Genomic DNA, 41,585 nt, shown 5'->3' with positions numbered 1-41,585 from the left:
ANNTNNTTCGGCATGGCCACCGGCTCTTCAGGAAAAATGGCCATCAATACAGTCTGTTATCGAAGTGGTCAGTGAACGCAGTGTAAAAGGCCAACCAGCCCATCGTGATTCACGCTGGTATGTGAGTTCGTTGCCTTTAGATGTGGAGCGGGTTGCCACGCCAATAAGAAAGCATTGGTCAGTAGAAAATGAGCTCCACTGGGTTTTGGAGGTCATCTTTCGGGAAGATGCTATCTCGCTTAAAGATCCTGATGGTGCAGCACAAATGGGTCTTTTTAATCGAATAGCATTAAATGTGATTAAACAAAATTCGAGTATAAAAGATAGTCAAGCAGGGTAACGTCGAAGAGCGACTTGGTCAGGAGAATTTCGTAGCCATTTTATCTTTGATTAAATTAAATTCACAGTGGAATCCCGCCCTGGGTCAAGTATAGAGATGAATGTGCATAGCTGTTATTTTGTTTAGTAAGAAATTTGCTATTTGCAACAACGGCCAGTTCAATACCACTATGCTGTCATTATAGTTATTTTGTACCATTTCGCGCCGTTGTTAACGGCTCCAGGCTTTCCGTCAAGGGTATTATCGAAATAACGGAGTTTGCATGGTTTGCTATCCCCGACAATTTCGATACAGACTTTACCTGTACCTGATGTATAGGTTTTAACGCCAATGACATTATCTGTTCCTCTTCTGGTCAATGTATCTACCAGAAGGTTGTCAATATACACTTTTATAGTTTGCTGATGAGTGCTTGTATTGGCGTAGGCTGTCAGGCCAAATCTAATACTGTGAGGTAATTCAAAACAGTGTTTACCTGTGTCATTGGTACCGCATACTCCACAATTTCCACTATTATTGTCCCGCTTACTGCCTAACAAATCTGCGTCAACTGATACTGCGGCTTGAATTTTGTTGAAGGTTACTCCAGGCCAACCAGATTGGATGGGTATAGGTCCATTATCAATAGCGCCTGTTTTCGTATTATATCGGATGTAATTATTGTTTTTGAAAAAGTAAATAAAATAGCCGGCAATATTTCTCCATAAAACAACGGACTCTAGATTATTACTGTACGCTGCGTATTTTTCAGTTGTTCCCCATCCGGCTGAGATAGTATTCATATTAATCGTGTGTGAACTGATTTTGTAACCGATATAATGGCTTCCTTTAAAGAAATAAACAATATCTTGTTTTGTATCTACCCATTCTGTGGCTGCATCTATTCCGTTTTCAAATTCGGTTCCTTTTAATCCAGGCCACCCATCCACAATTGGTTTTGGCCCTTCACTTACCTGTGCTTTTGCTATATCGAATTTAAGATATTGCGAGCCTTTAAAAAAATACAAATAACCATTTAAGTTAATCACATCGTCAATATGTCTTTGAAACTCATTAGGAAGGTTAGGCCAATCTTTACTGATAGGCTGTGGAGTGGTCCCTTTGTTTATTTGTGGGTCATCATAATATTTAATATTTTCTGTATTGAGGAAGAGGTAGGTATTTGTATTCATTATTATATGTCCTTTTTGATAATTATATTTTAACGTGTTATGCAAGTTTCCTGTTTTAGCTAAAATAAGGCAAGAATGATACTAAGAAATTCTATTTTAATTCTGCTGTATTACTTGCCTAATTGATGCTACAGGATTGTTTGCATTATTTAAATTAACTCTACTGGTTATTAGGATCAAGATTATATGTTAACAAATCATTAATGGATTTAATGTCGCAATATTTTTGTAAAAAAAATAAATATATGATAAAGGTGATGGATATATGAATGAAATAAGATGAAAAAATATTATTTTGTGTTTTTTATCTTCCTTAAATATATATTCAATTAATGGTTTTGATGGTTTTTTACTTTTGATAAAGGATAATGTTATTTTTTTGTAATGTTTTTATTTTATTATGAAAAAATCGGCATAACACCGCTTTAATTTATTGATAAATCTTATTTCTATCTATGGTGAAATTCACTAAGAAATTTGCAATTTACAACAACGGCCAGTTCAATACCACCATGCTGTTATTGTAGTTATTATTAATACCATTTTCAGCACCGATGATGACTGTCCCCGGTTTTTCGTCGAGTGGGCTATAGGCATAACGGAGTTTGCATGGTTTGCCATCCCCTACAATTTCGATACAGACTTTTGTATAGGTTTTAACGCCAATGACGTTATCTGTTCCTCTTCTGGTTAATCTATCTACCAGAAGGTTGCCAATATACACTTTTACAGTTTGCTGATGAGTGCCGGTATTATCGTAGGCTGTCAGGTCAAACCGGATACTTTGAGGTAACTGGAAGCAATATTTACCGGTGTCATTGGTACCGCATTCTCCGCCACAATTGGATGGTTTGTCAGGAGCACAAGGATCATTGACCTTTTCCATTTTCCACAAGCCCGTGTAGGGCAAACATTGTCGTTGTTTGATTATTCTGTTTTGCTATTCTCGGTGTCGCTTCAGAAGTCTGGTTACGTTAGGCACTTACTGTGATGATACACCGGGCTTTTTTTTAATCTGTGAGTGAGGTAAATTGCTTTCTACATCGATGAAATTTACGCCAACTGGAATAGGAATTCATAGTGTCAAAGTTAATTGAAGACAATCAGATAGTTATTATTGCGATAGTTGTCGCATTAGTTCAGTTTATTAATGCGTTGGAGTACATGATGGTGACTCCGCTTTTTGTGTATATGTGCGATGATTTTCACATGCCTGTGACTATGGCGGGAGTGATTGCCGGTACTTATGTTCTCGCCTCAGTCTTTTCTGGTTTGGCATCCTTTTTCTTTATCGATCGCTTTAATAAAAGAAAGGTTCTCATTCTAAACACGTTACTTCTCGGCCTGATTACTTTCCTGACAATTTTTGCCTCAGAGCCATACCAACTTATTCTGCTGCGTATGATTGCTGGTCTATTTGGTGGAGTGACATTGGGGGTAGGGATTGGGATCTTACTGAATAATTCCCCAGAAAATATGCGGGGAAAGGTACTGGGGATTGCGTTTTCCTCTTTTTCATTCGTGAGTATTTTAGGTATGCCGCTGTGTTTATATCTGGCGACGAGTTTCACCTGGAAAATTCCTTTTTTATTGATTGTTATTTTATGCATCGTGAGTTTGCCTCTGATCCTCTACTGTATTCCAGGCGCGGAGAAGATAAAAAATAGCCAGAATAAAATTGTGCTGACAAAAAAAATAGCATTGGCCGGGTTAGCAAGTGGTGTCAGTAACTTTAGTCCCTTCATGCTGATTCCGATACTTGTCCCACTATTAACAAATGTGTTTTATGTTCCGGAAGAGCGGGTTTCACTGGTATTCTTTATTGGTGGTCTGGCTTCCTGGTTGGGGACTTATTTAACTGGAAAGCTTTGTGATAAATATCCTCCTCAGAAAATTACCATCGCGGCGGCAGCTTTATTTATTGCTAATATCCTTCTGGGATTGATGGGGAAAATGAACGGATATATATTCTTTGCCCTTTTTATGTTCGCGACTTATGTGCAGGTGATGGCGGCCAACGTGCTGGCTTCTTATGCTTCGACGCCTGAAAATCGTGCAGGTTTTGGTGCCCTTCAGATGGCGTTATCCAATCTGGGTGCCGGTGTGGTGTTTTTCTTCTCTTCTATCTTCTTAAGTGGTAAAGCGATTACTGCTGAGAGCGTACAGCCTATTTTCATATTGTCTATGGTTAGCGCTCTAATATTACCGATATACGTCAGAAAATTAGCTCAAGTGTTGAAAAGAGATGCTAAGAGTTTAATGAATAATTCTTACAGTAACGGTTAAAGGAAAACAACGATAGATATGTGATCTAGCCTTAATGCTAAAATAGCAATTTTGAGCTATATTTAAGTTTAAGGCTAATCATTGATATAAGATCATTGGCGTAATTAATAAAAATGGAATGTTGTTGAAAGTATAATGTCACTGGAGGGAATTATCATTAGAGAATAATTTGAGCCAATGCTGGGTGAGAGTGTGCGAAAGGATGAAGCTATTAGAAATCCTATCATGATTATTATTGAACTTATTAATTAATATAGGTGAATACAATGGAAGAGAAATTAATTGACACTAAGAATAAACCAGCTGTTAATATTATCGCGGGAGTGACAAATATTAAATCCATTTATAATAAAACGCCTTGCATATTTGTCATTGAGCATGGATATATTGCCAGAAAGAATTTTACTGTGGATAAGATGTCTGAATGGCATGGTGATTTATGGGCTCCCTGGATAGGTGATAAGTATGAACCCAATAAGGCAATTCATCTCTATACTGGCAGAGAATGTAAATCTGAAATTGATGTTTGGATATTTCAGGATTATTGGAATCCACCAAATGAAAATGCTGTTAAGTATTCTTTAAATAGAGCATTCAATTATGATGATGCAGTAGAGATCCCTGGCAGTAATCGGGGTGGAGGCAATAAGATACTGACTTTAGAACTTAATGATAATAATATTGGCCTGAAAATGATATAGCATCTCACTATAAGATATTAAATATATCGGATAAAGTGTTGTATCCATATACATTCGTTGGAACGTAAATATTTCTCCGCGTGTTGTTTAGTATTTTTGATTTTCCTGCTTATAATCCAGATTTATTGATTATCAGGCAGGTTTCTGTTCGAGTAAAAGGTTAAATCATTAGAATACCGATACGCGTAGATTTCATTGAGCTTTTTTATTTACCGTCCTCTTACCTACATAATCTTAAATTTTATCTTTGGTTGGTGTTTTCTGTCGTTATTGTATTTTGGTTGATAATAAATTATGGTCATTATTTGCTGTTGAGGTTGGGGGATTTTAGCTATGTAAGGGTAAAATTGTAGTTTCAATGATCAGTGGGAGTAAATTTTGTATGCTGTTGGGTATTTTGATCAATTAAGCGAAAATGAAGCTTTAGTTTGAAGCTGAACCATATTAGATTTGGCTATGGTGCTTTAACATTAATATTGTGAATTTTCGGAGTAAGAATGAAATTACCTCCTATTTTAGCCATTTTACTGGTTTTATGTGGATGCAGTATCTCTGCTTATGCGGAGGAATACTTAAATGCCGGATTTAAACGCCTTGCTGTTCTTGATCCCATCAGCCATCATCCAATGGAGGTTGCTTATTTTTATCCCAGTTCAACACAAGGAGAAGGAATAAGTTCTGTCGGGCCTGACGATATTTGGGCAATTAATTCGGCCAAAATTACGTCAGGGCGATACCCTCTTGTTGTTATTTCCCATGGTAATTTAGGAAGCTTGTGGGGACATCATGATCTTGCCAGTTATCTTGCTAAAAGAGGCTACATTGTTATAACTCTTTCACATCCGGGGGATAATTATAAAGATGCATCTGGTATTGGGGCTACCAGTACTATTTATGGTCGTCCTCTACAAGTTTCTGCTGCAATCACTGCGGCTTTAAAAGAACCATCCTTAGCACCTTATATAAACAGTAATCAAATTGGTTTTATTGGATTCTCGGCAGGTGGGGGAACGGGGCTGTTTCTTGCAGGTGCACAAGCGGATTTTCAACGCCTGGAGGAATATTGTTCATCTAGATTGGATGCCCCTGTTTGCGAAGATAAAGGAAAGATCGAAAATGATCGTCCTGATATTTTGCCTAAGCCTGATCCCCGTATCAGTGCATTTGTTTTGATGGCGCCATTAAGTGTCTTTTTTTCGACTGAATCAGTAAAAAATATCCACGCTCCAATTTTTCTTTATGCTGGGGAGAAAGATAATCAGCTTGATAATGAATATAATTCAATTGCGCTTATCCGAACACTGCCATTATTACCTGAATTTAGAATGATTCCAGGGGCAGGCCATTTTGTCTTTCTTTCGCCATGTTCTGTTAATTTGGCTAACAGGGCGCCAGAGTTGTGCCAAGATCCACCTGGTATTGATCGGCACGTTGTTCACCAAATAATGAATGCTGATATGGCTAAATTTTTAGATGTACAGTTAAAGGGGCGGTAGTGTTCATCGCTTATTGTGAATAATTTTCTTTTTATATTAAATTTGGTATGGTTTTGCTTATTCAGCTCTGGTATTGATTAAGGTGGATATTATGGAAAATGAAGGCGTGATTACAGAAAGCTATGTTTTTACAGAGGTATTATGCGTACATATACACCATCACATAAACCGGTAAGCGATCAACTTTGGCGCATTGTTGGTTTTAATGCGAGCAGTGGGCCGAATTTTGTCGCTCAACTCAGAAAAGGGTTACCAACGTCTGTTATTGATGAAATTCATGTATGGTCTGGTTTTAAGAAATCTAACATCCTCAAGATGGCGGGAATTAGTACCAGAAATGTGTCTCGCCGAAAATCTGGGCCACAGACACTATCCCTAGATCAAAGCGAACGCATTGCACGCTTGGTTCGTGTGATTGATGCCGCAGTTGCCTTGTTTGAGGGTGATAAAGGTAAAGCAGTTAATTGGATGAGTAGGCCTGTTCGGGCTCTCGGCGGTGAAACACCAGAAAGTATGATTGATTCTGAAAGCGGTGCCTTGGAAGTGTTGGATCTTATTGGCCGACTAGAACATGGCGTTTTTTCATGATTGCGTATCGGATTATTAAGAAGAAATATAAGGCTTCAGCGTGGATAAGCTACGGAGCCCAGATGCACGGGGTCGTTGGAATTCCAAGAGAATAACCTATTTGTTAATCCACAGCATCCTGGTTTTCGACCTTTCTTAAATAGTGTGATTATCACTGACCATTTATTTGATCCTCGATTAAATAACATTTCTAAGTAGTACCTCGCCTATTTTTTATAACCAATATTGATATGCCGGATATCGGTTTGCATCACCTGTTTTTTAGATTAAATGGTTATATTCCTATGAATATAAGTATTAATTAATAGTGAAACATAACTCTAAAAGACTACTTTATTAAAAAACATGATAGCTTTATATAGTGATATTATAAAATGCAATGATATTATAAGATATTGTAAATATAACATTAGCATATTATTGATCTAAATGAAATGTTGTGAATATTTTTTGTTAATGCTGACAGAAATTGTCACTAATCTATGAATAATACATGTAAGCGGTAGTCGTAGTTTCTGTAAATAAAAACAATACAAATAACGATAGGAATAATTCAGATGAAATATGCCTTTATTACTGGTGCGACAGGAGATATTGGTTTCGCAATTACAGAAAAACTCTCTGAGGATGGTTTTGAGCCAATATTATTATCACGCACGCCTGATCGTCTCGATAATGCAATTAGTAAGCTACGTAATAAATATGGTAATCAATTTGCAAAAAAAATAGTTTGTGATGTTTCTGATCATGAAGATGTCAGCAAAGCTTTTGATCAACTTGAGCTTGAAAATAATAAGCTGTCCGTACTAGTGAATTGTGCAGGTATTTCCGGTGGTGGAATTACCGCTGAAATAAGTCCTCAAACTTGGCAAAATGTAATAAACGTTAATTTAAATGGCACTTACTTTGTCATACATGAAGTTCTGACAAGAAAGCTAATGCTATCGGGTGGAAGAATTATCAATATTGCATCAACCGGCGGTAAGCAAGGTGTTATTTATGGTACGCCATATTCCGCCTCTAAACATGGTGTTGTCGGTCTTACCAAATCCTTGGGGCTTGAATTAGCGCGTAATGGTTCAGGCGTCACCGTTAATGCAGTTTGCCCTGGGTTTGTTGAAAGCGACATGGCCGTGCGTGTCAGAGAACATTACGCTAAGATTTGGGGTACTGATAAAGAAGAAACGAAAAGAAGAGTAGAAGAACGTGTTCCTATCGGAAGATATGTTGAACCTAATGAAGTTGCTGAAATGGTTTCTTATCTCGCATCTCCGCTCGCTGGGGCTGTAACCGCTCAGGCGCTTAATGTGTGTGGTGGATTAGGTAATTACTAATCATGGGAAATATCTCTTTATCATCTGATTTTTTTGATCTTTGGATTGTAAAAATCGATGATATTGATTTAGCGTCTATTGAGCAGTTAGTTTATGGTTATGATATTGCTCGCTATAATCAGATCTGTTTAGCGGATAGAAGAAAAAAGTTTATATTTAGAAGGGTTGCATTGCGTTATGTTTTAAATCAATATCTATCGGATTATGAAATAATAACGAATGATAACGGAAAACCTTATATATCCACGGAGAAAGACTTCAAATACTATTTTTCACTGAGTGCCTCAGGAAACTATTGTGCTATTGGCCTTAGTTCAAGAGAGATGGGTGTTGATATTGAAGTCACTCCTTCTAAGATAAAAATCTCAGAAATTGTTGAGTATTTTATTAAGGATGAAAAACTGGAATATATGAAAGGTATCATGTTAAAACAATCATTAGGTGTCAGCCCCGGGTTTAAAAATTATTATTGTTTAATATCATTATATTATTGGGTTAGACTTGAAGCATATATTAAATTATTTGCTTCGACTTTGCATGAAGAGCTATTGGTTAATAGTGCTGTTTCTGTGAAAAATATGAGAGAACTGGAGGAAAGTACATTGCTAATTCATCATCAGGAATTTGTTTGTGCTTTGTCTCAAAAGAAGATAATTCCCACTCCGAATATTAAGAGAATAAATTACTCTGAAATTATAAGGAACAAAGATGGATAATATTATTGATTTAAGTGTTCCTATAGATAGTGATTTTTGGGAGCCTGAAAAAGTCACGAGGGAAATAGTCGATCATAAAGAAGGTGCCAATAAATTAGGTGAGAGTTATTTGTATTTCCATACCAGTTCATGGTGGAAAAGAGTCTTTATAAAACTCTTCAAACGCAAAAAGTGGATAATTGATCATCGTGATTTCCCTGATGATATGGGATTATCACTTATGTATTATCGACTGACAACTCATACCGGAACGCATATTGATGCACCTTATCACTATGGGTGGCGTAAAGGGCAAAAGCAGCCGGCAACAATTACCGATATTCCTTTAGATTGGTTTTATAGTTATGGTGTATTACTTGATTTTAGCCAAAATGATCAATTAATTGATAAACAGGCGATAGAAAACCAGTTAAAGAAAATCAATTATAAAATAAAAGAAAATGATATTGTTCTTATAAGTACTGGCGCTGATAAATTAGTAGGTTCAAAATCCTATTTTACTCACTATAGAGCTATTGAAAGCAGTGCTGTTCAATGGTTAGTAGAGCAAGGCGTAAAGATTATTGGAACAGATGCATTCAGTTTTGATCGGCCCTTTATAGCGATGATTAACGATTATAAAAAGACGGGGAATAAAGCTTGCTTATGGCCTTCTCATTTTATCGGACGGGATCATCCTTATTTGCAAATAGAACGACTCTGTAATTTAAACAGTATCCCTAAACCTTATGGATTTAAAGTGTGTTGTTTTCCAATAAAATTAGAGAAAGCGGATGCTTCATGGAGTCGGGTTGTTGCAATATTTGATAATAATGTATAACTGACTGATAAAACTGAATGCGTTGTGAGTATATTATAAAGAAGCGGAAAATAGATTATCTTTGCTGTGTTTTATTGTGATCAGCTATATCAGCTTTATTGTAATAAATTTGTCATCTCCTTTCTGGATGGTTTTTGAGGATAAATTTAGCGATTAAGAAAAAGGCTGGATTATTCTACATAAAGATCGAATGGAGTTAACTCAATTTGGTTTAATCTGGGGTATTCATGCCATTCTTGTATGTTTGGCAGATGGGAAGTCGGTGAGAGAAGCAAATTGATATGTAAGTTGGGCCTGGTGCTCATTTTCAAGAGTTTTGGTTAGGAGATAAAGAACAAATATATATATGACAAATATTAATTTAAAGCTAATCAAAGTAGTTTGAGATAACTACTTTCAGATAGGGATTTTCTTAAATAAAAATGGGTAAATTTTATGTGAATAAAACTTACCTGAATAAGTCTGTATTCTATTTCTATCGAGATAACTATTGTGATAATAAATAACAGAAATGAATCTCAAGCGCAGAGAGTGGTGGTGACAGGGTTAGGTGTTATTTCGCCTGCGGGTATTGGTGTTAATGAATTTTGGGACAATATTCATAACGGGAAATCGGGGATCAGTGAATATGAATGGGGAAGAAATAGATTCGGATTCAAAAGCGGAGCTATAGGAAAAGTTTGCGATACCGATGCTGATGTCGATAACAATAACAAAGAGTTTGTTTTGCAAAGTGAGCATAAATATCTGCAATTTGCTTTGGATGCGTCCGAGATGGCAATGCAAGATGCAAAGTTAATGTCTTCAGAAATTGACACTAAACGTTTTGGTGTTGCAATAGCAACCGCTATTGCTGATGCTGCTGGAATGGAAGAGTGTTTGCTCAGAATTACCAATGGAGGCAAAGAAGAGATCAGCCCTGATTTAATTCAACAAGAGGATTACGATAGCTTTGATTTCAGCTCTGCGGCAACCTCTGTGGCGAAAAAATATGGTGCATCCATGTCGGTGAGTAATATATCAACGGGATGTGCGGCAGGACTTGATGCTTTAGGTATTGCTCTTGAGCATATCCGTAATGGAAGAGCGGATGTCATGCTGGCTGGCGCAAGTGAAGCTCCGCTTTGTCCGCTGTCTATTGGCTCTTTTGAGGCCTTAGGGGCGTTGTCATCAAGAGAGTTGGAAAATCAGCAATCGGCAACGTGTCCTTTTTCTCTTGAACGTGATGGATTTGTTATTGCAGAAGGGTGTGGAATATTAGTTTTAGAGTCTTATGAACATGCAAAGAAGCGTGGAGCACATATCTATGCTGAATTAGTGGGGTATGCATCAGTCAATAATGCTTATCATATGACGGATTTGCCCGCTGATGGATTGGCAATGGCACGATGCATTGATATGGCATTGAAAGATGCCAAGGTTGCCCCATCAGCAGTAAATTATATTAGTGCACATGGAAGTTCTACGGCTCAAAATGATATTAATGAATCAAATGCAATTAAATTTATTTTGGGGGAAAAAGCATTTGATATTCCAATTAACTCATTAAAGTCAATGACAGGTCATGCTTTAGCTGCCGCTAATGCGATAGAATCTGTTGCATTATGCCTGGAAATAGAAAGGCAATATGTTCACCCAACAATTAATTATCAAACCCCGGATCCTGATTGCGATTTAGATTATATCCCTAATCAAGGTTGCGCATATCCCATTGACACCGCGTTAAAATTATCCAGTGGTTTTTCCGGTATTCACAGTGTTATTGTTATGAGGGCAGTTAACAATGCGTAGAAGAGTTGTTGTTACCGGTGTTGGTGCAATACATCCTGATGGCAAGGATGTTACATCCATCAAGTCAAATTTGATTCAGAAACTATTGGGTCAAAATTCAATAAATAATATGGACTCAAACCCTGTAATAAGGACATTGAGTGATCCCGATGAAAAAAAATATATCAATAATCGCTTAAAGCGCAAAATTGATGACTTTTCTATTTATGGCATCGTCGCCGTCGAGATGGCATTAAAAGAGAGTAAATTAGATTTAGACAAGATTGATCCTAATCGCGTCGGGATATATGTTGGAAATTGCTTTGGTGGATGGAAACATATTGAAGATGAAGTTAAAGCGCTCCATATTGAAGGAATTCAGGGAATGGGGCCTTATGTCGCTACGGCATGGTTTCCCGCTGCACTCCAGGGGCAATTATCACTTCTTTATGGTTTTAGTGCACAATCTAAAACGTTTTCTACATCGGATGTAGCGGGAATACAAGCAATAGGCTATGCGGCTGAAGCTATTTCTAATGGTGTCGCGGAAGTTATGTTATGTGGTGCGTCAGAACATCTTTCGAGCCCATTAGTTAAAAATTTACTGGAGCAGAGATCAACGCAGAGAAACTCTGAAATATTTGGCAAGAAATTACCCGAAAACTTCTCGGAAGGTGCTGCATTTATGGTTATAGAAGAAATGCAGCACGCTTTAGAACGTGGCGCTTCGATATTGTGTGAATTAACCGGCTTTATTGATTATTTTTCACCTGATAAAAATACAAGAAGTGACACCTTGGAATATACTGCTGAACTATTCAGCCATAATGAGAATTCTGCATTTATTATGGACGGAATATATGATGACGAAAAGGAAATGACGAGTAAAGTATTTTTAGATAAAGATATAAAAACATCTTTTTTAAATCTGAGACCTTATTTAAATAATCAATTTTCGGTCAGTGGTGTGATTGATTCAGTCCTGGCTTCATCATTCTTGTCAGAAAATAATGGAGAACAGCAGCCTATTACAATAAATGAACTTTCAAATACTAATCAAATAGTCATTCAGCGTCTCAGTAACAAAGGTCATGTATGTGCGTTGAGTTTTTCAGCTATTTAATCTCTAAAATATTTAAATATTCGGGTGAAATATATGAGTAACAATACAGAAGTAAAAATAAAAACTATTTTATCATCTTTTGTTAATATTAATTTTGATGATTTCAATATGGATGCAGATCTTGCTCAAGCTTATGATATGGATTCCACGGAATTAGCTGATTTAGCAAAAGAAATTGGGAAAGAATTTGGTATTTCTGTGACCAAAAGTCAATTCGGTAATTGGGAAACAGGAAGAGCTGTTCTTGATTTCGTCTCAGCAAATTTAAGTGATAAAAATTAACTGTTGATCAAAGGGAAGCAGAAATGAAACTAATTTCTATGTTGTTACATTCAGAACGTGATAATTTAAATGATGATTGTATTATCACTAAGGATTCTCATTATACAAGAAAAGAGGTAATACTTTCTGTTTCCCATTTAATTGATGATTTACGAAATAGAGGAATTCATAAAGATAATAAAGTTATCGTTATATTTGAACATGATGAATTAGGCATTTTCTTCTTGGCTGCGGCCAGTGCTATGGGATTGCATTTGTTAATGCCTTATAATTTATCATCAGCGACAATTGATGAATGGATCAATTTTACCAATGAAGTCCAATACGATTTTGTCGTTTATCTTAAAAAAGATAAACATTTTGTCGAAAAATTAAAAGAAAATGGCATTAATGTTATTGATGTTTCAGATCATGAGATCAGCGCTAATGATCTAGAAGAAACCCCAGTTATTACCTATTCACCACAATCTATTGCTAACTTTATTGTGCTTTTCACGAGTGGGAGTACTGGCAAACCGAAAGCAATTAGCATTTCAGAATCCTTAGTATGCCAGCGAATTTGCACAGTAACAGAAAAATTAAAGTTTACTCAGGATGCTAAAATATTCATGTCAGGTTTATTGAATAATACTACCGGCGTGATTTTCTCTTTCGGTGCATTATTACATCAGTCAATACTTTTTATACCAGAAGACAGGAATATAGAGAAATGGCCTGCTTATATTTCCCGCAATAAAATTACGCATATTATGTTACGCCCAGAGTCGATGAAATTATTTGTTAAATCGGCAGAAGAACATGATATCGATCTAACTTGCTTACACATTGTTGCTTATGGGGCTGCGGCTATGCCGCCTAGTGTCCTTGAGAAAGGACGTAAATTAATAGGTTGTGAATGGATGCAGGGATACGGATTAAGTGAAACTTATGGTCCGTTCTGCTGGGTGGATGAGCAAGATCATCGTGATAAAAGATATCTCGACTCAGTTTATTGTGTTGGGAAGATTGATAATACATTGGAAGTTGCTATTAAACCCATAACCGGTTCATCTGATAATATTGGAGAAATTATACTAAGAGGTAAAAGTATAATGGAAGGGTATTATGATGTGATTTCTGGGAAAGTTACTCCTCCTGATGAGTGGTTTGCTACCGGTGATCTAGGTTATATCGATGACGATGATTATTTAATTTTAAAGGGACGTAAGCAAAATACATTTATGAGTGCTAACGGACATAGGATTTACCCTGAAGAAGTTGAATCTATTTTATCAAGAGTACCCGATGTGAATGTTGCTACTGTTGTTGGTTTTTCTTTCCATGAAAATGGTGTGGCTATTAACCAACCTGTTGCTTGCATGAGTGGAGATATATCGAAGAAATCATTACCTGAAATTGAAAATATTCTTTCATCATTTCTGAGTGCTAAATTAAGTCAGGAAAAATGGCCTGATTGGTTCTATGTTACTGGTGAGTCTTTTCCGAAAAGCCATAATGATAAGATACTAAAATCAGCGTTAATTAAGTCAATCGATCCTAAAAAATTATTTAAATTGAGGAATCAATAATGAATTATTCAGAAGCACATTCAATCATCTGTAATACACAAACAGAAAAGGTATATCAAGTTATTGTTAATTCTGAAAAGTGGCCAGAAATATTTGAGCCTTGTCAGGAAGTGAAGGTTATCTTTAGAGATAAAGACAGTGAAAAAATAGAAGTTAAGGCATTAATTAACGGTGTCCTCATGCAGTGGGTATCAGAGCGTAAATTTCATGCAGAAACATTCAGTATAAAATCAAAACTGACCAAGCCAATGACATTCGTCAAAGAAATGGAAACGTCATGGCGGGTTATTAAGATCAATTCTCAACAATGTATGCTTATGTTAGAGCATGATTATGATATTGAGCCAGAAATAACAGGATTAGTTGATGGTGTTGAAACAACGCAGCAGGCTCATGAGTTTATTAGTAAAGGAATTGATATTAATTCAGTTAAAGAACTTAATAATATAAAGAATATTGTAGAAGCAAATGAATGGTCGGGGAAAAAATTAAACGGAAATCTGACTCATTCAATGATATGTGAGATGCCGGCAAAGGATGTATATACTTTGGTTAAAGATGTCTCTTATTGGCCAGATATTTTCTCATTTTGTGAAGGGGCTGAAGTATTAAATAAAACAGATGATTCAGAACTTGTTGAAATTAAAGCAAGACAAAATAATAAAACAGTAAGCTGGCAAACACAACGATATTATTCTGATTCTATTTATAGAATTGATTATATCCTGCCTAAACCTATGCCATTATTAAAGGCAATGAGTGGGAGATGGCAAGTTATTCCTATTAATGATCAACGTTGTCTTCTGACAGTACAAAGGAATTGGTCTTTATTAGATGATGTAGGTGGTATTATTGATGATGTTGATAATCATGATCAGGCTAATTTCTTTATTATCTCATTTATTGATGACAATACTCAAATGGAGATGGATAGTATAAAGAATAAGGTAGAAAGTAATAAAAAATCAGATTTGTTAACTTTTACAACAGGATATTATATTCCTCATCAAGTTGATGATGTTTACGATATCTTTTTAAATATCAACGATTGGAGTCAGATATTACCTCATTGTGATTCAGTGAAAATAATCTACAATGATGATAGGCACCAAGAGTTTAATATGGAAGTGTCAACGCCAAATGGAAATGAGACTTTCCGTAGCATACGATTCTGCGATAGAGATAGTTTATCGATTGAATATTTTCAACCAGAGCCTCCATTAGTATTAAAATCTCATAGCGGTTCATGGCGTATATTTATCAGCGGAAGTGGTTCGTTCGTTGTTTCTAATCATAGTGTTGAGTTAGATCATAATTCATGTGCAATTAAGTTTGGTACAGAAGATAAATTAAGACAACAAGAAATAGTGAAGAATGCTATTTCAGAAAATAGTAAGAAAATGGTTTTTGCCTGTAAAGAGTGGTTAGACGCTCGTATTTAGTAAATTAAAGGAAGATACAATGAATAATAAGAATAAACCCAATAGAATTTCGGCAGCACTTTTTTCTACTTGTGGTTATTTTATGCCAAGACTGTTTTTCCTAAATTCTCAATATGCGCCTCAGGTTCATTGGGGAGATGTGGTGGAGGCATTGAGTCATTTTCAGGAGGAAAACTTAGATTTATCATCTGAAGAGTTCTGGCATGAGTGGATGATTAATTGGTCAAAAGTGGGTGATAATTATATCAGCATCGCTAATTCTGCCAAAAATGAAGTCAGTTACGTTCGTGCTCTGAAGAGTGCTGCTGCTTGTTATCATTGGGCTGAATTTATGTATTTCAGTGATAAAGGCAGGAAGATCCAGCTCAGAGAATATATTCGTTCATGTTTTTTATCCGGTATAAAATACAGTGATTTGCTGGTTGAGCATCAGTATATTATTGTTGATAAATTTCATATGCCGTTCTTCCTTATATTTCCTAAAGGATATAAAGAAGAAGAGAATAATCCTTTGCCTTGTGTTATTTTATCCAATGGATTGGATTCAATGACTGAAATTGAAATATTATCTTTGGCAGAATGTTTCTTGGAAAAAGGTATGGCGGTAGCTATATTTGATGGGCCAGGGCAAGGAGTAAACCTTGGAAAATCGCCATTGTCTATTGATATGGAATTATATGTTACCTCTATACTTAAATTATTAGAGGATGATGCTAGAATTAATAGTAGCCTTCTCTGTTTCTTAGGCATTAGTTTCGGAGGTTATTTTGCTTTACGCCTTGCGCAAAAAATTGGCGACAAATTTTGCTGTATAGTTAATTTATCTGGTGGTCCTGAAATAGCAAATTTCGACAAATTACCCAGAAGACTTAAAGCGGATTTTCAGTTTGCCTTTATGCAAGATAATAATATGCAGTCTCTTTTTGATGAAATAAAATTAGACGTATCTTTAACTTGCAAAACAAAGGTTTTTACTGTTCATGGAGCATTGGATGATATATTTTCTATTGATAAAGTTAGAGAATTAGACCACTTGTGGGGCGATGATCATAAATTATTATGTTATGAATCAGAAGCTCATGTTTGTTTAAATAAAATAAACGAATATATGATACAAGTTTTGGATTGGGTTAATGAACAATTCAGGCTAAATAGCGCTAAGAAAAATTAAATTATTTTACACTTAACACCTATTTTAGTTGGTGTAATTTTTGCAGAGCGTTCTTATAAATGAATAGTGAACACGGACAGTGCGTAAGATCCGCATCGTACATATATATATGAGGATGACTCGTTTTTATTGCCCTTTGGGCTGCTGCACTGAAATGAGTACAAAAGTTAGCGCTTTCGCTTAAGCACTGTCTTGGTTCGCTGTTTATTATAGAGAGTGGCAGATAAAATTTAAATTAAATATACCTAATAGATTTCGAGTTGCAGCGCGGCGGCAAGTGAACGAATCCCCAGGAGCATAGATAACTCTGTGACTGGGGTGAGTGAAAGCAGCCAACAAAGCAGCAACTTGAAAGATGAAAGGTATAAATACTAATTACCTTATCTAAATAATGTTTATTTTTCTAATGGACATGAAGGTAAAACTTATTTTGGCTATTTCTTTTAGTTTCATTGCTCCTTTACTGTAAGTCATAAAATAAAATCATCTTCATAAACATTACGAAGCGAAATGTTAGAATAATAAGATCATATTTCTTCTGCTTACATATTGACTGGCAGCATAAAACTTGACTTTAACATTTAAGTTTTCTTATATTGTCAATACATAGTAAGTTTACTTATGAAAGCTAATTTTATTTTTTGTATTGATTAGTGCTATATATATTTTAAATGTTTACTCTATGATTCGATGTTCGACACTTATCTCTACCGCGTTTCAGTTTAATGTATCGAGCATTCATTCTTGACTGGGTAGAGTCGTTATGAAAGGCGTAAATAGTATTTTCGTTAATTCAGGTAATTGAAGTATATATTAAATATAGGATTTCCAGTTGATAGTTTTATAACGAAGTCTTGACATTGTTCCATTAATCAATGAGTAAGAGTAAATAGTTCTATTGGGTAGTTGGTGAGTAACTCAATATTATTTATTTAATAAAGATTTTCCTATTTGATTTTTTATTAAGATGAGGAGTACGGAAATGTCAAGAACTGAAAGACTCATGGCATTATTGCAATACTTAAGGCAAAGAAGATATCCTGTCAGCGGTAAGTTACTGGCTGGCGATTTAAATGTAAGTTTGCGAACTCTTTATCGAGATATTGCTTTGCTAAATAGTCAGGGAGCGAATATAGAGGGTGAGCCAGGTTTAGGTTATACATTAAGACCGGGTTTTATGTTACCTCCTTTAATGTTTACAATGGATGAAATTGATGCTTTAGTTTTAGGTAACAAATGGGTTATCGAGCAAAATGATGTTGTTTTGGCTAAATCTGCTCATAGTTTTATATCTAAGATCGCGGCAGTACTTCCCGAAGAGCAACGTGCTCAACTATATTGTTCGCCAATGTTTGTAAAAACAGAAGGTTGTAGTAAAATTACTGATAATAACTCGATGTTATCTGATATTAGGAAAGCGATATATCATAAAGAAAAGATAGTGATAACTTTCTTTGATTTAAATAATGCACGTACAGTGAAAACTGCCTGTCCATTGTCGATTTTTTTCAATAACGAATTTTTTTTAGTTTCTTGGTGTGAATTTAGTCATGAATTTATCAAGTTACAAGTAGAAAAAATAGAGAAATTAGAAGTGTTACCAGAAAAATATATACAAGATCGAATATTATTGTTAAAAAAATGGGGCGAGAAAGAAGGATTATCTGAGCGTTATTTATCTTGATAAATGATTATTATTAAACAATTTATATGGATATTTATCTAATGCAAGAGTGAGAGCTATTTTTATTGAGTATTTAGTTGCAAACATATATTTGTGGCTTTAGTTGGCTCTGATGATTATCTAAATTTTTTGCTTTCATTTAAACTGTAGGCTTAAAAATTTTAGTTTTTTTGTCGGATTTACCGAAAGTTGATTTTGTTTGCTTAAGTCCAGAAGCAAGAACGATTCTTGGGAAAAGCAAGCCCTGGAGCGCCGATTGTGAATGTCAGGATAAATCACGATTTGGTAATCTGGGGCAATTGATGAAAGAGTATTCCCTTGAAATTATGATTTAATATCAGGTTTATTAAATAAATATGAGGCGTTAACGTAGGTGAATTATATACCGGAATACCTGGTTATCATATTTTAAGCTGGTTCAATAAAAATTATAGTTTTTATTGAACCAGCTTTATTTTATATCTTAAGGCAGAGACTAAAATTTGTATTTTCCACATAATTATTTTTATATAAATAATTTAGTGGAAGAAAGCTACCATTTCCATGTGTCTGGGCTGCTTCCAGAAGGTAATACACCAATTCCATAATCGCTAATGACAACGGTAACATATGTATCATTGTCATAACAATCTAATTGATATCTCCTTCCTTTTTCAGTCCATCGCCAATAATCTGTTTTCCCGCTTTCAGGATAGAATTCTTGAAGAAGTGAAGCTGTTGCGGGATATAATCCATTGACATTTATGGCACTCGTATTTGTAGAGTTACTCCAAAACACATCACCTGTTAAAATTTTATTGGTTAGATTAACGACGAAGAAGGAATGTCTATTGACGCCAAGCATTTTACCTTTTTCTTTTTTCTCAATTTCTTTCATCTTAGGCTCCTGAACTAATAGATAAAGCTACTGATAATCATAGAAATAACCATAATTTCTCTGGAACTTCTATTTTTACTGCTATAAATTCAATAGTCATGACGATAGTTACAGTTAAAATAGATACAAAGTAAATATATTTTTATACTTCATTATTTTAATTTGGATAAGTTTCTCTTAAAGAATTTATTCGCCACGACATTTTATGAATGTTCTGGGTAATTTATTGTTTATAATTTAATTATATTTATAAGCACGGAGAGAAAATTATATATTTTTATAGTAGCGCAAAAATACGGAATGTAAAGTATATCGTCATTATGTTTTACCTGAATGCTACAGGAAATCGAGCTGGTGATTTTTGGGCTAGCGGACTGAAATTACCGGTGAGAACCTGAAAAATACTATTTCTGATGAAAATTGGTTTGTGAAAGTCTGGATGGATGTAGTCTCACCTACTGCTAACGAAACGTAACTGGATGTATTTTATATAGTAATATTTACTATGGTAAATATTACTATATAAAACTTTGTTCGGCTTACGGAAATGAGAATTTTTGCCACAGATGATTTTTCGGTTTTCATGGAAGATAATTTATTGACTAATAAAGATATTTGTCAATCTGCCAGAGAAATAATAGGGGGATTGGTAGACGCTAATCTTGGCGGTAATCTTTTTAAAAAAAGAATCGCTTTTGGGAGAGCAGGGAAAAGTGGTAGCGCTCGTTCTGTTGTTGCATTCAGGTATCATGATAAAATGATTTCTATTGACGGTTGGCTTAAAAAAAATGTAGCAAAATCGGGAAAAGAAATTCCCGATAACTTGTTGAAAATGTATAAGTTGCTAGCCAAAGATCTTCTTAATATCAGTGATAAAAATATTGAAGATAACTTATTGTATGGTTTATTAATAGAGGTAATATGTGATGAATGATAACCGACTTATTAAAATGCAGAAAATGGCTGAACGTTTTCATAAATCTGGTACAGTATCGAACATAACCATGCGAGAAATTAACTCACTGGTTAAAGAAAATAAAGATTACTCTTCTCTGATGTAATGACTGGTGATCGTATAAAAAAATTCGTAAACATTACAATATAAGTCAAGGAGCACTAGCTATTGCTATTAATATGTCTGCAAATAGCGTTCAGAAATGGGAGAGAGATGAAATACACCCTACTGGTGCAGCATTAAAGCTGCTCATGATCATTGAAAAAAAAGGAATTGAAGTATTAATGTGAATTTTGATTTTGGGGCTGGTGAACTAGAGCCAGCCGCCATAAATACTTTGGCCCGAAATTGGTATGTTTTAGTTTATTTCTTTGGTGGACTATGTCTCATATGTTTATAATGTGATGTCTAAAATATCTCAGAATATAATCACATCAAATGCATGCATCAGTTATATCATATAGTATCCGATATTTATTATCTGCCACCGGAAATCGGGTATCATACGCTTGATAAATGTTCCCGTTCAGAAGGCAATATGAACTTGCAAAATAGGCTTTTTGCGTTCCTAAACCAGCAGATAAATTGCATTAATATACGTTGGTATAATAAATTTATGATAACATATTGATTTAAATTAATAATAAAACCAATCCACCTTAAATTGAAGAAAATTTTTTGTGATATAATTCACAATTTTTATTCTAATAATGCGCATAAGTGATCATATTAAGCTAAAAATAATATTGATTTCGCAACGAAAATATTACGTAATCATATTACATTGTTAACATGAGAGGACATCTAAATGGGTTGGTATTGGTATACCAATATCATGTATTACTTGATACCAGAGGCGGATCGGATGGCAATGGATAAATTTATTTTCGATCGGCTTAATAATCAGGATAAATTTATCACTAAAAAGGAGTTAATTTACATGGGCGCATCATAATGAATATATTAATAAACGAATATAAGAAAAGAATGGATGATGCAAGATTAAGTGATCCTGATGGACAGGGTTTTTTTACGATGATGAGAAAAAAATATGGCATTGTTATTCGTATGATATTTGCTCCTGTATTTTGAACTCAGATTATGTAACAAAAAAAAGGTTGAGGATTCCTCTGGAGATATTTCCTGAAGCAGATAAAGGTAAGGTTTCCAGATTCGTTTTTTTTCTTAATGATTCGCTTGTTTTTAATAATGAAGAATCTAAGGATTTAGTGAATTTTGTTCATGAAAAATTTAAGGGGATGAACTTTGAAACAATGGCTGACGATCTTCTATCTCCGCTAAAAGCGTGTGATACTATTACTGAAAAGCATTTGAGAGAGATGAATAATTTTAATTTGTGTGTAATTAATATTGTATTATTGTGGTGTAAGATTATTTTTATATTTTTCATTTCTTTGTTTATAAAGCAATGAAATTATTACATGGGATAATGTAAGTTAATGGTCATACTTATATGATGAAGTAGATCTTAATTAATTTTCCATGGTTATTTTTCCTATATTGATAGTATAGGATTGTAATTCTGGGTTAAATTGTAAAATAAAGTTATAAATATTGATAATGTTTAAAGTACAGGTATTATATTTCGTGTTTTTTTAATATTTAAACATAAAAAACTTTTTGTTTTTTTATTGAAATATGAATATATATGGTATAACTTATTAGCAATTCTTATTTGGCCGTTATTGGAATATTTTATTTCTTGTTTAGGAGATATAATTGTTGATAGAGAAATCTTAACGTGAAAAATTAATAAAGTAAGGAAAGTATTTAATAATAGCAGATTTCTATCGTGTGTATAGGAATATGTTTTTTGTTTTGATTTTTTTAATGGGTTTGATATGTTTTTTAAAAAATTTGATTGGTATTAGTCATATCAGAAATTACTTTTTTCTAAGTGTTTACATATCGATAATACAGATTCTGAATCTGTGTTTCTTATCATGCTGTAAGTAATTCGGCGTATCTTTCATTGCTGGATAGAAATAGACTATATGATACTGTACTCGAAATAGCTTAATCGTTAAAGACAAAAAATCTATTCTATTGAATTCAATAGTGATATTTATAGTAGAGATATTCTCCTTATTGGTGATATTTACTAGATAAATAACTTTATTGATGATTACCTTAACTGCTAATGATGTGTGAATATCATGGGGATTGCAGATGTTTGCTTGTTTATTAAATGTTAAATATTGTTCATAAATTCGTATGTTATAGGTTAGTTTTTAACTGTTTTTTGGGCGATTAACGTATAAGTAATTATGATTAGATTCGATGATAAGGTTATTAAATATAAGTTCGTTATTACATTGGCCTTTGTTAAATCATCGTTGTTATATTTTGCTATTTTCTTTTCGAGGAATTAACAAATTTAAACATTAATTTCCCAAAATGGTGACTTGTTTTCATTTGGTTAAGTCGTTGTATTCAACATATCGTTATTTTTTCTGCGGCGGGATATTCAGGTTTTGACTTGCCGAATGATGAAGCAACTACTTATTATTTTAAGGGAGTAAATTCCCTGCTTTCTTTATTTCTGGAGATGACTTTTGACTTCTCTTGCTTATGTTGACGCCCTTTGCGCGCTTGATCATCCTTATCGTGCCGATAGTGCTTGCGATCAATTGTTTGACGCGGCCATGTGCGAGCTGACGCGGTACCATTGTGAACACACCCCCGGTTATCACCAGTGGTTGAAGGCTAACGGCCTGAATGATCAAAAACTGGAAACACTGAGCGATTGGTCGCGCTTGCCGCCCATTTTCGCTAATTATTTTAAACATCAGTTGCTGCTCAGTACCACCGGCCAGGATGCGCTGGAATTGACCTCATCCGGGACAACAGGTCAGAAAAGCCGTATGCGTTACGATACACGCAGTATACAGGCGGCCCAGAATATGGTTGAGCGCATTTTCGAGTATTACGGCTGGAATACGCCGCAACAGCTCTGTAACTATTTGCTGTTGAGCTATGAACCCGCCGGAGCGATTACTCTGGGAACCGCCTATACCGATCAGTATCTGTGTAAATATGCGCCAGTGAATCAAGTCTGTTATGCACTGCGTCACAATGGAAAAGGTAATGAGTTTGATCCGTTTGGTGTGATCCGATCCTTGCAGGAGTTTGCTGTGCAAGGGTTGCCGGTGCGTATGCTGGGTTTTCCGGCATTCCTGTGGTTCGCACTGGAACGGATGCAGGAAATGGGCCTGCCGCCGATACAGTTACATCCTGAGTCACTGGTATTTTTAGGGGGTGGCTGGAAAACACATGCCGATAAAGCTATTCCAAGATCGTTGTTGTACCAGCGTTTGGGTGAACAACTGGGGATTCCTGACGAGCGTTGCCGGGATGGTTACGGTTCGGTTGAACATCCGGTGCCTTATGTTGAGTGTCGGCATCACCATTTTCATGTGCCAACTTATGCCCGTGCCTATATTCGTGATACGGCTAATATGGCGGTTCAACCCTATGGTAAGCCCGGTTTTCTGCATCTGACATCGCCTTATATCACCTCTAGCCCGGCACACAGTATCGTGGTGAGCGATTTGGCAGTGCTGCATTCAGCTGCTGAATGTGGTTGTGGGTTGGCTACCGACTGGTTTGAGTTGCTGGGTCGTGCCGGTACAAGTAAAAGCCGCAGCTGTGCGATTGCGGCCTCTGAGTTGATAAAGGAGTCCTGAAATGTATTTAGTTAATGGCAAGATGATATCTGACTTGGAGCCCGCCGCTGTATTGGCCGAACTTAAAAGCAACCTTGCGGATACGCTGGCTTGCCCCCCAAGTGTGCAACAGGTATTGGACTGTGCCGGGCGCTTTGCCGACAGCCTCGATACTGTCTCTTCTGAACTTGCACTGGATACAACGACAATCGCAGCTTTACGCAGCTTTTGTCGTCGTGATTTGCTGGAGGCAAAGTTACGGCACGAGTTGGGCGAACAACCCTTTTCCCTGCGTCGTTTTGACTATACACAGCCTCGTTTTGAAACCTGGCAACCTCTGGGGCTGGTAGTGCATATCACACCGGCTAATGCTCCGTTGCTGCCATTTATGGCTGTGCTGGAGAGTTTGCTGGTAGGTAATGTTAACTGGCTACGCCCCAGTAGCAGCGATCACGGCCTCAATGCACAGTTATTGGCGGAATTCCTGCGCCATGACCTGAGTGGCAAGTTGGTTCCTTATGTCTCCGTATTACCTTTACCGTCTGATCAACTGTCAACGTTGCTGGAGTGTGCTGATGCTGTGTCAGCCTGGGGGAGTAATACCGCATTGACAGCTATCCGTAGCCAATTGCGGCCCGGTTGCCGCTGGATCGATTGGGGACATCGTATCAGCTTTGCCTATCTGGATCCCCAGTCTGCCGACCATGCTGATTACGACGCGTTGGCTGATGATGTTTGCCGGTTTGATCAACAAGCTTGTTCCAGCCCACAGTGTTTGTTGGTAGACAGCACGGATGAGAACGTGTTGCGGGAGGTGGCGAGTGCCGTGGCTGCTGCGTTGGTACGACGGGCACCGGTATGGCCGGCTTTGCAGCCTGACATACAGGAAGCGGCTGAAATCAGCAGCCAGATGGCATTTTTGCAGTTAGATCACACTTTTGCTGGTCTGACGGGTGTGGTAGAAGAGGGCGATGGGTGGCGGGTAGCTTGGGTGCAACGTCAGGAGCTGGTGCCATCGCCATTGTACCGTACCCTGCAAATTCGCCCGGCACCGCGTGCGCAACTGGTGGAAATTTTGTTGCCGTGGCGGCCCTATTTGCAAAGTTGTGCTTTGATAGCCGAAACACATGAACTGCCGATGTTGAGCCGCCAGTTGCTGACCGCGGGTGTCAGTCGGGTATGTCAGGCTGGAGCGATGCACGACGGCTATGAAGGTGAGCCACATGATGGTGTTTATGCATTGACCCGGCTTGCACGGCGTGTCTCAGTCAGCTTGAAAGCTGAACAATTACTGGGCCATGTCACACTGGATAAATTGGCGGTCAATCCTCCAGAACTGGCCGGGGTTCCAGTGATGGATAAAGAAAAGTTTCAGCAAAATGGGGTGACGTCGAAAGCACAGCTGTTTTTCCGCAGCGGTGGCAGTAGCGGTACGCCGAAACTGGCGGGGTTCAGTCACAGAGATTATCACAGTCAGATGCAGGCAGCAGCGGATGGTCTGTTTTCCGCCGGTTTAGATCCAGCGCAGGACCGGGTAATGAATCTGCTGTATGGTGGCAATTTGTATGGTGGTCTGCTGAGTTTCTTCACTATTCTGGATAAATTATCCGTGCCGCATTACCCGATGGGAGGCCCGATAAACGATGATTTTAGCCAAATCAGGCATTTTATTGTTACTCAGGGGGTCAATACGCTGGTAGGGATGCCAAGCACTATGTATCAGCTGTTTGAACGTGAAGAAGCGGCGTTACGTGCCTATGGTGGCGTGCGTAAAATTTTTGCTGGTGGCGAGCATATTAGTGAAGAGCGTCGTCAGTTTTTATCCAGTTTTGGTATTCAGGTGATCCGCTCGGCAGTTTATGGCTCCGTTGATGCCGGTCCATTGGGCCATGCTTGTGCCTGTTGCCACGATGGGGAATTCCATCTGTTATCTGATATTCAGTGGCTGGAAATATTGGCTCTGGATAGTGATCAGCCGATCCAGCCCGGCGAGACCGGTCGGTTAGTGTTCACGCCTTTGGCGCGGGAAGGGCAGGTAATTCAACGCTACGATTTGGGCGATTTGGGCCATTGGTTACCCGGTCTTTGTGCCTGCGGGTTGCCGGCACCGCGCTTTAAATTGGTAGGTCGCCATGGGGGGTTGATACGGGTAGGGTCTATTTTTGTGAATCCAACAGAATTGTCAGCCAGTCTGGCGTTTCCGGTACAGTGGCTGATAGGGAATCACGCTGGTGGTGGCGAATACATCCATGTGTTAGCGGATGGTGATGTTAACCAAGTACGTGGGCATCTTATGCAACATAGAATGCTGAATCAGGTTGTCAGTGGTGGAATGCTTCAACTGGAAATTATCCCTACGCCAGCCGGACAGTTTCGCCGTCACCCGCAAAGTGGCAAAACGCCGCTGGTGCTGGATAGTCGAGCCTGAGACCCATAATATTACTTTTTGAGTAAATCATGACATTATCATTACACGATTTGGTTGAATATGCCCGCAATCATGCTCCCTTCTTTAGGGATCTTTATTGTGATCTGCCCCGTTCTGGTTGGACGTTGACTGATCTACCATTAATCGATCCTGCTGACTACTGGCAGCAGTCGCAACCACTGGCAAACTGGCCGGTATTGACTGGTTCTATCAGTGGAGGTCATGTTTTCAAAACCGGTGGCTCTACCAGTGAGGGTAGGCTGTCGGTGTTCAGTTGCAATGAATGGCGTGCTTTTGTGCGCGCATTTGGTCAAGGGTTGGCACTGCAACTACAGCCTGGTGACCGTGTTGCCAATCTGTTTTTTGCCGGTGATCTGTATACCAGCCTGTTATTTATTCACGGTGCTTTGTCCTATTCACCGGTGCCGGTGGTAGAGTTTCCGTTTACTTGTTCAGTTGATGATCGGGCGTTGGCTGATGGGATTGTCAGCCTGGGGATTAATGTTCTCGCTGGGGTGCCGGCGCAACTGTTACGTTTTGCCAGTACCTTGCAGCAGAGCGGCCAGACCATGACGGGTATTGAGCGCCTGTTGTACGGTGGTGAAAGCCTGTTTCCAGAGCAGTTGACACTACTGGGTCATGTATTCCCCAATGCACGCATTGGCTCAATTGGTTGTGCCAGTGTTGACGCCGGTCTCATAGGTGCGGCTTCTCCCGATTGTGGTCACGGTGAACATCGGGTTTTTGATACGGAGACGATTGTTGAAATCATTGATGAATCCAGTGGTCAGCCGATTACCGCGTCCGGACAAAACGGCATGTTGGTTGTTACCAACCTGCAACGGCGTCTGATGCCGGTTATCCGTTACCCTACTGGTGACCTGGCCTGTTGGTGTGAAGAATCCGGGCGGCCACGTCGCAAGTTCGCTTTGCAGGGGCGGGCGGGCAGTGCTCACCGGGTACGGGTTGCCACGTTATCCCTTTTTCCTGACCATATTGCTCATTTACTGCGACAGCAAGAGGGAATACTGGCCTGGCAGCTATTACTGAGCCGTCAGGATGGTATAGATAAGATAAAACTCTTGTTAGCCAGCGATTCGTCACCGATGCCACTTGCGACAGCAGTACATCAGGCGTTGCTGGTGGCGCAACCCGCGATGGCAACGTTATGTTGTCAGGGATTGCTGTATGTGGAAGTCACTTACTGCGCCTTGGAAAATATGGTCACCCATCCACGTTCTGGTAAGTTGATGCGGGTGGTTGATAATCGTGGTTATAGTGCTGAAGAGAAGGCAGCATGAGCATGAATCCAGGAATACCATTAATTCGATTATTTCGGGAAGAAGATTCTACCGGTGTCAGTGCTTTGTTTCGGGCTGTTTACGGCGAAGATTATGTTTATCCGGAAGTCTATTTGCCAACCATGCTTGGTCGCTATAACGCGGCAAGACACTGGTATTCTGCCGTTGCGGTACAGGATGGGCAAGTGTTGGGACATGCAGCACTATGGCAGGATAAGCACTGTCCGTTAAGCGCTGAACTGGCGCTTATCGCGGTGCACCCACAGGCGCGTGGTCAGGGGATTGCTACTGCACTGGGGAGATACTTGTGTGATCAGGCTAGGGAAATGGGGTTAAGCATACTCACTATTAAGCAGGTATCGTCACATAATCACAGCCAGCGTCTGGCTCAAAACCTGGGCTTTCATACCACGGGGTTGTTGCCGGATTATGTTACATCACCCTTTGATCAGACACATCCGGAAAGCATCGTACTGGGTTGCTTGCCTCTACAAAGCTGGCCCTTTCCAGAGTTACACTGGCCTTCAGGTTGGCAAAATTGGCTGAATTCGGTGACTCAAGTGTTTGGTCAAGAGCCTTTACAACCGGAAGAACCGGTTGATGCCGATATCAGCATGACCAATCATGGACGCCGGTTGGAAGTGTGGGTGGAAAAGCAGACAACTGAGCGGGTAAAGGAGGTAGCGGAGTTACCGGCTCATAAACTGGTCTATGTGAAACTCCCGGTGGGGGAAGGCACACTCCAGGCTATGGAAATTTTGCAGCAAGCAGGATTTGTTTGTACGGGGTTTGTGCCCGGTCATCATCATCGTTGGGAAGCTTTACTGGTTCGGGGACATAGCAAAAAAGAACTGACCTTAAGCTGCCAGTTTGCTCACAATCTACACCAGCAAAGTATGTTTGCTTGTGCAGGAGGGTAACTCTTCCTGCAATGATTAGCAAAGCTCGTCAGAGCCTGAATAACGTTGCAGATTAATGACAAAGTGTTGGTCTTTTGGTCAGCACTTTGAATTGGGTAGTGATTAAGTAGCAAAAAACGATCTGACTATTATTTGAGAAAACTTGCTTTACCATCCTATTAATCCGACATCGCTTTCCAAAAATCATTTGGTATATAAAATTGATGTTGCCATTGGTTTTAAATGTATTAGTGATACTTGTGTTTTTTAAATAATTGAGTAAAAATTATTACAAATGGTAGATTCACATAATAATTGTCAACTCATTTTGTGATAGTTATTTCATTGTCTTAGTTTCCTATATAAATAAAGAATTATTCCATTTATAACTATCGATAGTATTGATGATATTACAGAAAATAATGTAATGTCTTCAAATATATTGAAAGATTTGAATATAAAAATACCGATTAATGGATAAGATAAACAGACGAAAGAAGAAAAAATTAATAGATACTGAATTTGCTTGCTAATGTTATCTTTCCTTACGTGATTATGTATATATAATATACACCCTAAAACTGAAATAAGAATAGGGGTAGATGCAAAGGAATAAAATGTCATAAAAACTCCTGTTGTAATCAAAATTATGTTATTCAAGGGATAATGATTTATCGTTTATAATAAATGGAAAACCTCCTGTTTCTTTCAGGGTGAGAGTATGGCTGTTTATTTATTATCCATGCTTTAAATGTGATATTTTAATAAACCAATCTTGGTTTAAAAATAACTCAAAATAAGGTGGTATTTTAAAGGCGGATTTGACTCATTCACCTCTCATTATCCTTAAATAGACTATATTGTTAAGAAAATAATGAAGATACGTCAATAGTCTTTATCGTATTGATAGCGGTTGCAACGATAATTCATCAAGATTCTGGCATCCCGGGCATTATCTTAGTTCAAAGTACGATATTGCGAACTATTCTTGATTATTTATTAAATTAATCATAAACATCAGTAAATATTTATTTTATAAAGTTATATAAAGGTAAAGTTATTTTATTGTTTGTATTTTATTTTTTAATGTAAGCAAGTTTTGTGATTTATTATATTTTTCCTCACACATTGTCGCTGTATATGACGTCTTTGGAAGGCCAGACGACCTGATGTCCTAATGTGTGTGTTTAATCTGGTACCTCTCTTGAACGTAGCGATAGTGATCATTTTTTTGCACGAAAAAACCTGTTTCTCATGATAAATCTCAATTCAGGAGTTCGTATGAATCAACTCGCCAGCCCCCTGATTTCCCGTACCGAAGAGATCCACAACCTGCCCGGTAAATTGACCGAACTTGGTTATGCTTCAGTGTTTGATGTGGTACGTATACCGCGTGAGCGTTTTATTCGTGAGCATCGTGCTGATCTCGGGCGCAATGCTGAGAAAATGTATGACCTGGCGGTGGGTTATGCTCATCAGGTACTGCACCATTTTCGTCGCAATTCTCTTAGCCAGGCTGTTCAAGTTAGCCTGAGAAGTCCGTTCTCTGTAGCGGGGCCAGATTATGCCAATCAGTTTCTGGATGCAGATACCGGTTGGAAAGATAAAGCGCCAAGTGGTTCACCGGAAGCGAACGATGCGCCGGTGGCCTATCTGACTCATATCTATCAACTGGCCCTTGAACAGGAAAAGAATGGTGCCAGCGCCATTATGAATACGTTGGCGGAGCGTCGCCCAGATCTGGGAGCTTTGTTAATTAATGATAAGGCAATCAATGAAGTAATACCGCAATTGCAACTGGTCAATGAAATCTTGTCCAAGGCCATCCAGAAAAAACTGAGTCTGACTGATCTGGCAGCGGTAAATGCTAAACTCTCCACCACCCATTACCCGAATAATTTGCCGTATCATTACGGTCATCAGCAGATTCAAACTGCCCAATCGGTATTAAACACGACTTTGCAAGATATTACCCTGCCTCAGACTTTGGATCTGCCGCAAAATTTCTGGGCAACGGCAAAAGGAAAATTGAGCGACGCGACCGCTGGCGCGTTGACCCGATTGCAAATAATGGCGAGCCAGCTTTCGCCGGAACAGCAGAAAATCATTACTGAAACCGTTGGACAGGATTTCTATCAGCTTAATTATGGTGATAGTTCGCTTACCGCGGACAGTTTCAGCGATATGACCATACTGACCAGCCGAACTAATCTGACTGTACCCCAAGTGGAGCTGATGTTGTGCTCAACCGTCGGGGGTTCTACGGTTATTAAGTCTGATAATGTCGCCGCGGGTGACACTACCGCGACGCCATTTGTATACGGCGCCCGTTTTATTCATGCCGGCAAGCCGGAGGCTATTACCCTTAGTCGTAGTGGAAAAGAGGCTCATTTTGCTCTGACGGTTAACAATCTGGCAGATGATAAGTTAAACCGCATCAATCGTATGGTTCGTCTGCAAAAGTGGTTGAATCTGCCCTATGAGGATGTTGACCTGTTGGTGACTTCAGCTATGGATGCTGAAGGAGAGACGAATACTGCCTTGCTGATGAACGATAACACCTTGCGTATGTTAGGAGTGTTCAAACATTATCAGGCGCAGTACGGTGTCACCGCTAAACAGTTTGCTGGCTGGTTGCGCGTGGTGACGCCGTTTGCCATTACGCCAGCAACGCCGTTCTTAGATCAGGTGTTTAATGCCACCAGCACCTTTGATACGTCGTTGGTGGTAGATAATCAAGATTTTGTCTATACATCGACTACGGGTAGTGATGGGGCGCGTGTCAAACATATCAGCACTGCACTGGGCCTCAATCACCGTCAGTTCCTGCTGTTGGCTGATAATATTGCTCGTCAACAGGGAAATATCACGCTAAGTACCCTGAACTGTAATCTGTTTGCCGTGTCGGCGTTCTACCGTCTGGCTAATCTGGCGCGCACATTGGGAATAGATCCGGAAGCTTTCTGTGCTTTGGCTGACCGATTGGATGCTGGTACAGGGGTAGTTTGGCAGCAACTGGCAGGAAAACCGACGATCACAGTACCGAAAAAAGATTCTCCTTTGGCGGCGGATATTTTGAGTTTGTTGCAAGCATTAAGCGCTATCGTTCAATGGCAACAGCAGCACAATTTATCGATTGAAACCCTGATTTTATTGTTGAGTGATAATGCCACTTTTCCCGCGCAAGGCACTGACGATCAGTTGAATTTTATCCGTCAGGTGTGGCAGAACCTGGGCAGTACGTTTGTGGATACAACATTGTTATCCCGCAGTGGCGTGCCATTAGTTGATACCAATGGTCATGCCATTGACTGGTTTGCTCTGCTCTCGGCAGGTCATAGCCCGCTTATCGATAAGGTGGGGCTGGTGATCGATGCAGGCATAGAAAGTGTCATAGCAACTGTGGTCAATACACAAAGTCTGTCTGATGCAGATAAGAAGCTGGCAATCACTACTCTGACTAATACGCTGAATCAGGCGCAGCAAACTGAGCAAGGTGTTGCTGTCAGTCTGTTGGCGCAGACGCTAAACGTGAGTCAGCCACTGCCTGCATTGTTGCTGCGCTGGAGTGGACAAACAACCTATCAGTGGCTCAGTGCGACTTGGGCATTGAAAGATACAGTCAAAATAGCCGCCGATATTCCGGCCAACTATCTGCATCAATTACGTGAAGTGGTGCGCCGCTCCTTGTTGACCCAACAATTTACTCTGAGTCCCGTAATGGTGCAGACCTTACTGGATAATCCGGCCTATTTTGGGACTGCCGCAGAAACGGTGACAAATATCAGTTTGTGGACGCTCTATACCCTGAGTCGTTACGGCGATTTGCTGCTCCAGGTGGGTAAAGCCGGTGGTGGTACTGAAAATGATGTACTGGCCTATTTGCGTTCGGCCAATGCTGCTACGCCGTTGAGCCAATCTGATGCTGCACAGACGTTGGCGACATTGTTGGGTTGGGAGGCTAACGAGCTGCAAGCCACTTGGGTGGTATTGAGCGGGATTGCCAAAACTACATCGCAACTGGATACGCTTCTGCGTCTGCAACAGGCACAAAACCAGACTGGTCTTGGCGTTACACAGCAACAGCAAGGCTATGCCCTGAGCCGTGACAGTGATTATGCCCTTTGGCAAAGCACCGGTCAGGCGCTGGTGGCCGGTGTATCTCATGTTAAGGGTAGCCGTTGAGTATGGCAGAAGTTCGCCACCTGAATAGGTGAATCTGATTTTTCCGTATGGCCCAATCAGGCCGATTCTAAACCGCCATTTAAGTAAGGCAGATAATTATGTTATCGACAATGGAAAAACAACTGAATGAATCCCAGCGTGATGCGCTGGTGACCGGCTATATGAATTTTGTGGCGACAACCTTGAAAGGCGTCGATGGCCAGCCAGTGACCGTGGAAGATTTGTACGAATACTTGTTGATTGACCCGGAAGTGGCCGATGAGGTTGAGACTAGCCGAGTAGCACAAGCGATTGCCAGCATACAGCAATATATGACTCGTCTGGTCAACGGCTCTGAACCGGGGCGTCAGGCGATAGAACCCTCCACGGCTAACGAATGGCGTGACAATGATAATCAGTATGCTATCTGGGCTGCTGGTGCTGAGGTGCGAAATTACGCTGAAAACTACATTTCACCCATCACCCGGCAGGAAAAAAGCCATTATTTCTCGAAGCTGGAAACCACTTTAAACCAAAACCGATTGGACCCAGACCGGGTTCAAGATGCTGTTCTGGCGTACCTCAATGAGTTCGAGGCGGTGAGTAATCTGTATGTACTCAGTGGTTATATTAACCAGGATAAATTTGACCAGGCCACTTACTATTTTATCGGTCGCACTACCACCAAACCGTATCGGTATTACTGGCGCAAGATGGATCTGAGTAAAAACCGTCAGGACCCGGCAGGGAATCCGGTAACACCGAATTGCTGGAATGATTGGCAGGAAATCACTTTGCCGTTGGCCGGTGATACGGTGTTGGAGCACACGGTTCGCCCGGTGTTTTATAACGACCGGCTGTATGTGGCTTGGGTTGAGCGTGACCCAGCGGTGCAGAAGGATGCTCACGGTGAAGATATCGATAAGACGCATGCCTACAGTATAAAATTTGGTTATAAACGTTATGATGATACTTGGACGGCACCAAATACCACCACGTTGATGACGCGACAAAAAGAAGATAATGATAAGGATGTATCACGTACCAGTTTGCTGATTAATGAAAGTGGCATCACGTCACGGGATGTAAATTTACTGGCTACTACCGATTTTAGTATTGACCCAACGGAGAAGACTGACAGTAACCCGTATGGCCGCCTGATGTTGGGGGTGTTTGTACGTCAATTTGAAGGTGATGGGGACAATAAGAAAAATAAACCCGCTATTTATGGTTATCTCTATTGTGACTCAGCTTTCAATCGCCATATTCTCAGGCCATTGAGTAAGAATTTTTTATTCAGTACTTACCGTGATGAAACAGATGATCAGAATTGCCTGCAATTTGCGGTGTATGATAAAAAGTATGTGATTACTAAGGTTATTGCTGGTTCAACAGAAGATCCTGAAAAGACGGGTTGGGTAGGTAAAGTTGATGACTTGAAGCAGGGGACTACAGGTGCCTATGTGTATATCGATCAAGATGGCTTGACCCTCCATATCCAAACCATGACTAATGGGGATTTTATTAATCGTCATGCGTTTGGGGATGATGATCAGGAGAGAAATTCTGGGACTGGTTATGGGCTAACGTATCAAACGGCACCTGGAGGCTATTTTTATATTAATTATCATGATGGAGATTATTATACCTTTGAAAATGCGGAGCTTCACTACAATCCGGATTGGTTTGGTAAAACTGGGAATTTGTCGGCGGGGACGTATTGGTGGTGTGCTCCTGTCAATGACTCTTGGAACTCATATGCCATCTCTTGGGATGATAATCGTAAATATATTACTACAGACGATAGTTATAATATCGCTTGGAAAGGGGAAATTCCTCAAAGTGGGGAGCTCATTATTCCTGATGGGACGCGCCTTTCTGACGGTTATGATGTGACTAATTATGCCATTAGATCCGACAAGCTTATACCAATATTCTATTCGAATGGGTCTTTTCCAACGCTATCTTATGTCAAAAACTTTGGTAAAATCGCCGATAACCGCAAATTCTATCAGGAAATCAATGCTGAGACGGCAGATGGGAGCAATCTGTTCAAACGCTATAGCAGCCAAACTTTCGAACTTAGCAAAAGTGCAACTTACTCGACTACGCATATTCTGTCTGAAGCGAATTTTTCCACCGATCCGAATAAAAACTACCTACAGGTTTGTTTGAATGTCGTGTGGGATCATTATGACCGCCCATCAGGGAAAAAAGGAGCCTATTCTTGGGTCAGTAAGTGGTTTAACGTGTATGTTGCGTTGCAAGATAGCAAAGCTCCTGATGCCATTCCGCGATTGATTTCCCGTTACGATAGCAAACGTGGTCTGGTGCAATATCTGGATTTCTGGACCTCATCATTACCTGCGAAAACCCGTCTTAACACTACCTTTGTGCGTACCTTGATTGAAAAGGCAAATTTAGGGTTGGATAGTTTGTTGGATTATACTTTGCAGGCAGATCCTTCTCTGGAAGCCGATTTAGTGACTGACGGCAAAAGTGAACCAATGGATTTTAACGGTTCAAATGGCCTCTATTTCTGGGAGTTGTTCTTTCACCTGCCGTTTCTGGTTGCTACACGTTTTGCCAACGAACAGCAATTTTCGCCGGCACAAAAGAGTTTGCATTACATCTTTGACCCGGCGATGAAAAACAAGCCACACAATGCCCCGGCTTACTGGAATGTACGCCCGTTGGTTGAAGGACACAGCGATCTGTCACGTCATTTGGGCGATCCTATCGATCCGGATACTCAGGCTTATGCCCATCCGGTGATATACCAGAAGGCGGTATTTATCGCCTATGTCAGCAACCTGATTGCTCAGGGAGATATGTGGTATCGCCAATTGACTCGTGATGGTCTGACTCAGGCCCGAGTCTATTACAACCTGGCCGCTGAATTGTTGGGGCCTCGGCCAGATGTGTCGCTGAGTAGCACTTGGACACCACAAACCTTGGATATCCTGGCCGCCGGGCAAAAAACGGCTTTACGAGACTTTGAGCACCAGTTGGCTAATAGTGATACCGTTTTACCCGCATTACCGGGCCGCAACGTTAGCCACTTGAAACTGGCAGATAATAGTTACTTTAATGAACCGCTTAATGTCCTGATGTTGTCCCACTGGGATACGCTGGATGCACGATTATACAATTTGCGTCATAACCTGACTGTTGATGGCAAGCCGCTTTCCTTGCCGTTGTATGCTGCGCCTGCCGACCCCGTGGCCCTACTGGCTCAGCGTGCTCAATCTGGTACTTTGACCAGCGGTGTCAGTGGTGCCATGTTGACGGTACCACCATACCGTTTCAGCGCTATGTTGCCACGTGCTTACAGTGCAGTCGGCACGCTGACCGGTTTTGGTCAGAACCTGCTCAGTCTGTTAGAACGCAGCGAACGTGCTGGTCAGGAAGAGTTGGCGCAACAGCAATTGTTGGATATGTCCAGCTATGCCATCACGTTGCAACAACAGGCGTTGGATGGATTGGCGGCGGATCGTCTGGCGTTGCAAGCCAGCCAGGCGATGGCGCAACAACGTCATGACCATTATTACACCTTGTATCAAAACAACATCTCCAGTGCGGAACAACTGGTGATGGACACCCAAACTTCGGCACAGGCCCTTATTTCCGCTTCCACTGGTGTACAGACTGCCAGTGGGGCGTTGAAAGTGATTCCGAATATCTTCGGTCTGGCCGATGGCGGTTCACGTTATGAAGGGGTGACCGAAGCAATTGCTATTGGGTTGATGGCTTCCGGTCAGGCCACCAGCGTGGTAGCTGATCGTCTGGCGACCACTGAGAACTACCGCCGCCGCCGTGAAGAGTGGCAAATCCAGTATCAGCAGGCGCAGTCTGAAGTGGAGGCATTGACCAAACAACTGGATGCATTGGCGGTGCGCGAGAAAGCAGCTCAGACTTCTCTGCAACAGGCGAAGGCGCAGCAGGTACAAATTCGGACCATGCTGACTTACCTGACTACCCGCTTTACCCAGGCAACTCTGTACCAGTGGCTGAGTGGTCAACTGGCAGCGCTGTACTATCAGGCGTACGACGCAGTGGTTTCTCTGTGCTTATCCGCTCAGGCTTGCTGGCAGTATGAATTGGGTGACTACGCCGCCACTTTTATCCAGACCGGTACTTGGAATGACCACTACCGTGGGCTGCAAGTGGGTGAGGCATTACAACTTAACCTGCACCAGATGGAAGCGGCTTATTTGGGTCGTCATGAGCGTCGTCTTAATGTGATCCGTACTGTGTCACTCAAGTCTCTATTGGGTGATGATGGTTTCAATAAGTTGAAAACCGAAGGAAAAGTCGACTTTCCATTAAGTGAAAAGCTGTTTGACAACGACTATCCGGGACATTATTTACGCCAGATTAAAACGGTATCGGTGACATTGCCGACCCTGATAGGGCCATATCAAAATGTGAAGGCGACACTTACCCAAACCAGCAGCAGTACATTGCTCACGGCGGATATTCGTGGTGTTAAGTACCTCAATAATTCGGCAGATCAAGAGGGTGATGCGACTCATATTGTTACCAATCTGCGTGCCAGCCAGCAGGTGGCCCTCTCTTCTGGCCTGAATGATGCGGGTAGCTTTGAGCTGCGTCTGGAAGATGAGCGTTATCTGTCGTTTGAGGGGACAGGAGCGGTTTCCAAATGGACACTTAGCTTCCCGCGTTCTGTGGATGAGCATATTGATGGCAACACACTGAAGGCGGATGACATGCAGGCGTCACTGTTGGCTAATATGGACGATGTACTGGTGCAGGTGCACTACACTGCTTGCGATGGTGGGGCTAGCTTTGCGGGGCAGGTCAAGAAAACACTGGTTTAAATCAACTTTTAACTAATGCCTCCCACTCTGGTATGCCAAGGTGGGAGAGCATCCGTTATACCTGAAATCAATCTTGCGATCTTTCTCCATTTCATTGGAAGAGAAGCTTTGAAACAAAATAAAAGGAATATGATGATGAGTACGTCTGATACTACTCTTTATACCCAAACCCCAACAGTCAGTGTGTTGGATAATCGCGGTCTGTCCGTTCGTGATATCGGTTTTCACCGCACTGTGGTCAGTGGTGATACTGACACCCGTATCACTCGTCACCAATATGATAACCGCGGACACCTGAACCACAGTATTGACCCACGCTTATATGATGCAAAACAGACCAATGACTCGGTGAAACCTAATTTTATCTGGCAGCATGATCTGGCTGGTAATGCTCTGAGGACAGAGAGTGTTGATGCGGGTCGCACCATCTCATTAAATGATGTTGAAGGCCGTCTGGTCATGACCGTTAATGCGACAGGTGTTCGTCAAACTCGTCTCTATGAAAGCAACACTTTGCCCGGTCGTCTGTTGTCTGTTAGCGAACGGGTTTCCGATGAAGAGACTCCTCATGTAACAGAGCGCTTTATCTGGGCTGAGAATACAACCGTGGAGAAAGACTATAACCTCTCCGGTCAATGTATACGCCACTACGACACGGCGGGAGTTACCCGGCTGGAGAGTCAGTCACTGGCAGGTGCCATTTTATCCCAATCTCATCAATTGCTGGCTGAAGGGCAGGAAGCGAACTGGATCGGTGACGATGAAGCTGTCTGGCAGAGTATGTTGGCAAGTGAAGTTTATACGACGCAAAGTACAACCAATGCCATTGGCGCTTTACTCACTCAAACCGATGCGAAAGGAAATATTCAACGTCTGGCTTATGACATTGCTGGTCAGTTAAAAGGTAGCTGGTTGACGGTGAAAGGCCAGAGTGAGCAGATTATTGTTAAATCCTTAACCTGGTCAGCCGCAGGTCATAAGTTGCGTGAAGAGCATGGTAATGGTGTGATTACGCAGTACAGCTATGAACCAGAAACTCAACGTCTGATAGGTATCACCACCCGACGTGCAGATAACAGAAAATCAACAGCCAAAGTGTTGCAGGATCTGCGTTATGAGTATGATCCGGTGGGGAATGTCATCAGTATCCATAGTGATGCGGAAGCCACTCGCTTTTGGCGTAATCAGACCGTGGTGCCGGAGAACCGCTATGTTTATGATTCCCTGTATCAGCTTATTAGTGCGACAGGGCGTGAAATGGCGAATATCGGCCAGCAAAGCAGCAAACTTCCCTTACCAGCCATGCCTGTTCCTACCGACGACAGCACCTATACCAATTACCTTCGTACCTATACTTATGACCGTGGGGGTAATTTGGTTAAAATCCGACACAGTTCACCCGCGACTCAAAATAATTACACCACAGACATGATAGTTTCAAATCGCAGCAACCGGGCGGTATTGAGTACATTAACGACAGATCCAACCCAGGTGGATGCGCTATTTGATTCCGGTGGTCATCAGAAAACATTAATGCCAGGGCAAAACCTGAATTGGAATATCCGAGGGGAATTGCAACAAGTAACGCCTGTGAGCCGTAAAGATGCCAGTGACCGGGAATGGTATCGTTATGGCAGTGATGGAATGCGATTGCTAAAAGTGAGTGAACAGCAGACCGGCAACAGTATCCAAGTACAACGGGTGACTTATCTGCCGGGATTAGAAGTACGCATAACCCAGGTTGCAGATAAAACAACCAAAAATTTGCAGGTGATTACGGTAGGTGAAGCTGGTCGCGCGCAGGTAAGGGTATTGCACTGGGAAAACGGTAAGCCAGCAGATATCAACAACAATCAGGTGCGTTACAGCTACGATAATCTTCTTGGCTCCAGCCAGCTTGAACTGGATAGCGAGGGGCAGATTCTCAGTCAGGAAGAGTATTATCCGTATGGTGGCACGGCGGTATGGGCGGCGAAAAACCAGACAGAAGCCAGTTACAAATTTATTCGTTACTCCGGTAAAGAGCGGGATGCTACTGGGCTGTATTATTACGGCTATCGGTATTACCAGCCGTGGGTGGGGCGGTGGTTGAATGCGGATCCGGCGGGAACCGTAGATGGATTGAATCTGTATCGGATGGTAAGGAATAACCCAATTACATTGACTGACCACGATGGATTAGCGCCTTCTCCGAACCGAAACCGAAATACATTTTGGTTTGCTTCATTTCTGTTTCGTAAACCGGATGAAGGCATGTCTGCTTCAATGAGACGGGGACAAAAAATTGGCAGAGCCATTGCCGGAGGGATTGCGATTGGCGGTCTTGCGGCCACCATTGCCGGTACCGCTGGAGCAGCTATTCCCGTCATTCTGGGGGTTGCGGCCATAGGGGCAGGGATCGGGGCGTTGATGGGATATAACGTGGGTAGCCTGCTGGAAAAAGGCGGAGCATTACTCGCCCGTCTCGTACAGGGAAAATCGACGTTAGTGCAGGCGGCGGCTGGCGTTGCTGCCGGAGCGGGTTCAGCCGCCGCTTATGGTGCGAGAGCACAGGGTGTTGGTGTTGCATCAGCCGCCGGGGCGGCTACCGGAGCCATAGGATCATTAATCAATAATGCTGACCGTGGAATAGGTGGCGCTATTGGGGCCGGGAGTGCGGTAGGCACCATTGATACCATACTGGGTACTTCCTCCACCCTTACACATGAAATATCGGCAGCGGCGGGAGGTGCGGCTGGTGGGATGATCACGGGTACACAAGGGAGCACCAGAGCAGGAATTCATGCAGGTATTGGAACGTATTACGGCTCTTGGATTGGTTTTGGTTTAGATGTTGCCAGTAACCCTGCCGGACATTTAGCGAATTATGCCGTGGGTGCTGCTGCGGGTCTGGGTGCTGAAATGGCGGTCAACCGAATAATTGGAGGTGGATTTTTGAGTAGGCTCTTAGGGCGGGCTATTAGCCCACACGTAGCCGGTTTAGCCAGACAATTAGTGCATTTTGCTGTAGCCAGACCTGTCTTTGAGCCTATATTTAGTGCTCTCGGCGGGCTTGCGGGTGGCATTGGAACTGGCCTGCACAGAACAATGGGAAGAGACAGTTGGATTTCCAGAGGGCTAAGTGCTATCGGCAGTGGTATAGATAACGTTGCCGGTATGATTGGTAATCAGATCAGCGGCAGGGTCTTGACCACTACAGGGATTGCCAATGCGATAGACTATGGAACCAGTGCTGTTGGCGCTGCGCGACGAGCTATCTCTTTGTAGCAAACATCGCTGGATATCTTCGCCCAATACTGGGCGAAGATATCAGGGCCGGGAGCAGTTATCGCACTGATATAATTAAAAGTATTCATCATCAAAATCACTTTTTTATGGAATATAGTGATCTGATCGTTTTAATAATGAAGAGTTGCATAATATAATAACGCTGCAAGTAACCCGGTTCGTATTTAGTTAAATCATTTATTTATGGATTTTGTTATCTCGATTTTTCATGAATGATTATTTAACGGGTTTATAAAAAAGTTTATTCTCCAGTTGAAAATGTTATTAAAATCGGTTAATGTTTTTTGATTAACCGGTTATATATTCTTATTTGACCTTTTTACGGTTATATATACATTAATAAAACCAATTCTTTTTCCCTGATGGTTTTATGATGGGTAGGTTTTAAATTGTTATTAAAAGCCATTTTTTAGCTTCCGGTTTTAATCAGTAAAATCAGGTTTTAACCGTTTTTTTTACTACTTTTAACACCTGATTTTTATTAAGTTTAATCATCATGATATATTGTGTTTTTACGTTTAACCAACGTTGATTATACTCACTTCTTATCTTTACTGACGCCGTTTTACCGGCAATCCTGAGCAGTTTTTATAAGTCTTTTATCTTCATAAATCAACCTGTAAATAGTCTGATGGTATAAGGATACCCCTTTA

The 41,585-nt window shown here is 40.4% G+C and carries 30 protein-coding genes and 1 pseudogene (1 of these 31 cut by a window edge); 27 read left to right on the top strand and 4 right to left on the bottom strand.

What is annotated here, in order from left to right:
* Positions 1-340 (top strand): annotated as a pseudogene (locus PTE_RS22740) (ISAs1 family transposase); it begins 703 nt to the left of the window's first position.
* Positions 341-424: 84 nt separating this feature from the next.
* Here the strand turns inward: PTE_RS22740 and PTE_RS26970 are convergent.
* From PTE_RS26970 to PTE_RS07665, 3 genes are all read right to left on the bottom strand, one after another.
* Positions 425-538, bottom strand: a complete 114-nt coding sequence (locus PTE_RS26970) for a fucose-binding lectin II (protein ID WP_339366715.1) — start codon at positions 536-538, stop codon at positions 425-427.
* Entirely contained in the window at positions 508-1,512 is a 1,005-nt protein-coding gene (locus PTE_RS07670) for a fucose-binding lectin II (RefSeq protein ID WP_339366714.1), read from the bottom strand. Before PTE_RS07670 ends, PTE_RS26970 begins: the two co-directional genes overlap by 31 nt.
* Before the next feature lie 484 nt (positions 1,513-1,996).
* Positions 1,997-2,398, bottom strand: coding sequence for a fucose-binding lectin II (locus tag PTE_RS07665; protein ID WP_081738181.1), 402 nt, complete (start codon positions 2,396-2,398; stop codon positions 1,997-1,999).
* 194 nt (positions 2,399-2,592) lie between these two features.
* On the opposite strand from PTE_RS07665, the gene PTE_RS07660 reads away from it, so the two are divergent.
* The 14 genes from PTE_RS07660 to PTE_RS07595 all read left to right on the top strand — a co-directional run bounded on the left by PTE_RS07660 (position 2,593) and on the right by PTE_RS07595 (position 18,493).
* Positions 2,593-3,798 (top strand): MFS transporter, encoded by a 1,206-nt coding sequence (locus tag PTE_RS07660; protein ID WP_036844660.1) that lies wholly within the window; start codon positions 2,593-2,595, stop codon positions 3,796-3,798.
* A 266-nt stretch (positions 3,799-4,064) separates the two neighbouring features.
* Positions 4,065-4,499: a hypothetical protein gene (locus PTE_RS07655; RefSeq protein ID WP_036844658.1), complete on the top strand. Its 435-nt coding sequence runs from the start codon at positions 4,065-4,067 to the stop codon at positions 4,497-4,499.
* 497 nt (positions 4,500-4,996) lie between these two features.
* Positions 4,997-5,995 carry an alpha/beta hydrolase family protein gene (locus PTE_RS07650; RefSeq protein WP_036844657.1) on the top strand — a complete coding sequence of 333 codons (999 nt, stop codon included), beginning with the start codon at positions 4,997-4,999 and terminating at the stop codon, positions 5,993-5,995.
* A gap of 141 nt (positions 5,996-6,136) precedes the next feature.
* Complete coding sequence (gene parS / locus PTE_RS07645) at positions 6,137-6,583, top strand: type II RES/Xre toxin-antitoxin system antitoxin (RefSeq protein ID WP_036844655.1); 447 nt, start codon at positions 6,137-6,139, stop codon at positions 6,581-6,583.
* Positions 6,584-7,140: 557 nt separating this feature from the next.
* Positions 7,141-7,917: an SDR family oxidoreductase gene (locus tag PTE_RS07640; RefSeq protein ID WP_036844653.1), complete on the top strand. Its 777-nt coding sequence runs from the start codon at positions 7,141-7,143 to the stop codon at positions 7,915-7,917.
* A gap of 2 nt (positions 7,918-7,919) precedes the next feature.
* The gene (locus PTE_RS07635; protein ID WP_036844652.1) at positions 7,920-8,633 is read left to right on the top strand and encodes a 4'-phosphopantetheinyl transferase family protein; all 714 of its coding nucleotides are present in this window, start codon (positions 7,920-7,922) and stop codon (positions 8,631-8,633) included.
* A complete protein-coding gene (locus tag PTE_RS07630) occupies positions 8,626-9,453 on the top strand; it encodes a cyclase family protein (RefSeq protein ID WP_036844650.1) in 828 nt (275 codons plus the stop codon). Before PTE_RS07635 ends, PTE_RS07630 begins: the two co-directional genes overlap by 8 nt.
* Positions 9,454-9,945: 492 nt before the next feature.
* Positions 9,946-11,244: a beta-ketoacyl-[acyl-carrier-protein] synthase family protein gene (locus PTE_RS07625; protein ID WP_081738180.1), complete on the top strand. Its 1,299-nt coding sequence runs from the start codon at positions 9,946-9,948 to the stop codon at positions 11,242-11,244.
* A complete protein-coding gene (locus PTE_RS07620; RefSeq protein ID WP_036844644.1) occupies positions 11,237-12,346 on the top strand; it encodes a beta-ketoacyl synthase N-terminal-like domain-containing protein in 1,110 nt (369 codons plus the stop codon). The genes PTE_RS07625 and PTE_RS07620 overlap by 8 nt, the downstream gene beginning before the upstream one ends.
* A gap of 33 nt (positions 12,347-12,379) precedes the next feature.
* A complete protein-coding gene (locus PTE_RS07615) occupies positions 12,380-12,628 on the top strand; it encodes an acyl carrier protein (protein ID WP_036844641.1) in 249 nt (82 codons plus the stop codon).
* 23 nt (positions 12,629-12,651) lie between these two features.
* The gene (locus PTE_RS07610; RefSeq protein WP_036844639.1) at positions 12,652-14,196 is read left to right on the top strand and encodes an ANL family adenylate-forming protein; all 1,545 of its coding nucleotides are present in this window, start codon (positions 12,652-12,654) and stop codon (positions 14,194-14,196) included.
* The gene (locus PTE_RS22735; RefSeq protein ID WP_051477265.1) at positions 14,196-15,638 is read left to right on the top strand and encodes an SRPBCC family protein; all 1,443 of its coding nucleotides are present in this window, start codon (positions 14,196-14,198) and stop codon (positions 15,636-15,638) included. Before PTE_RS07610 ends, PTE_RS22735 begins: the two co-directional genes overlap by 1 nt.
* Before the next feature lie 19 nt (positions 15,639-15,657).
* Positions 15,658-16,809: an alpha/beta hydrolase family protein gene (locus tag PTE_RS07600; RefSeq protein WP_036844637.1), complete on the top strand. Its 1,152-nt coding sequence runs from the start codon at positions 15,658-15,660 to the stop codon at positions 16,807-16,809.
* A 982-nt stretch (positions 16,810-17,791) separates the two neighbouring features.
* Entirely contained in the window at positions 17,792-18,493 is a 702-nt protein-coding gene (locus PTE_RS07595) for a helix-turn-helix transcriptional regulator (protein ID WP_036844635.1), read from the top strand.
* Positions 18,494-19,025: 532 nt separating this feature from the next.
* Here PTE_RS07595 and PTE_RS07590 read toward each other — a convergent pair.
* Positions 19,026-19,370, bottom strand: coding sequence for a hypothetical protein (locus PTE_RS07590; protein ID WP_036844633.1), 345 nt, complete (start codon positions 19,368-19,370; stop codon positions 19,026-19,028).
* Between the two features lie 547 nt (positions 19,371-19,917).
* On the opposite strand from PTE_RS07590, the gene PTE_RS07585 reads away from it, so the two are divergent.
* The 12 genes from PTE_RS07585 to tccC all read left to right on the top strand — a co-directional run bounded on the left by PTE_RS07585 (position 19,918) and on the right by tccC (position 40,911).
* Entirely contained in the window at positions 19,918-20,304 is a 387-nt protein-coding gene (locus tag PTE_RS07585) for a type II toxin-antitoxin system RelE/ParE family toxin (protein WP_036844631.1), read from the top strand.
* A complete protein-coding gene (locus PTE_RS26820) occupies positions 20,297-20,431 on the top strand; it encodes a hypothetical protein (protein ID WP_274534095.1) in 135 nt (44 codons plus the stop codon). The genes PTE_RS07585 and PTE_RS26820 overlap by 8 nt, the downstream gene beginning before the upstream one ends.
* A 73-nt stretch (positions 20,432-20,504) precedes the next feature.
* Complete coding sequence (locus PTE_RS26405) at positions 20,505-20,615, top strand: helix-turn-helix domain-containing protein (RefSeq protein WP_241826088.1); 111 nt, start codon at positions 20,505-20,507, stop codon at positions 20,613-20,615.
* Positions 20,616-21,133: 518 nt separating this feature from the next.
* Positions 21,134-21,280 (top strand): hypothetical protein, encoded by a 147-nt coding sequence (locus PTE_RS25620; protein ID WP_152963769.1) that lies wholly within the window; start codon positions 21,134-21,136, stop codon positions 21,278-21,280.
* On the top strand, positions 21,280-21,417 hold the full coding sequence (locus PTE_RS25615; RefSeq protein ID WP_152963768.1) for a hypothetical protein: 138 nt from the start codon (positions 21,280-21,282) through the stop codon (positions 21,415-21,417). The genes PTE_RS25620 and PTE_RS25615 overlap by 1 nt, the downstream gene beginning before the upstream one ends.
* A gap of 1,484 nt (positions 21,418-22,901) precedes the next feature.
* A complete protein-coding gene (locus PTE_RS07570) occupies positions 22,902-24,032 on the top strand; it encodes a LuxE/PaaK family acyltransferase (protein ID WP_036844628.1) in 1,131 nt (376 codons plus the stop codon).
* Between the two features lies 1 nt (position 24,033).
* Entirely contained in the window at positions 24,034-26,439 is a 2,406-nt protein-coding gene (locus tag PTE_RS07565; protein WP_036844625.1) for an acyl-CoA reductase, read from the top strand.
* A 29-nt stretch (positions 26,440-26,468) separates the two neighbouring features.
* Positions 26,469-27,740 carry a phenylacetate--CoA ligase family protein gene (locus PTE_RS07560; RefSeq protein ID WP_036844622.1) on the top strand — a complete coding sequence of 424 codons (1,272 nt, stop codon included), beginning with the start codon at positions 26,469-26,471 and terminating at the stop codon, positions 27,738-27,740.
* Positions 27,737-28,660: a GNAT family N-acetyltransferase gene (locus tag PTE_RS07555; RefSeq protein ID WP_036844619.1), complete on the top strand. Its 924-nt coding sequence runs from the start codon at positions 27,737-27,739 to the stop codon at positions 28,658-28,660. Before PTE_RS07560 ends, PTE_RS07555 begins: the two co-directional genes overlap by 4 nt.
* A gap of 1,260 nt (positions 28,661-29,920) precedes the next feature.
* Positions 29,921-32,824 carry an insecticidal toxin complex protein TccA gene (tccA, locus tag PTE_RS07550; protein WP_036844616.1) on the top strand — a complete coding sequence of 968 codons (2,904 nt, stop codon included), beginning with the start codon at positions 29,921-29,923 and terminating at the stop codon, positions 32,822-32,824.
* Positions 32,825-32,922: 98 nt separating this feature from the next.
* Positions 32,923-37,644: an insecticidal toxin complex protein TccB gene (gene tccB, locus PTE_RS22730; protein WP_051477263.1), complete on the top strand. Its 4,722-nt coding sequence runs from the start codon at positions 32,923-32,925 to the stop codon at positions 37,642-37,644.
* 135 nt (positions 37,645-37,779) lie between these two features.
* On the top strand, positions 37,780-40,911 hold the full coding sequence (gene tccC / locus PTE_RS07540) for an insecticidal toxin complex protein TccC (RefSeq protein ID WP_036844613.1): 3,132 nt from the start codon (positions 37,780-37,782) through the stop codon (positions 40,909-40,911).
* Positions 40,912-41,585: the final 674 nt, after the last annotated feature.

Origin of the sequence: Photorhabdus khanii NC19, from assembly GCF_000517265.1 — a bacterium.
Lineage (GTDB): Bacteria > Pseudomonadota > Gammaproteobacteria > Enterobacterales > Enterobacteriaceae > Photorhabdus > Photorhabdus khanii.
Note: the sequence above shows the minus strand (reverse complement) of the source record. Positions and strands in the feature narration are given on the sequence as shown.

What these genes read in the sequence shown, in the direction of transcription:
- PTE_RS25615 (WP_152963768.1), top strand. Translation starts at nt 21,280, where the DNA reads ATGAATATATTAATAAACGAATATAAGAAAAGAATGGATGATGCAAGA.
- PTE_RS26970 (WP_339366715.1), bottom strand. Translation starts at nt 538, where the DNA reads ATGGTACAAAATAACTATAATGACAGCATAGTGGTATTGAACTGGCCG.
- PTE_RS07665 (WP_081738181.1), bottom strand. Translation starts at nt 2,398, where the DNA reads ATGGAAAAGGTCAATGATCCTTGTGCTCCTGACAAACCATCCAATTGT.
- PTE_RS26820 (WP_274534095.1), top strand. Translation starts at nt 20,297, where the DNA reads ATGAATGATAACCGACTTATTAAAATGCAGAAAATGGCTGAACGTTTT.
- PTE_RS07560 (WP_036844622.1), top strand. Translation starts at nt 26,469, where the DNA reads ATGACATTATCATTACACGATTTGGTTGAATATGCCCGCAATCATGCT.
- PTE_RS07595 (WP_036844635.1), top strand. Translation starts at nt 17,792, where the DNA reads ATGTCAAGAACTGAAAGACTCATGGCATTATTGCAATACTTAAGGCAA.
- PTE_RS07590 (WP_036844633.1), bottom strand. Translation starts at nt 19,370, where the DNA reads ATGAAAGAAATTGAGAAAAAAGAAAAAGGTAAAATGCTTGGCGTCAAT.
- tccC (WP_036844613.1), top strand. Translation starts at nt 37,780, where the DNA reads ATGAGTACGTCTGATACTACTCTTTATACCCAAACCCCAACAGTCAGT.
- PTE_RS07630 (WP_036844650.1), top strand. Translation starts at nt 8,626, where the DNA reads ATGGATAATATTATTGATTTAAGTGTTCCTATAGATAGTGATTTTTGG.
- PTE_RS07565 (WP_036844625.1), top strand. Translation starts at nt 24,034, where the DNA reads ATGTATTTAGTTAATGGCAAGATGATATCTGACTTGGAGCCCGCCGCT.
- parS (WP_036844655.1), top strand. Translation starts at nt 6,137, where the DNA reads ATGCGTACATATACACCATCACATAAACCGGTAAGCGATCAACTTTGG.
- PTE_RS07635 (WP_036844652.1), top strand. Translation starts at nt 7,920, where the DNA reads ATGGGAAATATCTCTTTATCATCTGATTTTTTTGATCTTTGGATTGTA.
- PTE_RS22735 (WP_051477265.1), top strand. Translation starts at nt 14,196, where the DNA reads ATGAATTATTCAGAAGCACATTCAATCATCTGTAATACACAAACAGAA.
- PTE_RS07600 (WP_036844637.1), top strand. Translation starts at nt 15,658, where the DNA reads ATGAATAATAAGAATAAACCCAATAGAATTTCGGCAGCACTTTTTTCT.
- PTE_RS07650 (WP_036844657.1), top strand. Translation starts at nt 4,997, where the DNA reads ATGAAATTACCTCCTATTTTAGCCATTTTACTGGTTTTATGTGGATGC.
- PTE_RS26405 (WP_241826088.1), top strand. Translation starts at nt 20,505, where the DNA reads ATGTCTGCAAATAGCGTTCAGAAATGGGAGAGAGATGAAATACACCCT.
- PTE_RS07640 (WP_036844653.1), top strand. Translation starts at nt 7,141, where the DNA reads ATGAAATATGCCTTTATTACTGGTGCGACAGGAGATATTGGTTTCGCA.
- PTE_RS07620 (WP_036844644.1), top strand. Translation starts at nt 11,237, where the DNA reads ATGCGTAGAAGAGTTGTTGTTACCGGTGTTGGTGCAATACATCCTGAT.
- PTE_RS07655 (WP_036844658.1), top strand. Translation starts at nt 4,065, where the DNA reads ATGGAAGAGAAATTAATTGACACTAAGAATAAACCAGCTGTTAATATT.
- tccA (WP_036844616.1), top strand. Translation starts at nt 29,921, where the DNA reads ATGAATCAACTCGCCAGCCCCCTGATTTCCCGTACCGAAGAGATCCAC.
- PTE_RS25620 (WP_152963769.1), top strand. Translation starts at nt 21,134, where the DNA reads ATGGGTTGGTATTGGTATACCAATATCATGTATTACTTGATACCAGAG.
- PTE_RS07585 (WP_036844631.1), top strand. Translation starts at nt 19,918, where the DNA reads ATGAGAATTTTTGCCACAGATGATTTTTCGGTTTTCATGGAAGATAAT.
- PTE_RS07610 (WP_036844639.1), top strand. Translation starts at nt 12,652, where the DNA reads ATGAAACTAATTTCTATGTTGTTACATTCAGAACGTGATAATTTAAAT.
- PTE_RS07555 (WP_036844619.1), top strand. Translation starts at nt 27,737, where the DNA reads ATGAGCATGAATCCAGGAATACCATTAATTCGATTATTTCGGGAAGAA.
- tccB (WP_051477263.1), top strand. Translation starts at nt 32,923, where the DNA reads ATGTTATCGACAATGGAAAAACAACTGAATGAATCCCAGCGTGATGCG.
- PTE_RS07615 (WP_036844641.1), top strand. Translation starts at nt 12,380, where the DNA reads ATGAGTAACAATACAGAAGTAAAAATAAAAACTATTTTATCATCTTTT.
- PTE_RS07670 (WP_339366714.1), bottom strand. Translation starts at nt 1,512, where the DNA reads ATGAATACAAATACCTACCTCTTCCTCAATACAGAAAATATTAAATAT.